The organism is Cytobacillus kochii (assembly GCF_044790165.1).
Lineage (GTDB): Bacteria > Bacillota > Bacilli > Bacillales > Cytobacillaceae > Cytobacillus > Cytobacillus kochii.
In genome coordinates this window covers 748467-806137 of the sequence record NZ_CP085254.1, presented here as the reverse complement: position 1 = coordinate 806137, position 57671 = coordinate 748467, and the positions used below count along the sequence as shown (strand labels likewise).

The 57671-nt window shown below is 36.2% G+C and carries 62 protein-coding genes and 1 pseudogene (2 of these 63 cut by a window edge); 12 read left to right on the top strand and 51 right to left on the bottom strand.

Annotated features, from left to right (window positions below; genetic code table 11):
- The 4 genes in view from LG276_RS04365 to LG276_RS04350 are tightly spaced (at most 15 nt apart) and all read right to left on the bottom strand, a layout consistent with a single transcriptional unit that may run on beyond the window.
- Positions 1-216, bottom strand: the start of a protein-coding gene (locus tag LG276_RS04365) for an ABC transporter ATP-binding protein (RefSeq protein ID WP_251162765.1). It extends 579 nt beyond the left edge of the window; only the first 216 of its 795 coding nucleotides appear in the window; the start codon lies at positions 214-216; its stop codon lies beyond the left edge, outside the window.
- Positions 213-1901: a dipeptide/oligopeptide/nickel ABC transporter permease/ATP-binding protein gene (locus LG276_RS04360; RefSeq protein WP_251162766.1), complete on the bottom strand. Its 1689-nt coding sequence runs from the start codon at positions 1899-1901 to the stop codon at positions 213-215. Before LG276_RS04360 ends, LG276_RS04365 begins: the two co-directional genes overlap by 4 nt.
- Complete coding sequence (locus tag LG276_RS04355) at positions 1894-2907, bottom strand: ABC transporter permease (protein ID WP_251162767.1); 1014 nt, start codon at positions 2905-2907, stop codon at positions 1894-1896. Before LG276_RS04355 ends, LG276_RS04360 begins: the two co-directional genes overlap by 8 nt.
- Before the next feature lie 15 nt (positions 2908-2922).
- On the bottom strand, positions 2923-4569 hold the full coding sequence (locus tag LG276_RS04350; protein WP_251162768.1) for an ABC transporter substrate-binding protein: 1647 nt from the start codon (positions 4567-4569) through the stop codon (positions 2923-2925).
- Between the two features lie 564 nt (positions 4570-5133).
- Here LG276_RS04350 and LG276_RS04345 point away from each other — a divergent pair.
- On the top strand, positions 5134-5439 hold the full coding sequence (locus LG276_RS04345) for a putative quinol monooxygenase (protein ID WP_251162769.1): 306 nt from the start codon (positions 5134-5136) through the stop codon (positions 5437-5439).
- Positions 5440-5526: 87 nt separating this feature from the next.
- Here the strand turns inward: LG276_RS04345 and LG276_RS04340 are convergent, their stop codons facing one another.
- Positions 5527-7020 (bottom strand): FAD-dependent monooxygenase, encoded by a 1494-nt coding sequence (locus LG276_RS04340; RefSeq protein ID WP_251162770.1) that lies wholly within the window; start codon positions 7018-7020, stop codon positions 5527-5529.
- Between the two features lie 182 nt (positions 7021-7202).
- Here LG276_RS04340 and LG276_RS04335 point away from each other — a divergent pair, with 182 nt between their 5' ends.
- Positions 7203-7334: a hypothetical protein gene (locus LG276_RS04335; RefSeq protein WP_281202863.1), complete on the top strand. Its 132-nt coding sequence runs from the start codon at positions 7203-7205 to the stop codon at positions 7332-7334.
- A gap of 10 nt (positions 7335-7344) precedes the next feature.
- On the opposite strand, the gene LG276_RS04330 is transcribed toward LG276_RS04335, so the two are convergent.
- Positions 7345-8190 (bottom strand): GNAT family N-acetyltransferase, encoded by an 846-nt coding sequence (locus LG276_RS04330; RefSeq protein ID WP_251162771.1) that lies wholly within the window; start codon positions 8188-8190, stop codon positions 7345-7347.
- 1 nt (position 8191) lies between these two features.
- The gene (locus LG276_RS04325) at positions 8192-8740 is read right to left on the bottom strand and encodes a GNAT family N-acetyltransferase (protein WP_251162772.1); all 549 of its coding nucleotides are present in this window, start codon (positions 8738-8740) and stop codon (positions 8192-8194) included.
- An 863-nt stretch (positions 8741-9603) separates the two neighbouring features.
- Between LG276_RS04325 and LG276_RS04320 the strand changes: the two genes are divergently transcribed.
- The gene (locus LG276_RS04320) at positions 9604-9894 is read left to right on the top strand and encodes a hypothetical protein (protein WP_251162773.1); all 291 of its coding nucleotides are present in this window, start codon (positions 9604-9606) and stop codon (positions 9892-9894) included.
- On the opposite strand, the gene LG276_RS04315 is transcribed toward LG276_RS04320, so the two are convergent.
- The 5 genes from LG276_RS04315 to LG276_RS04295 form a co-directional block, all read right to left on the bottom strand.
- On the bottom strand, positions 9872-10246 hold the full coding sequence (locus LG276_RS04315) for a permease (RefSeq protein ID WP_251162774.1): 375 nt from the start codon (positions 10244-10246) through the stop codon (positions 9872-9874). The genes LG276_RS04320 and LG276_RS04315 overlap by 23 nt on opposite strands.
- 1 nt (position 10247) lies before the next feature.
- Positions 10248-10460 carry a helix-turn-helix transcriptional regulator gene (locus LG276_RS04310; protein ID WP_095370514.1) on the bottom strand — a complete coding sequence of 71 codons (213 nt, stop codon included), beginning with the start codon at positions 10458-10460 and terminating at the stop codon, positions 10248-10250.
- A gap of 121 nt (positions 10461-10581) precedes the next feature.
- Positions 10582-10809: a helix-turn-helix transcriptional regulator gene (locus tag LG276_RS04305; RefSeq protein WP_095370515.1), complete on the bottom strand. Its 228-nt coding sequence runs from the start codon at positions 10807-10809 to the stop codon at positions 10582-10584.
- 9 nt (positions 10810-10818) lie between these two features.
- Entirely contained in the window at positions 10819-11292 is a 474-nt protein-coding gene (locus LG276_RS04300) for a DUF2975 domain-containing protein (protein ID WP_224934506.1), read from the bottom strand.
- A gap of 703 nt (positions 11293-11995) precedes the next feature.
- Complete coding sequence (locus tag LG276_RS04295) at positions 11996-13288, bottom strand: acyl-CoA thioester hydrolase/BAAT C-terminal domain-containing protein (RefSeq protein WP_251162775.1); 1293 nt, start codon at positions 13286-13288, stop codon at positions 11996-11998.
- 468 nt (positions 13289-13756) lie between these two features.
- Between LG276_RS04295 and LG276_RS04290 the strand changes: the two genes are divergently transcribed.
- Both LG276_RS04290 and LG276_RS04285 read left to right on the top strand, forming a co-directional pair.
- Positions 13757-16843 carry an ATP-binding protein gene (locus LG276_RS04290; protein WP_251162776.1) on the top strand — a complete coding sequence of 1029 codons (3087 nt, stop codon included), beginning with the start codon at positions 13757-13759 and terminating at the stop codon, positions 16841-16843.
- 212 nt (positions 16844-17055) lie between these two features.
- Positions 17056-18171: a response regulator gene (locus tag LG276_RS04285; RefSeq protein WP_224934499.1), complete on the top strand. Its 1116-nt coding sequence runs from the start codon at positions 17056-17058 to the stop codon at positions 18169-18171.
- 15 nt (positions 18172-18186) lie between these two features.
- Here LG276_RS04285 and LG276_RS04280 read toward each other — a convergent pair whose 3' ends face one another.
- The 11 genes from LG276_RS04280 to LG276_RS04230 all read right to left on the bottom strand — a co-directional run bounded on the left by LG276_RS04280 (position 18187) and on the right by LG276_RS04230 (position 28305).
- Entirely contained in the window at positions 18187-18318 is a 132-nt protein-coding gene (locus LG276_RS04280; protein ID WP_224934497.1) for an anti-repressor SinI family protein, read from the bottom strand.
- Positions 18319-18632: 314 nt separating this feature from the next.
- Complete coding sequence (locus LG276_RS04275; protein ID WP_224934495.1) at positions 18633-19436, bottom strand: nucleotidyltransferase; 804 nt, start codon at positions 19434-19436, stop codon at positions 18633-18635.
- Between the two features lie 305 nt (positions 19437-19741).
- Positions 19742-19891, bottom strand: coding sequence for a hypothetical protein (locus tag LG276_RS04270; protein ID WP_224934493.1), 150 nt, complete (start codon positions 19889-19891; stop codon positions 19742-19744).
- Between the two features lie 26 nt (positions 19892-19917).
- A complete protein-coding gene (locus tag LG276_RS04265) occupies positions 19918-20070 on the bottom strand; it encodes a hypothetical protein (protein ID WP_224934491.1) in 153 nt (50 codons plus the stop codon).
- Between the two features lie 694 nt (positions 20071-20764).
- Positions 20765-21415, bottom strand: a complete 651-nt coding sequence (locus LG276_RS04260) for a protein kinase family protein (RefSeq protein WP_224934489.1) — start codon at positions 21413-21415, stop codon at positions 20765-20767.
- Between the two features lie 252 nt (positions 21416-21667).
- Complete coding sequence (locus LG276_RS04255; RefSeq protein WP_224934487.1) at positions 21668-22801, bottom strand: M20 family metallopeptidase; 1134 nt, start codon at positions 22799-22801, stop codon at positions 21668-21670.
- 20 nt (positions 22802-22821) lie between these two features.
- Entirely contained in the window at positions 22822-23820 is a 999-nt protein-coding gene (locus LG276_RS04250; RefSeq protein WP_224934484.1) for an ABC transporter ATP-binding protein, read from the bottom strand.
- A 7-nt stretch (positions 23821-23827) separates the two neighbouring features.
- Positions 23828-24805 (bottom strand): ABC transporter ATP-binding protein, encoded by a 978-nt coding sequence (locus tag LG276_RS04245; RefSeq protein ID WP_224934482.1) that lies wholly within the window; start codon positions 24803-24805, stop codon positions 23828-23830.
- Between the two features lie 15 nt (positions 24806-24820).
- A complete protein-coding gene (locus LG276_RS04240) occupies positions 24821-25729 on the bottom strand; it encodes an ABC transporter permease (RefSeq protein ID WP_263624067.1) in 909 nt (302 codons plus the stop codon).
- 15 nt (positions 25730-25744) lie between these two features.
- Entirely contained in the window at positions 25745-26662 is a 918-nt protein-coding gene (locus LG276_RS04235; protein WP_095370522.1) for an ABC transporter permease, read from the bottom strand.
- 80 nt (positions 26663-26742) lie between these two features.
- Positions 26743-28305 (bottom strand): ABC transporter substrate-binding protein, encoded by a 1563-nt coding sequence (locus tag LG276_RS04230; protein WP_251162777.1) that lies wholly within the window; start codon positions 28303-28305, stop codon positions 26743-26745.
- 438 nt (positions 28306-28743) lie between these two features.
- On the opposite strand from LG276_RS04230, the gene LG276_RS04225 reads away from it, so the two are divergent.
- Positions 28744-29319: a hypothetical protein gene (locus tag LG276_RS04225; protein ID WP_251162778.1), complete on the top strand. Its 576-nt coding sequence runs from the start codon at positions 28744-28746 to the stop codon at positions 29317-29319.
- A gap of 83 nt (positions 29320-29402) precedes the next feature.
- Here the strand turns inward: LG276_RS04225 and LG276_RS04220 are convergent, their stop codons facing one another.
- The 4 genes from LG276_RS04220 to LG276_RS04205 are packed head-to-tail and all read right to left on the bottom strand — an operon-like array spanning position 29403 to position 33099.
- Positions 29403-30110 carry a DNA alkylation repair protein gene (locus LG276_RS04220; RefSeq protein ID WP_251162841.1) on the bottom strand — a complete coding sequence of 236 codons (708 nt, stop codon included), beginning with the start codon at positions 30108-30110 and terminating at the stop codon, positions 29403-29405.
- Between the two features lie 19 nt (positions 30111-30129).
- Positions 30130-31101 carry a zinc-binding dehydrogenase gene (locus tag LG276_RS04215; protein WP_251162779.1) on the bottom strand — a complete coding sequence of 324 codons (972 nt, stop codon included), beginning with the start codon at positions 31099-31101 and terminating at the stop codon, positions 30130-30132.
- A gap of 16 nt (positions 31102-31117) precedes the next feature.
- Complete coding sequence (locus LG276_RS04210) at positions 31118-32602, bottom strand: PH domain-containing protein (RefSeq protein ID WP_251162780.1); 1485 nt, start codon at positions 32600-32602, stop codon at positions 31118-31120.
- Positions 32602-33099, bottom strand: coding sequence for a PH domain-containing protein (locus tag LG276_RS04205; RefSeq protein WP_224934472.1), 498 nt, complete (start codon positions 33097-33099; stop codon positions 32602-32604). The genes LG276_RS04210 and LG276_RS04205 overlap by 1 nt, the downstream gene beginning before the upstream one ends.
- Before the next feature lie 472 nt (positions 33100-33571).
- Here LG276_RS04205 and LG276_RS04200 point away from each other — a divergent pair, with 472 nt between their 5' ends.
- On the top strand, positions 33572-34597 hold the full coding sequence (locus LG276_RS04200) for a serine hydrolase (protein ID WP_251162781.1): 1026 nt from the start codon (positions 33572-33574) through the stop codon (positions 34595-34597).
- A 240-nt stretch (positions 34598-34837) separates the two neighbouring features.
- Here LG276_RS04200 and LG276_RS04195 read toward each other — a convergent pair whose 3' ends face one another.
- Positions 34838-35302 carry an SRPBCC family protein gene (locus LG276_RS04195; protein ID WP_251162782.1) on the bottom strand — a complete coding sequence of 155 codons (465 nt, stop codon included), beginning with the start codon at positions 35300-35302 and terminating at the stop codon, positions 34838-34840.
- Positions 35303-35975: 673 nt separating this feature from the next.
- Between LG276_RS04195 and LG276_RS04190 the strand changes: the two genes are divergently transcribed.
- Together LG276_RS04190 and LG276_RS04185 are read left to right on the top strand one after the other, a co-directional pair.
- Positions 35976-36452, top strand: coding sequence for a DUF2243 domain-containing protein (locus tag LG276_RS04190; protein ID WP_373370942.1), 477 nt, complete (start codon positions 35976-35978; stop codon positions 36450-36452).
- An 18-nt stretch (positions 36453-36470) separates the two neighbouring features.
- Complete coding sequence (locus LG276_RS04185) at positions 36471-37253, top strand: cytochrome c oxidase assembly protein (protein WP_251162783.1); 783 nt, start codon at positions 36471-36473, stop codon at positions 37251-37253.
- A 62-nt stretch (positions 37254-37315) separates the two neighbouring features.
- Here LG276_RS04185 and LG276_RS04180 read toward each other — a convergent pair whose 3' ends face one another.
- Both LG276_RS04180 and LG276_RS04175 read right to left on the bottom strand, forming a co-directional pair.
- On the bottom strand, positions 37316-37675 hold the full coding sequence (locus LG276_RS04180) for a n-acetylglutamate synthase (protein WP_224934464.1): 360 nt from the start codon (positions 37673-37675) through the stop codon (positions 37316-37318).
- Positions 37672-38043, bottom strand: coding sequence for a DUF3221 domain-containing protein (locus tag LG276_RS04175; RefSeq protein ID WP_224934462.1), 372 nt, complete (start codon positions 38041-38043; stop codon positions 37672-37674). Before LG276_RS04175 ends, LG276_RS04180 begins: the two co-directional genes overlap by 4 nt.
- A gap of 188 nt (positions 38044-38231) precedes the next feature.
- Here LG276_RS04175 and LG276_RS04170 point away from each other — a divergent pair, with 188 nt between their 5' ends.
- A complete protein-coding gene (locus LG276_RS04170) occupies positions 38232-39371 on the top strand; it encodes an endonuclease (RefSeq protein WP_251162784.1) in 1140 nt (379 codons plus the stop codon).
- A 69-nt stretch (positions 39372-39440) separates the two neighbouring features.
- Here the strand turns inward: LG276_RS04170 and LG276_RS04165 are convergent, their stop codons facing one another.
- The 6 genes from LG276_RS04165 to LG276_RS04140 all read right to left on the bottom strand — a co-directional run bounded on the left by LG276_RS04165 (position 39441) and on the right by LG276_RS04140 (position 47345).
- On the bottom strand, positions 39441-40583 hold the full coding sequence (locus tag LG276_RS04165; RefSeq protein WP_224934458.1) for an MFS transporter: 1143 nt from the start codon (positions 40581-40583) through the stop codon (positions 39441-39443).
- A 166-nt stretch (positions 40584-40749) separates the two neighbouring features.
- Positions 40750-42141, bottom strand: a complete 1392-nt coding sequence (locus tag LG276_RS04160) for a sodium/glutamate symporter (protein WP_224934456.1) — start codon at positions 42139-42141, stop codon at positions 40750-40752.
- 585 nt (positions 42142-42726) lie between these two features.
- Entirely contained in the window at positions 42727-42861 is a 135-nt protein-coding gene (locus LG276_RS04155) for a GntR family transcriptional regulator (RefSeq protein ID WP_404294386.1), read from the bottom strand.
- 216 nt (positions 42862-43077) lie between these two features.
- Positions 43078-43656 (bottom strand): hypothetical protein, encoded by a 579-nt coding sequence (locus LG276_RS04150; RefSeq protein ID WP_251162785.1) that lies wholly within the window; start codon positions 43654-43656, stop codon positions 43078-43080.
- Between the two features lie 427 nt (positions 43657-44083).
- Positions 44084-45979: an endonuclease MutS2 gene (locus tag LG276_RS04145; RefSeq protein ID WP_251162786.1), complete on the bottom strand. Its 1896-nt coding sequence runs from the start codon at positions 45977-45979 to the stop codon at positions 44084-44086.
- Between the two features lie 397 nt (positions 45980-46376).
- Positions 46377-47345 carry a tRNA-dihydrouridine synthase gene (locus LG276_RS04140; protein WP_251162843.1) on the bottom strand — a complete coding sequence of 323 codons (969 nt, stop codon included), beginning with the start codon at positions 47343-47345 and terminating at the stop codon, positions 46377-46379.
- A gap of 210 nt (positions 47346-47555) precedes the next feature.
- Here LG276_RS04140 and LG276_RS04135 point away from each other — a divergent pair.
- Positions 47556-47757 (top strand): annotated as a pseudogene (locus tag LG276_RS04135) (cyclase).
- Positions 47758-47910: 153 nt separating this feature from the next.
- Here LG276_RS04135 and LG276_RS04130 read toward each other — a convergent pair.
- Entirely contained in the window at positions 47911-48318 is a 408-nt protein-coding gene (locus tag LG276_RS04130) for a hypothetical protein (protein WP_251162788.1), read from the bottom strand.
- Positions 48319-48571: 253 nt separating this feature from the next.
- Here LG276_RS04130 and LG276_RS04125 point away from each other — a divergent pair, with 253 nt between their 5' ends.
- The gene (locus LG276_RS04125) at positions 48572-49207 is read left to right on the top strand and encodes a DUF998 domain-containing protein (protein WP_251162789.1); all 636 of its coding nucleotides are present in this window, start codon (positions 48572-48574) and stop codon (positions 49205-49207) included.
- A gap of 15 nt (positions 49208-49222) precedes the next feature.
- On the opposite strand, the gene LG276_RS04120 is transcribed toward LG276_RS04125, so the two are convergent.
- From LG276_RS04120 to LG276_RS04055, 14 genes are all read right to left on the bottom strand, one after another.
- On the bottom strand, positions 49223-49372 hold the full coding sequence (locus LG276_RS04120) for a hypothetical protein (RefSeq protein WP_251162790.1): 150 nt from the start codon (positions 49370-49372) through the stop codon (positions 49223-49225).
- Between the two features lie 254 nt (positions 49373-49626).
- Entirely contained in the window at positions 49627-49908 is a 282-nt protein-coding gene (locus LG276_RS04115; protein WP_251162791.1) for a hypothetical protein, read from the bottom strand.
- A 10-nt stretch (positions 49909-49918) separates the two neighbouring features.
- On the bottom strand, positions 49919-50308 hold the full coding sequence (locus LG276_RS04110; protein WP_251162792.1) for an SHOCT-like domain-containing protein: 390 nt from the start codon (positions 50306-50308) through the stop codon (positions 49919-49921).
- A gap of 14 nt (positions 50309-50322) precedes the next feature.
- Positions 50323-50688 carry a DUF2089 domain-containing protein gene (locus LG276_RS04105; RefSeq protein WP_251162793.1) on the bottom strand — a complete coding sequence of 122 codons (366 nt, stop codon included), beginning with the start codon at positions 50686-50688 and terminating at the stop codon, positions 50323-50325.
- A gap of 151 nt (positions 50689-50839) precedes the next feature.
- Complete coding sequence (locus tag LG276_RS04100; protein ID WP_251162794.1) at positions 50840-51337, bottom strand: DUF1456 family protein; 498 nt, start codon at positions 51335-51337, stop codon at positions 50840-50842.
- A gap of 154 nt (positions 51338-51491) precedes the next feature.
- Complete coding sequence (locus LG276_RS04095) at positions 51492-51680, bottom strand: hypothetical protein (protein WP_224934438.1); 189 nt, start codon at positions 51678-51680, stop codon at positions 51492-51494.
- A gap of 190 nt (positions 51681-51870) precedes the next feature.
- Positions 51871-52671, bottom strand: coding sequence for an SMI1/KNR4 family protein (locus LG276_RS04090; RefSeq protein WP_251162795.1), 801 nt, complete (start codon positions 52669-52671; stop codon positions 51871-51873).
- 301 nt (positions 52672-52972) lie between these two features.
- Entirely contained in the window at positions 52973-54502 is a 1530-nt protein-coding gene (gene ahpF, locus LG276_RS04085; RefSeq protein WP_251162796.1) for an alkyl hydroperoxide reductase subunit F, read from the bottom strand.
- Positions 54503-54515: 13 nt separating this feature from the next.
- Positions 54516-55079, bottom strand: coding sequence for an alkyl hydroperoxide reductase subunit C (ahpC, locus tag LG276_RS04080; protein ID WP_095370569.1), 564 nt, complete (start codon positions 55077-55079; stop codon positions 54516-54518).
- A 425-nt stretch (positions 55080-55504) separates the two neighbouring features.
- Positions 55505-55696, bottom strand: a complete 192-nt coding sequence (locus tag LG276_RS04075; RefSeq protein WP_285840923.1) for a zinc-binding dehydrogenase — start codon at positions 55694-55696, stop codon at positions 55505-55507.
- A gap of 91 nt (positions 55697-55787) precedes the next feature.
- The gene (locus LG276_RS04070) at positions 55788-56273 is read right to left on the bottom strand and encodes a GNAT family N-acetyltransferase (RefSeq protein ID WP_224934424.1); all 486 of its coding nucleotides are present in this window, start codon (positions 56271-56273) and stop codon (positions 55788-55790) included.
- A 27-nt stretch (positions 56274-56300) separates the two neighbouring features.
- A complete protein-coding gene (locus LG276_RS04065) occupies positions 56301-56720 on the bottom strand; it encodes a hypothetical protein (protein ID WP_263624076.1) in 420 nt (139 codons plus the stop codon).
- A gap of 140 nt (positions 56721-56860) precedes the next feature.
- Positions 56861-57325, bottom strand: coding sequence for an NUDIX domain-containing protein (locus LG276_RS04060; protein ID WP_224934420.1), 465 nt, complete (start codon positions 57323-57325; stop codon positions 56861-56863).
- Between the two features lie 165 nt (positions 57326-57490).
- Positions 57491-57671, bottom strand: the final stretch of a protein-coding gene (locus tag LG276_RS04055; protein ID WP_224934418.1) for a GNAT family N-acetyltransferase. Its footprint extends 374 nt past the window's final position; only the last 181 of its 555 coding nucleotides appear in the window; the start codon falls outside the window, past its right edge; the stop codon is at positions 57491-57493.

Sequence of the window (57671 nt, the reverse complement as noted above, 5' to 3'; positions counted from 1 at the left end):
ATCACCAGAAAAAAGAATTTCTCCACTATCTGCTGTTTCTAAGCCACTTATTATACGACCAATCGTGCTCTTGCCTGCCCCACTTGCACCAATCAAACCGACAATTTCCCCTTCCTTCATGGAAAAAGAGACATCGGATAATACTTTCGTTTGCAAGGAAGATGAGAGATAGAATGATTTCTTTAAAGAATTAATGCGTAATAAATCCGCACTCATCGGCTCACCTCCACTGTTTCTTTCTTCGGATATAGCGTTGGTATACTATCGATTAATACTCTTGTATAAGGGTTTGTGGATAACTTAGATAACTCAACAGACGGTCCTTCTTCTACCTTTTGCCCTTCCTTCATAATCATAAGTCGATCCGTCACACTCAAAACGGAAGGAAGGTCATGGGAGATATAAATCATTGAAATACCTAACTCTTTTTGTAGTTTGCGTAATAATTGCACAATCTCTACCTGGACAATGACATCAAGTCCTGTTGTTGGTTCATCTGCAATAACGAGTTTGGGCTTATTAATTAAAGCCATCGCGATGATTACTCTCTGCTTCATTCCACCTGATAATTCATGCGGATAGGCGAAGCGCCATTTCTCATCCAAACCAACCTGTTGTAACACTTCAATAACACGCACATCCATTTCTTTGTTACTTAATTGATAATGCGCTCTGACGGCTTCATGCAACTGCTTATCAATACGAATAACCGGATTTAGTGCATTCATGGCCGCTTGTGCAATATAGCCAATCTCCTTCCCGCGCATTTGTCTAAGCCCTTCATCATCAAAATGCTGTACGAGGTTACCTTCAAAGTAAATCTCACCTGACTCTTTCGCCGGTCTCTTTAATTGTTGAATAATCGCTGTAGCAATGGTTGACTTGCCACTTCCTGACTCACCAACAATACCTAGCACTTCACCATTTTTAACTACGAAACTAACATCATCAACAACAGAGCGATAATCACCTGATTTTGGATATGCAACTGTAAGACTCTCAACAGACAGCAGAATACCTTTTGAAGATTGATGTTCTTTTGTTTTGACAGGTTGTTTCTTCCTTTTTTCTCTTACAGAATAATCGCCTAAACGTGGATTGAATCTTTCTTCTAAGTAGTAGCCCATCAATGAAAAGGCTAAAACAACAATCACGATACATACGCCTGGAGGAATAATCCACCACACCCAAGCTTCTGTTAAAAAAGCACTTCGGCTATTCGCATAAAATAAAATACTTCCCCAACTCTTTGTTAACGGATCACCCATTCCTAAAAAGCTTAAAGACGATTCCATTAAAATAGCAGCATTCACTCCTGTTACGAACTGAGGAATAAAAATTGGTACCACGCCAGGTAAAATATGTTTATAAAATATATAAAAGTGGCTTGCGCCCATTGTTTTTGCTGCTAAAACAGGGCCAGTATGTTTGATAGAAAGGGTTTGTGCGCGAATTTGTCTCGCTTTACCTGCCCACATAACTAATGTAATAACAAACACTAAAGTAAAAATCCCAGCTCCCATATAAACTGCTACAACAATCATTAACGGCAGGAAAGGTAAGGTAAGAACGATATCTATTATTCGTAATACTACTGTTTCAAATCTACCGCCTATATATCCAGCTAACACACCTATTAAACCACCGATAAAAACTGCTAGAATAGCAGAGGCAATACCAATAAAGAGCGAAGTCCTAGCGCCAACAGCCAACTCCGCCAATATATCTTGCCCCATATCATTTGTACCTAATAGATGTTCAAGATTAGGAGATTGAAAGGGAGGTCCAGATGCTTTATAGGCATCGTAAGGAATAAGCATGGGTCCAAAAAGGGCAAATACCAACATGGCTGAGAATAAAACTAAACCCGTTAAGCCAATCCACTTTGTTGTTTTACGCATGAGTGATCTCCTCTCCCTTCTCTTCTTTCCTATTCCGCACACGCGGATCAAATAATGGATACGTTATATCGGCAATTAAATTGGCCAATATGACACCCATTGTTACAAGTAAAAAGACACCTTGTAGCATAGGGAAGTCTCTAGCCGTTACGCTTTCATACAACAAGCGGCCAATCCCAGGGTATGAATAGACCGTTTCAATGACAACCGCTCCACCAAGTAATGTTCCCACACTTAATGTGAACTGGGTGTAAATTGGTAACAAAGCATTTCTTAATGCATGCTTAAATACAAGTGCTCGTTTCTTAATTCCCTTCGCTTCAGCCACTGTCATATAATCTTGTCCTAATGATTCCAACATACTGGAGCGAGTGAGTAAATAATTAGAGCCGACTGTTGCTAACGTAATCGTAATCACGGGTAATATGGCATGGCTAACGACATCCTGGATGTAACCCCAAGTGGTACCATCCTGTACCATTGAAACCGCTCCGAAAGTAGGAAACCAACCAAGCTGGACAGCGAATATCGATAGAAACATCATCCCAATCCAAAAGCCAGGAATAGATTCCAATGTCAGCATGCCTGTTAATATGGTTAAATCACGTTTCTTCCCTCGGTTCCATGCCGAATATGCACCTGCACTTACACCAATTACAAGACTAAGAATTAAAGCCGTCCCTACTAACAATAATGTCCATGGAATTCGTTCTGCTAACACTTCGGTTACTGCCACACCATATTTTATTGAAGTGCCAAAATCTAAAGTGAAAACGCCTTTTAAGTACGTCCAATATTGCTCCCATAAAGACCCACCAAGGCCCAATGAATGTAGGGCCTCTTGTTTTTGTTCTGCTGTTAATTCATTGATTGTTGTTTCACCAAAGAAATATAATAACGGGTCACCCGGAGCGAGACGTGGCAAGGCAAAATTTATCGTTAAAGTAACAAATATCACTAATATATATTGGCCTATTTTGTTTTTCACCTTCGCCAAATGCTTCATTTTTATCTAACTTCCTTACTCTACTAATTGCACTGGTGTAGTGGAGGAAACTTCACGTGCTTCTTCAGGTAAAAAGCTGAATTTATTTATAATACCAAAGCCTAAAGACTCAACATATTGATCATATACATCGGCGTTATATGCATAGATTTCTTCTGGATAATAAAGGGCAATCGCAGTTGGTTGCTCATTATATAGTGTTTGCATATCAAAAGAGATTGCTTTACGATCTTCGATTGTAGTCGCGTTCATCCAGTTCGATACTAACTCATCCATTTCTGGATAAGGTAGATCTTTTGTCCAAAGATAAGAAGATCGATGAGACATAATGAACTGATCCGGGTCAGCTACACCATGAGGACCAATTAAACTTACATAAGAATCAAAGTCATCTTCAGATACAGCTGCTGTATAAGTTGTTGGATCCATTGTTTTCACTTCGAACTGAATGCCGATTTCTTTCATTTGAGTTTGTAACATTTCTGCTGTACGGATATATAATGGCTCTGCAGAAGAAACACTAATATCAAGTTTTAAGTTTTCTCCTTCTGGTGTTTCACGATAGCCATCATTATTGCTATCTTCATATCCAAGTTCATCTAGCATGTTGTTAGCTTCTTCTACATTGAATGGTGTTGATAATTCGGGATTTGTCCATGGTGAATCTGGATGCGGATACCCTTTTTCACCCGCTCTTCCTTGTCCTAAAAGAACTGTACTGACAATACTCTCACGATCAATGCCAAGAGAGATTGCTTGACGGAACTCCTCTGAGTTAAATGGTTCCATCTCATAATTCAATCCAAATTGTACGATTGATAGCGGCGATGTGCTTGCCAACTTCATAGAGTCTGTTTTTTGTAAAGTTTCTTGTAATTCAGCTGGTACAGTTCTTGTCGTTGTATCAATCTCACCAGATGTCAAAGCATTGAACATCGCTGTTGAATCTTTGATGATTGGCATACTCAACTTGTTCACAGTCGGTGCACCCATAAAATAATCAGTATTTGCCTCAAATTGATAGTATTGATCTGGTTCATATGCTGTTAATTTGAAAGGGCCTGTTCCAATAGCTAAATCCGTATGTTTCCGTGGATTCTCAACATTTTCCCAAATATGTTTTGGTAAGATTGGTAAATCGGCAAATGTGATGGTTGCCATTGAAGGACAAGCATAAGCGCATTTGAATTCTAATGTTTCCCCATCTTCTAAAATCTCAATAGTATCAACCTTTGGCACTTCACTTACATGGTGCGTATGACGGTTTGGTGGTCCATCACGGTAGTACTCATATGTAAACTTCACATCTTCAGCCGTAAAGTCTTCTCCATCATGCCACTTAATACCAGAACGAATTTTGACACGCCAAGTTGTATCATCTAACTGCTCTGCTGATTCTGCTAACCATGGTTGTGGCTCATCTACATAAGGGGATGGCGAAAATAATTTATCGTACACAAGATCTGTTAACCAATCCATGTTTCCTGTATAAATATTCAACGGACCTACATCACTTGGGACCCCGATTTTCAATTCCTCTACTTCTACATTATTTTTATCCTCGCTACTAGCCTTTCCTTCAGATGATGACTCACTAGAGCTGCATCCAGCGATAATCATTAGTACAGCAAGACTAATAAGACCTAATACTTTCTTAAACATCCTCCCTGTTTCCCCTCTCTTTTATATAAAATATATTAATATCATTTTTCAATAAGTAGATTATCATAGTTGAGAAAGATTATCAATATCATTTAAACGGAATAATATTCAATAAACCTTTTAAATATAGAGTTTTGTTGACTTTGTTTAAGAAAAACATTCTCAGTCGATTCTCAATTGGGAATTTTATCATTATAATTTTTTGGTTAATATTCAAAATATTGTTAAAATTAATTAGAGAAGGGATTCTTATTGAAGTAATCTAGGCGGAATTTGCTTAAAGTAGCGGTGCATTTCAATAGTAGATTGTACTATAAAGTTTTTTGATTAGTGGATAAACCTGATACTGAAACTCTTTATCATAATCAAGGATTCAAGTTCCTCTTTTTACACTTGATCTGTTTCATTTTCTGAAAGAATTCCCCATTTGCTCCTATTCTTTTTTACCTACATAAACCTCAGGAATTGCCAAAGATCAACACAAATATATTTCCAATCTTTTCAAGGGTTTTGTTTTATGAAGGCAGAACTATATGAAGTATGAGACGATTAGGAGGGATATACATGAACCAGTATAGTCAATTTACGAAATTTATGACGAAAGATAACCAAGGTGATGTATTAGTTGATCTTCTATTACAAGCATCTGAAGAAATGGAACGCCATCAGCCTTGTCAAATTTATCTTATCAATACGGCAAAAAAAGAGGAAAATATCGTTTATGTATATGAAGTGTGGTCGAGTAAAGAGGCCCATGAAGAGTCACTGACACTAGAATTTTTTCAAAACCTAATTAAGCGAGCGAAGCCAATTATTGTAAATATCGAAGTGGTCAGCACTTTTGAATTTGTTGCTGGAAAAGGGGTCTAACAATGATTTAATAAAATCACTATAGCCCCTCACCTTCTAGAAGCGTTAGGGGCTATACTATTTTCAATAAAACCTTTACCACGAGGATCAGATTCTCACATGCCATTTTTTAACGTATGCGTTGATTGCATCCACTCCCTCTTCACAAGCTACTGCCACATGACCATCAGGTCGAATCAGAAGGACTGTCCCCTCTTTTATACCGGCTTTTTCCACAATCTTTGAATATGGAAAAGAAGTAATAGGTATATCAACAGACTTTGTGTTAAATATTACATCTCCATATACATGAATTTGCCAGTTAAAAGACTGTAACAGATCATAGTTAGTACCAGTAGCAAATGCCACCCATGGTAGGCGATCCCCAGCAGCTACTTTTCCAACTTTACCAGTTGAGAGCATAGAATCACGATAATGAATCCGTATTTGTGAAACCACTTTGAATAACATCTTTCTAACAGCAGCAAACCTCGTCAATTTAGGAATGAGCGTAGGTAGCACAATACTTCGAATCATCTGATTCCCCCTGCCTTTACCGACCATGATGGAGAATAAGCGGTCAGTGGTTGAGACTAATGTTTTTGCAAAAGCCATTCTCTCCTCTTCATACGAGTCAAGAACACGCGAATCCATTCTTCCATCGATGACAGCACCCAATTTCCAGGAAAGATTGATTGCATCACCAATACCTGTGTTCATCCCCTGTCCACCTGCGGGGCTATGAACATGACCGGCATCACCAGCAATAAATATCCGCCCTTTACGAAAATGCTCACTCATACGATGATGGACTTTGTAAGTGGAAAACCAGTTTACTTTTGTTATCACAAGAGATAACTTTTCTTGTAAATACGGAGCTATATCGGAAAATTTTAATCCGTCCTTCTCTTTCAATAGTTCTGGGACAATACCAATCAAACGAAATGAACCGGTTGTACGAATAGGAAAAATAATACAAAATCCTCCGTCAAATAATCGCATCTGAAAACCATTTGTTTCATTTGATTCACAATAGACATCTGCTACATAAAAGAGTTGATCATAGGAACCTCCAATAAAATCAAAACCCAAAGCCTTTCGCACTGTGCTATGCGCACCATCACAACCGCAAACATATTGAAACACTTCATTTGACTTCTGCCCTTCCTTATTTAGAAGAGTACTTACCTCATTTTTACCTTCCGTGAAAGATTCTAGTTTTGTTTGCCATCCTACTTCCACACCATTTTCAGCAAGTAACTCAATGAGTATCTTTTCATGTTCATCTTGCGGCAAGCTTAAAATATATGGAAAGGGACTTTGCCCTTCCCCCATATTTTCCACATTCAATTTTGCTTTCCGTTTAACATTTTTGAAGAATTGTAAATGTTTCATTTTCATTCCTTTATCAATAACATTCTCAGCAATACCTAATTGTTCGTAAAATTCAAGAATCCTTGCCTGAACGACCATTGCTCTCGATTCCTCACCAGGTCCCTTATTCTTATCAATAATTTTACATGGAATGTTTTGTTTAGTCAGGCCTAATGCTAAAGCTAACCCCGTCGGACCTGCGCCTACAATTAACACTTGATTAATCACAAGTACTCCCTCACCTCACAATTTTTTTCTGAGATTGCTCAGAAAAACATCCCTAAAGTATATGTTAATGGGCCATTCTATGCTGCTGGGAGTAAAAGAAATAACTCCTTACACCCCCTACCTTTTTCACTATATATCTAAATTTATCCCATTATAAAATAGGTTAAAAAGGAGCAATCCATTTGTTCATTGCCGTAATAGGATTTATCATTATCATGGCTACGTTATTTTCTATGGAACGTAAATTAGCTAAATCTAATGAATTGCATGAAGAAATGATTGCGTTATTGAAGGAAAAGGAAAAGAAAGAATAACCTAAATTATTTATCCAAAAGCCTGCGAGGCAATGGCAAATAGTTGACCTGTTCTTGTTGGTATCTTATCTGAATGTAACATCATCATTGGTGGCTCATTGATCAACTCAAAACCGCCTGCTACTAGCAGGTCCTGCAACTCGTTTTGTTGTGATAAAATATCTATCCTAACGCCCGTTCCTTCTCTTTTCTTAAGCTGACTGATGATTTGAAATGCTGACTGGGTATCTGGTGCAATGATGGGACCAAGAATCGTATAAACTGGACCAAAAATTGAAAGACCATACCCGGTTATCTTCCCTTCCTTACTTTTAAGGACTAGGCAATCTTTACTTTGCCTGATTCGCTCCGAGAGAAAATTTGTTCGATTAGCACCAAAGGCTTTCTCATCTAGGGCAACCACTTCTTGAAAATCCTTTTGCTGAAATGGCACCACTTGTGGCGAGGATATAAGCGTATGATTGTTTAAAAAATGAGTTGGCGCAATCAATTTCTTTACTGCCCCTGCTATTTGGAAACCGATTTTTTCATACACTGGCCTCCCATTGGCAGTTGCGATTAATTGAATGATTGTTTGCTCATCTACTTGGCCAATACATTCCTTCATTAAGGCCATTGCTAACCCCTTTCCTCGGTACTCCTCCTGAACAATCACCATACCAATCGAAGCAGTCTTCTCCCCGTATGGAATAATTGCTGCAGACGACACTACCTCACTAGCCTCATTTTTATGTCCAAAAACCTTACTTGAATTTAAAATAGTCGTTACTTCAGCTTGATCATAATCCCAGCCAACAGATTGTGATAGTCGGATGATGCCATCAATGTCTTGGTGGGTCAACATGTGTAGTTTCATATTATCTTGTCATCCATTCATTTTTTAATAAGGAAAAAATAATAGCATCATGTGACTCTCCATTCTGATAGAGATATTGTCTCAGTATGCCTTCTTGCTGAAATCTGAAACGATTAAGCAATTCAATCGAAGCTTTATTTTGAGGAAAAGTAATTGCACCAATACGATTTAATTGTAATGTTTCAAATGTGTATTGTAATACCTTTTCTACAGTCTCACTTGCTATCCCTTTTCTCCAAAAATCTGGATGGAGCTCATAACCGATTTCTGCTCTAGACTGGCCTCTATTTAATAAGTTAAGGCCAACTGTACCAATTAGTTTGTCAGAATCTTTCAGTACGATCGCCCATCTGATTCCCCGCTGCTTCTGAAAAGTCTCCTGCATGAGTTTAATCATATTTACTGCTTGGTTATAATCCGTTAAAGTATCCATACCATAAAATCTCGTCACTTTTTCATTCGATAAAACCGCATAATATTCCCAAGCATATACTTCTTTTACTTCTAATAATTTTAAACGACTTGTTTCTAACTCAGGAAATCCTTCCATTACCATACCACCTTTCATTAAAGGTCAGACCTAACATAGAACCGAAATGTAAACCGCATGCAATGAAGCTTGAGCCTTTGGCAGTTAATAACGCCCCATCCTGTACTAACCCGTTTGCGATAAGTTTCGTTTCATTAAATACATCAGAATTTTCTGTATATTAAAGCAGTAAACCGACTATAAAATTTTCCCCCTTCAGCCCACCTGCCGATGCCAATAAATGAGGAGAACTTGAAATGCTCCCAATTTTATAGTCACGTAAAAAAGCTTGTTTTAATCATTTGTAGTAACCGCTCTTCCTCTAAAACAATAGATATATCCAGAACACAGACTAATCCAGCTTCATCTCGAACCGGTTCCTCGCTCACTCCCACAGTGATAATCTGTTTATTTCCTTGCATTAACACAGATTGCACCACACTTAATTCGTATTCACTGAACTGCGGATACCATACAATCGCTGTTTTTTCATTCTTACCTCCAGTTGATATCGAATAATAATATAATAGTACACTATGAAAATGATTGTGGCTCCGATTTCTAAAAATCTTTTATCGCTGCTAATTATCTAATTGATCTATTTCATCCATTTAGGGTTTTCATTGAGCATTTAGAAGACAGTCACACTTCTTTAGCTCGAAACAAGTTGAGAAAAGGAACTGACCGCTTCGCAAATGAAGTTTGCGAGTCTCTCAGTAAGAGAAAAGAAACTGAGCGCTTCACAAATGAGGTTTGCGAGTCTCTCAAGATGAGAAAAGAGAATGAGCGCTTCGCAAATGAGGTTTGCGAGTCTCTCAAAAAGAGAAAAGGAACTGACCGCTTCACAATTGAGGTTTGCGAGTCTCTCAAGATGAGAAAAGAGAATGAGTGCTTCGCAAATGAAGTTTGTGAGGCGCTCAGTAGGAGAAAAGAAACTGAGCGCTCCGCAAATGAGGTTTGCGAGTCACTTAAGAACAAAGAAAGCAACAAGAACAAAAATAACAGCTAATAATAAACTGAATTTCACCCGCCCCTCTTCGTTAATCTTTTGCTCGTTTTTATCTTTTCTAATTAAAAATGCGATAGAGAGAAAAGCAATCATAAAGACGAGAAACGGGAATAAGACATTTATTGTTTCACCACTTTCATTGATTAATAGATTTTTGCAAAAATAACAAAGCTTAGAAAAACGGTAATAATCATGAGGGCACCTAGCAAGTTTAGCAATTGTATGGCTGTTATACTGATAACACTGAATTGCAATAATCCGCTAAAAACAAAATAGTATAGCAAAAGAGCGAAAAAAGAAGCTGATAATCCCTTCGTCCGGATTAAACGCATTCGTTCATCCTTTTGCTTCCATTCAGGATATAAATACCCTAAACAATAGCACATAATAGCCATTGCAAGGGGCATCAAAAAAGTCATGGTCAGTTCCTTTGCTAAAATCGAAACAGTTAGTAAAAATAACGAGATGATAAGATAAAAAGATCCAATAACAATAAATATTTTTCTTGATCCTTCCACTTTACTCCTCTCCTTTCAATGGCTTTTCATATATAAAAATATCTTCAATCTTTGCTTGAAATAAATGAGCAATTTCAAAGGCGAGTGGTAAGGAGGGGTTATATTTTCCTTTTTCAATTGAAATAATTGTTTGCCTTGAAACGCCTAAAGTGGAAGCTAAACGATCTTGGGAATAACCAAACTCTTTTCTATAGTGCATTAAACGATTCTCCATATGTACCACTCCTAATTATATCCATTTTATAGTAAAGTTACCTTAACGTCAAGTTAACTTTACATTTTCTTCTTCGAAAAAAAACGACTTTCCTTATGAAAAGTCGCTTGTGGTAGTTGCGTTATGTAGCAGAATCGGTCTGTTTATCTTCTTGATATTCAAGTATGTCACCAGGCTGGCAATCTAATGCTTTGCAGATTGCTTCTAACGTGGAGAACCTTACTGCTTTTGCTTTACTATTTTTTAGAATGGACAAATTCGCCATCGTGATGCCTACTCGTTCTGATAATTCTGTTACACTCATTTTTCTTTTTGCTAACATTACATCGATATTGACGATAATGGCCACATTCTCACCTCAGATGGTCAAATCATTTTCTGACTTTATTTTTAATACATTATATAAAAGTTCTTGAAGGACTGCGGAAAAAATCGAGAGAATCGTTGTTACAAATATAATAGCAAATCCCATCAAAGCCACTCCTGGATGTAGGGCATCTTGCGTAAATAAAAAGATCATACCAATTAGATAGATTACACTAATACTAGCACAGGAATATTTAATAGCTCTTAGTGCAGCTACGGAATGCTCAGAAAAACTTTCATTTACACTAATATATCTTAACAGCTTAAATCCTTGATACAAAGTAAAATAGAACGGGATTGCAGTTAGGTACATCCCAAATAATACGGGATATTTTAAATAAGCATGTGCTGGATTCAGCTCTGCTGTTTCTTTTGCTAAAAAAGGCAAGCCGATGCAGATCCCTAACACAATCAAGCCAAGAATCACAATCACCACTTTTAAAAAAAGAACTTTCCCTTGTCTCATAAACACACCTCACAAATTCTAATTATGCCTATCTTACCTCATTATTTATTGAAAAACAATAAATATTTATTTCTTACCGTCCTATGTTTTTGGAATATGAAATAGCTAAACATGAATATCCACTCATGCCAGCAAAAGTATTCAATGTATAGATATAATAAAGTTGTTTAAATTCAAGTTACAAGATAAGGGGTTTGGGACATAGGTATTCTAGCTAAGGATTTTATCCGAATAATTAGTAGTCCAACATCTAATCACTCATATTTTTGTAATTTATCTCTTGATGTGAAGTAATAGTGGAATGAAACAGAAGGCACTCGACTACTGCGAGTAATAGAGGGAAAGCTGAGGCACCGTAGGCAATGCCGAGGAGGCTCAGCCCCTCCCCGCGGAAAGCGAGTGTACGCGAGCGCAATGGAACGTTTTTTTTGCAATGATGTCTTATAGACCATAATTTGTTATTGTTCGTTTTTGAGGTTAGCTCATTTAGTTATGTCCCAGCCCCTTGTTAATGTTTTTTTAAATACTATTTATCTGTTTATATAATCCTTAAAAAATGAGTAAATAAATCTTTTTTGCTTTTTATACTCATTCACCCTATCATTTTATAACGCAACCAATCATGATGGATTGACTTTCATTTAAGTCTGGATTATTAGCATCAAGGTTTTTCCAAACTTCTGTTTCACTAAAGTATATCGCATTAAACGTCTTTAGACTCATTGAGAAAATCTAATATTTTTCTCCAAGAATCTTTTGCAGCTGCTGCATTGGTTGATTTAGTACCACCAAAAGTCATTGTCATGCCTCCCCCAACGTTCATTAATACATTAGCAGGAAGGTTGACGAAGCTGTACGGAAAAGATAAAAAGTGGCCTGCACCCTTATAATACAAATAACGATTCTGACTAGAATTATTTTTAGCGTGTTTTAACTTCTCTTCCATCATTTTTACATACCTTGCTGATGGCCATAGTTGATCATCTTCCCCTGAAATGAACATTACAGGGGCTTTTATATTCTCAACGGGAATTCTTGATTCCCTAATCCCATCCTCGTCATTCAACGTATTATCCCAAATCGAAAGATAGGAAATGGGTTGTTTTAATATCCAGTTTTTAAGTAAAGTGAACATGGTGGAAAAGCGATATTTAAACCTTATATATGGTAATGGCCGTTTTTCCATTGTCCATGAGGGTATCGGTGCAAAAATCCCATTTTTCATACCCGCAGTTACATAAGCACTAGGTGCACATGCAATGACTGATTTGTAGTAATCAAATGTAGCTCCCAAGAGTAAGGCAAGTTCACCACCTCTCGAATAACCAATTAAGCTTACCTTTCCCTTCACAAAAGGGTGTTCTTGCAGCCAAATAGTTGCTTTTTGAAAGTACTCTAATGGGATATGTTCTAGGTCCTTCGGTACACCTACTTCCCCAAAATAAGACAAGGCTAATGTTATATAACCTTTTGAAGCTAATAAAGCAGCTGCATGTTCCTTCGATCCACCATCGGAACCACTTAATATAATAATAGCAGGATATTTTCCTTGTGATTCAGGACGAAATAACGTTCCTTTAACTTCTTCAAACTGGATATCTTCTTTTTTTATGCCAGATTTATAAAAATATCGGAAAATAGTCAATGAATCTACCTCTTCCCCATTTACTATTAAAAACAAATTGATCGTAACTTTATCCATGTTGCTTTTCTCATAATAATCATCCAATTTTGAATCAGCGTGTTTCATAGACCAAAACAAACCAGAACCATCCACTTCATTATATGTCCCTTCCATTGGCTTCTGAGAAGTTACGTCGATATCACCTTCATTATTAGCTAAAAATCTAGCATACGAGTAAAACATTTTTCCTTTTTCATCATATGTTATTGCTTTTATAAGGACTTCTGCATCGGCCGAACACCCAGTTACTTTAATCATTACATCTTCATCAATATACGAATCAATTGGGCTAATTTGCAAAGCTGGTCCCATGTAATCCCCTCACTTCACTTTATTAAACTAAGATTTCCAAAGAACACTTCAAAACCATTTACACCCTCATATGTTCGAGAGCGTTCATTTTAAATAGATGAACAATAAACCAAATCTTCTTCTAATCTGACACCTATCAAAACACTCATTGACTTCCCCTATAGCAGTAGTATTTCATAGTTGATTTATTACACCTTATAAGTCTTTATTCCTCAATTGTGGTTTAAATGACAGTAATAAATAACAACCTTCGAAATTTTTACTAAATATTATCTGTGTTTTCAAAATTATAAAACAACTAAATGACTACAATTAAATCAAAATAATGATTTACTTCATTAAAGAATTGTATGATAATAATTGGAAAAAAACTCTATAAATGGATAGAGAATATTTTGTTTTCAAATCTCATTTTCTATAGATTGATAGATTCATTTTAATAAATTTTCTGTGTGAAGGATGAAATAAATGAAGATACTAACAAAGAGAAAATGGATTTTTATTATTTTTTTTCTCATAGTTATTACAATTATCCGCGTGTCTTGGATGAACTTCATAGAGAAATTAGATTATCCATCGGCTCCTACCGCAAACCAAGGGGAATTAGATTTACGGAGTTGGGATTTCTCTAGTAAACAAACATTTATGTTAAATGGAGAGTGGGAATTCTATCCAAATTCTTTCACAACATCAAACTCACTTCCCGAACATAATAAAAAATATCTGCGCATTCCTTCCATTAATTCCTGGGATGAATCATTTGAAGGGCAGGATGACTTCCGGTATGGCACATATAGGTTAAAAATTTTGATTAATGATACGGATATTCCTACTCTTGGATTACGGCTAAATTCTGTCAAAGATGCAACTTCAATCTATGTGAATGGACAACTTATAGGGGGCTCAGGGACCCTAGCTATAAAAGAAAATCAGCATGAAGCAGATACAATACCTTATTCCGTTAGTTTTGACACAGATCAGAGTGAAATTGAATTGCTGATTCATGTATCGAGTAATCTAAAAGAAGCAGGAATTTTAAAACCCATTCGTTTGGGAACGATTGATGCCATTAACCACCGCGTTTACATTTCAAACAATTTACAATTGTTGCTTTGTGTTGTTTTAACTTTACATCTAATATATGGAATCATTTTATTCTTTATTGGATCAACTCAAAGAAAAGGTATGGTTTATTTTTCACTATTATTATTTTCTGCAGTTATTAGTGTATTAGTATCCGATGATAGATTGTTATTTACATGGTTGAGTATCGATTATGAACTTCAGGTAAAAATCACCTTTTTATCATATATTGGTGTTGCGGCTTTTATCCCGCCCTTTATTCACAATCTATTTCCTAACCCGAGAAATAAACGAATGATAAGATACTTTTCTTTATATTGTATGTTGGATATAGGTTTTGTCTTAATTTCATCATCCAAGGACATTATTAATCTAATCCAGATTGTACTTGGTAGTGTGCTAATACTATCTGTAATGATATCCATCAATATCCTTCGAAAGTTTATAAATGAAATAGAAGGAATCATCTTCCTTATCATAGGCTGTTTAAGTATAGCTGTTAATTTAATATGGACAAGTAATTTGAGCGATGCTTCCATTGATATGATGCATTATCCTTTTGATCTTATTTTTGCCATATTATCTTTTACGGCATTTTGGTTTAAACGTTTTTTTATCGCTACATCAGATGCAAAAAAACTGGCTGTGCAATTACAGCTCGAAGATCAACGGAAAGATGATTTCTTAATAAAAACTTCTCATGAATTAAGGAACCCATTACATGGAATTATGAATATGGTTCAAACAATACTAGATGATAAAGAAAAACCACCTAGTAACGAGCACAAAAAACATTTAAGTATAGCCATTGACATAAGTAAGAGGCTCTCCTTACTTTTGAATGATCTACTTGATGTCACTCGTTTAAAACAAAAAACTATTCAACTGAATATGAACAGAGTTCATTTGCAAGTCGTAACAGCAGGGGTCATTGATATGTTGAAATTCCTTGGAGATAAAAAACCGGTTAAATTTAAAATCGAAATATCAAACACATTCCCTCCAGTCCTAGCAGATGAGAATAGACTCATTCAAATCTTGTTTAATTTATTACATAATGCTTTGAAATTCACCGATGAAGGTACCATTATAATTCGTGCTTCAAGAATAAATGGAATGGCTCATATTGAAATTGAAGATACGGGAGTAGGAATGAATCCTGAAGAAATAGAAAGAATTTTTAAGCCTTTTGAACAAGCTAGTGAGAATAATAGAACGGATAGTAGTGGCATAGGTATTGGTCTTAGTATTTGTAAGGAATTAGTTGAACTGCACAATGGAGATTTATCCTTAAAATCAACTTCAGAAAAAGGCTCTATTTTTACATTTACTCTTCCCATACTAAATGAGAGTGTAGAAGCAGAAGGCACTTCTCCGTCAAAGATAGAGAATCAAATGATAGGTAAAGTTGCTGCAACTATCGAACATGTTCATCCAGATCAATTTTGTGCTTTAAAAGATATTCATCTGAATAAAAGAATGAAGATACTAGCAGTCGATGATGACCCCATTAATTTATATGTTTTACAAAATGTCTTAAAAAATGATGGTTATGAAATAACGACAGTATCAAACGGTTTTCAAGCAGTAGCTAAACTTGAAATTGAATCCTATGACCTGGTCATTTCCGATGTAATGATGCCTCAAATGTCTGGTTATGAACTTACCAAAATTATTAGAAACCGTTTTAGCTTAATTGAACTTCCTGTACTTTTATTAACTGCTAGAACACGATCTGAAGATATCTTGACAGGGTTACAATCAGGAGCAAATGACTATATAACAAAACCAGTTGATAGTTGGGAGTTAAAAGCAAGAGTGAGGGTTTTATCCGAATTAAAATTGACTTTTGAAGAAAGGCTACGTATGGAGGGAGCTTGGTTACAATCCCAAATCCAACCTCATTTTATATTTAACACTTTAAACTCAATTGCAGCCCTTAGTATGATGGATACACCAAGAATGCAACTACTACTTGAAGAGTTTAGCAATTATTTACGCCTAAGTTTTGACTTTAAAAATACCGAACCTACTGTTCCACTTGATTATGAGCTTTCCCTTGTTCGTTCTTATATTTATATCGAAAATGAAAGATTTAGCAACCGTCTAACGGTTGTTTGGGAAATAGATGACCCTATTGATATACATGTACCGCCACTTTCTATCCAAACACTTGTGGAGAACGCTGTGAAACATGGCATCCTTAAAAAAACAAGTGGAGGTACGATTCGTATACAAATAAGAAAACAGAATACTTTTACTACTATCTCTATAATTGATAATGGCCAAGGGATACCTGAAGATAAACTTCAAGATATTTTTAATCAAAATGATGATTACTCAAAAGAACAGGGCATCGGCTTACTTAATACAGACCGTAGATTAAGACAACTATATGGAAAAGGGCTAGTGTTGAAAAGTAAAACTGGTCAAGGAACCGTTGTTAGTTTTTCTATTCCTAATAATGAGTAGTTTGATTTTAACAACTTTATAAAAATCAATGATTCTACTGAAGCAAAGTAACCTAGATTACAATTACTAAGTTAAGTATCTTAATCCTATAAGACAAATACTCTAGGTCCACTCGGGAGAATGAAAGTTTCAATTAGTTGAAAACGCTATAGTTATCCCTATTTTTTGTTCATTGTATAATATCACCAATAATTTCTCAAAGGAGTCGTTAGATGATTAAAGCCATTTTAGTAGATGATGAGAAGCTTTCTCTTGATTTATTAACTAAACAATTGCATGCATTTCCGGAAATTGAAATTGTTAAGGCTTATTCGCAACAGACAAATATTCTAGAAGATATAAAACAAGAAATGATAGATGTTGCTTTTTTAGATATCGAGTTAACTGAAGGCAACGGCTTAGATTTAGCTGAATCTATTTTATCGATTGATGAATCCATATTTATTGTTTTTGTTACAGCCCATGCCCAGCATGCTGTCAAAGCATTTGAAATTAATTCTATTGATTATTTATTGAAACCTGTTATGCCCAAAAGATTAAAAACGACGGTTAACAGATTAATAGAAAAAATTAAGAAAAATAGAAAGGATGAAGCTCCAAAAGAAAAAATACCACTTTTTATTCAATGCTTCGGCGAGTTTAACGTTTTTCTAAATAAGGAGCCACTTCAATTTAAAACAGCTAAAGTAAAGGAATTATTTGCATTCCTCTTTACTTATATGGATACATACGTCCACCGAGATTATCTAATTGAAAACATATGGCCAAATCAAGATAGTAAAAAAGCCAAGATAAACCTTCATACATGTCTAACATACTTAAGAAAAATGTTAAACACTCTTGGTTATTCAAATTGTATTAAGTTTGCCAATCAGAGCTATATCTTATCCATTCCGGATATCCATTCAGATTTAAAAATATTTAATGAGGCTATACATAGTTTCAAAAAGAATGATATTAAATCCATTAGTAGTGCAGAAGAAGCAATAAGTCAATATACCGGTTCATACATGCAATGGAATTATTACGATTGGGCAAATGATATCGCACAGGAAAAACTTACTATTACTATGTACTTGTTAGACAGTATTATTGAGTATTATTACATTAACCATACAGATAAAGCCCTGTTTTACCTTAGCTTGCAACGCAAATTGAATCCTTATATGGATAAAAATATTCAGCAAACCATGAACCTTTTAATAAAAAAAGGAAATCGGAATGAAGCGATCCTATTATATAAAAATTATAAAGCCTTACTCTCTACCGATCTAAATATAGACCCGGACCCAATTTTAATTAATTTATACCAAGAAATTAATAAATAAAGAAAAGTCGATTATTTACTTGGCTTCAGTCTTGACCGTTTTTAAAAATGTCTTTACTTCATCTATCGTTAAACCAATCTCTTTCGCTTTTAATATTAGATGAACCCATTCAGCGTCTAATTGTTTATCATCCTTGCACATACTCATTATACCGTTCACCCACTTCATAATTTTTTGTTTATATCCTTTATATAATCATTCTCTTAAAACTCTCTTAAATTTTTAAAAACTTGGAGTGAAAATAAGCATTTCATGAAGTGAATAGTATAGGTAAAATAAAAGAAGTGAACAGAGCCTGCAAATAAGGCTTTCTTCACTTCTTCTTTTATTTCACCCTTAAATCATATTTAATCAGAAACCAAATTGATTCAATAGTAAGGATAAATAGGGCATAAGTAAGAGTTTGAGTTAGTTGAATCATTTAAAAAAAGAGCTCCCTAATGTTTAGGAAGCTCACTGAATTAATCTATTAAAAGTGTATGAAGCTGGGATAGTAGTCGTTGTTCAATTCCTACTGTATACTCTTTTGATAAATCTACGTGTAAACTCTCGGCTAATATAATTGAATTAGTATATGCTTGTTTTATACTTTTCTCATTAAGATTAGCAGTAATCGCCCTAAATTTTTCATATGAACGTTTACTCAAGTCTTTTTCAAGATTTTTAGTGGCATTTAACCAACGTTCTACAGTATCTTCTTGTATTCTCATGAGTTGCAAAATTTGTTTTTGAACACCATTGAGAATTTCTAGTGATCGAGCATATTCCCCTCTTTTTAGCACGTTCATACCAAATATCCAATTATTAACAAAACTATTAAAAGCAAAATTTATATTTTCATCTGTTTTTCTTATTGGATCGTCTCCATTAAGGTATTCTAAAAGAGGAAACAGTTTATTGGTGCTATCATAAATAAACATTTTCTCTGGATTTGGAAATACCCCTGTAGGTTTAAAGTCTTTAATGACACCCATCTTTTGTTCAGGTAGAAAGTGAAATTCTCCACGCACAAGGTTACTAAATATAGCTACTTGTGTACCATATTCATTGAAGAATATTAATTCGACTGGAAATAATTCTTTAATCCAATTATTTGAATCAAAATTAGCGTTCATGTGATTTTTAATGAAGATATAAAACTCAACATCAGAATATTGATCACCTTCACCTTTGGTAAAAGAGCCGTACATCAGTGCAGAAGCTATATGATTGTCTAACTCACATTTATTTTTAACACGCTCAATTAATTTTTTTTGAAATAACATATAAACCCCTCTATCTATTGTTTATTTTTCAATTTAAGATAGAGTGTTCTTTCACAACTGGAAAACATGCACAACACATAAGTAATGCTCCTTCCATCCTTTAAATCAATTTAATAATAGCATTTATACATTAAAACATCACTACCAGCTTCGTAAGTTCTCTCATTGAACATATAAAAGTAAATCATCTACAGCAAAATTCCTCATACTGAAAAAAGAATTGGTCTAATTCAAGAAAATGTAAATACTCCTCATTTTCATGGTATAAATGCGTTTTGACATCGAAACCCTAAATAGCCATTACGTTATTCATCATTTTTTTTAAAGCGTGGCTTAATGAAAAATAAACCGATAAAAAAGAATGCAAGCCCAAGCATCAAGCCCCAAAAATGCTTATCTAAGAATGCAAATAGGCCTACACTGAATGCTGCAAGCAAAAACATGATTTTCATCATTCTTATCACCCTAACTGTTTAGTGAATCAACTACAATCTTGGAAACAGTTAAGAACTGTTGTAGCTCCGAGAATACCAGCAGTGTTTATACATGCATAGCAAGCTGTTCCTGCTGCAGCTGAAACAGCAGCGATACAAGCCACTCCACAAACACCCACAATTGCTGCAAATACAAACACCTTAGACGCTACACAAGACTGAGTACAATCCCATCTTTCGCCTAAACTTGCTTTAGCTACTATTTGATTGTCAGATTTATCTTTTCCAACTGTACTTAAACCCTGGCTTTCACGTTGTTCGTGAACTGAGCTTCATACTTCTTCTGTAGAAGCATGTTCATTAACATGGACTTCTTCACTAATGTCTTTTTTATACTATTGAACAATAGTCCGTCAAGCCAAACCTTGGATGCAACAAAATGGTTTTCGTCCATATTTCCGCTTCATTCAAAAACACTTTTATATTCCCTGTCTACTGCAAAACTATATACAATGAGTCAACATCTTCTACGACATCTTCATTGTTCATCTTAACAGATTTGCAGGAAACTGAATATTCAACTTCATCCTTGAACAGTTCCTTTGTATGATATCGCATCTTAAAAAGATTCCGTCTTCAATTCACCTGATTTCAATAAAGCTTTTCTCTTCTGTTTTGCTCATCTTAACTTTATTTTCATCAACATACATAGTCTTAGACATTACACTGTTTACAGATCTAACAATTTCTTTTCATGGCTTTCAATTTCACTTGGTTTCGCTTGGGCTTCAGGTGTCCCCTATGACTCCAGAACCAATCCCACTTTCTATAAAAACAAAAAAACATGAACACTCCTTTTTGCAGGAGTTGTTCATGTTTGATTTTATCATTCTATTATACATGTATCCCATTTTTATCCTGAAAAATCACTTTTCTTACAGACATTGGAAGAAATCTCTTTTTATATATGTCGGCTATGAAATTCAAGATGACTGTAGGGATTTTTTTCGGGAACCATTTGTTGGCGTAATATCGGTAGTACGCATTCTGTAAGTCTGTCCATTGTTTATCGATGTTTTTCGAATTAAAACGAGCAATATCAATTAGTTTTATATTACCGTTTCGATCAATCATAATGTTGCGCAAATGTATATCTGACGGCTTCAGGCCTGCTTCTGTAGCTGAACGTAAGGCTAATTGGACAGACTCTATATGTTCTGATGTTATATGAATACCTTTCTCTAAGCATTGGAAGAGCGTAAAGCCTTCTATATAGTCGATGACAATATAAGCATCCCCATAATCATAAAGATGTGGATAATAGGGATTACCTTGAATTCGTTGATAATTTGCCGCTTCCACCTTAGCGATATCTTCCATTTGCGGGAAGTATACTTTTATAGCAATCGCTTGCTTCGTAATTTTGAAAACAAAAGCGCTTCTTCCAACACCAATCAGTTCTAGCTGGTCACTATATGATTTTAAAGAGGGGCGTCCCTCTACCATTTCAATTACTACGCTGCTCGCTAGCTGATTAAATTCCATTCTAATCACCTCATTTGAAGGAACAACATAACTTTATGATGTTCGCTTTAGAGTAGTTTAGTATAGATTGGGCATCACCTACAAATTTTAAGGTCCCTTCGAGTAAAAATGTATACATATAGAGAAGAAAATTACTTTACTGTAATAATTGATACAAAAAATTTACAACTTATACTTCTGAATGACCTTTAGGATATGACCTCACAACTCCATAATGAAAGCTACCAAACGAGTGGTAGCTTCCAAAAAAAATCATCGGGACAAACGCTCAATTGTCTTTGCAAGAAGAATGGTTCTTTCTGTTAATGTGTCAATTTCAATATACTCCTCTTTACTATGAGCATTCCCACCAACTGGACCTAGACCATCAACCGTAGGCACACCCGTTGCTGAAGTGAAAGAGGCATCACCACCCCCACCCGTTGCAGTATTATGGACATGAAGACCAATTTCTTCGCCTACTTCTTGAATAATGTGTAATAGCTTTTCTGTTTGCTCGTTGTATTCCATTGGTGGTCTGCTAATTGCCCCTTCTAATTGAATTTCCGTTCCTCTCACTTCTGTATTGGCACATATTCTTTTAATCTTCTTTTCTAATTCTTGTGCTTGTTCTTTCTCAGTGATGCGAATATCAATATGAGCGACGGCATTATCAGAAATGGTATTAACAGAAGAACCACCAGAAATGATGCCTACGTTAACGCTAATGCCTTGTTCATGATTTGTTAAATTATGCAGCTGGATGATTTTATAAGCTAGTTCTTCAATCGCACTCCTTCCCTTTTCTGGTTCAATACCTGAATGGGCGGCTTTGCCTTTAATCATTAGCTTATATCTTCCCCCGCCTCTTCTTGCTGTCACAAGTGAACCATCTTTTCTGGCCGGCTCCATAATCAGTGCATATTCTTTTCCCATAGATTGTTCCTCTATTAATTCACGCGATGACGGTGAACCAATTTCCTCATCACCATTTAAGATAATTTGCACGTTCTCACAGGCATTTGACCCACAGTGAACTAATGCTTTCATTGCATATAAAAGCTCAACTAAACTCGACTTCATATCAACGACACCAGGTCCATAAGCTCTGCTTCCTTTCATTTGAAACGGACGCTTCTTCACCGTACCTTCAGGAAAAACCGTATCCATATGGGCCACCAGTATAATTTTGGGGTGCAGACTATGCTCATGTCGAATAACAAGGTGATTGCCGTATTTTGCTTCTGTTTTCACCTCTACAACAAATCCAATTTCTTCGTATTTTTTCTGTAAAATTCTCCCGATTTCATCTATCCCTTTCTTTACATATGAACCACTATCAATATTGACCAGTTTTTCAATTAATTGCAGCATTTCTATTTTTCGCTGTTGTATATATCCCTCCACCTTTTATACATCTCCTTTATCTATTTTTCCAACACACCAACACCCTCTTTTAATGGAAAATGGCAGGCAACATAGTGTTCTTCCTCATGGGCAATAAATGTTGGTTCCTCGTTCTTACATTTTTCTTGTGCATGTGGACACCGTGGATGAAAACGACAGCCGGAAGGAATATTTGTTGGGCTTGGAATATCACCCTCCAAAATAACTCCGTCTTTTTTATTCCTTAACATCGGGTCAGGAAGGGGAACTGCTGATAAAAGTCCCTCTGTATACGGATGCAGGGGTTTTGAAAAGAGTTTTTCTTTTGTGGTTAGTTCAACAATTTTCCCCAGATACATGACCGCAATTTTATCACTAATATATTTAACCGCTGGTAGGCCGTGTGCAATAAATATAAAGGTTAATCGTAACTCTTTCTGTAGTTTAGACATTAAATTAAGGATTTGTGATTGAATGGAAACGTCTAAAGCAGATACAGGCTCATCACAAATAATGAGCTTAGGTTGTAATGCAATGGCCCGAGCAATGCCGATTCTTTGTCTCTGACCACCACTAAACTCATGGGGGTAGCGGTGAATATATGAACGATCAAGACCTACCTGATCCATTAACGACAAAACTTCTTCCTTCAATTTTTCACTACTTAAGTTCAGATGGGTCAATAACGGTTCTGCAATAATATCAAATACTTTCATCCGAGGATTTAACGAGGAAAAGGGGTCCTGGAAAATCATCTGCATTTCCGCCCGTTTCTTTCTTAGCTGTTGTTTGGATAGAGTGGAAAGGTCTACTCCTTGGAATATGATTTCTCCTTCTGTTTTTTCTAACAGCTGCATAATCAAATTACCTGTTGTTGATTTCCCACACCCAGACTCCCCAACAATCCCTAATGTTTCTCCATGGTTCACATCGAAGGATATGTGGTCAACTGCCTTTAAGTATTGTTTTTCCTTCTTCCACCACCCTTCAGTCACATCAAAATATTTCTTTAAACCCCTTACACTTAAAATAACTGTCATGTCTTTGTCACCCCTCCTCTTCATATAACCAGCACTTCACTTGATGACGGGTATGGATATTTGTAAGTACGGGCTCATTGTTCATACATTTTTCCATTACATATGGACAACGTGTATGAAAGCGACATCCACTTGGCATAGCATTCGGATTGGGTACAGTTCCTTCGATGACTTGCAGTTTTTCTGTTTGTTCGTGGATTTTAGGCGTACTAGCTAATAAACTCTTCGTATAAGGATGAGCCGCTTCCTTAAAAAGTGTAAACACATCCGTATATTCAACAACTTGACCGGCATACATAACAATCACTTGATCAGCCATCTCAGCTACCACGCCTAAATCATGTGTAATAAATAGAATAGAAGTTTGCTTGTCTTTTATCAGCTCTTTCATTAATTGGAGTATTTGCGCTTGGATAGTTACATCGAGTGCGGTTGTCGGCTCATCTGCAATTAATAGTTTCGGGTTACATGATAAGGCAATTGCAATCATTACACGTTGACGCATGCCCCCACTTAATAGATGAGGATAAGAGTGATATACCTTCTCCGCACGAGCTATGCCTACTTTTTTTAAAATCTCGATACTTCTCTTTTTCGCCTCTTTTTTATCTACTTTTTGATGGATTTTAATTGCTTCAGAAATTTGATTACCAACTGTAAATAAAGGATTAAGAGAGGTGAGTGGTTCTTGAAATATCATCGCCATCTCATTTCCGCGTAATTTCCTTCGATCTTTTTTTGATAGTTTTGTTATATCATTACCTTCAAATATGATGGTGCCACTTTCAATTTTTCCAGCAGCATCTAGCAACCCCATAATAGATAAAGATGTTACACTTTTACCACTGCCTGACTCACCTACAACAGCAACAGTCTCGCCTTTCTTTATCGTAAATGACACACCGTCAACTGAAGGAATCACACCATCTTCCGTATAAAAATAAGTCTTCAAATTACGCACTTCTAACAAGCTCTCTCGGCCCAACGCATTTCCCTCCTCCTACACTTTCTTTTCTCTCGGGTCTAACACATCTCTTAGCCAATCACCTAAGAAAATCATGCCTAGGACGGTGATCGTTATCGCTAAACCAGGAAATGCCGCCAACCACCAACTGGTTGCTACATAATCTCTACCATCACTTAAAATGCCACCCCAAGAAATGGTCGGTGGTTGAATTCCTAAACCTAGAAAACTTAAAGAAGCTTCTAATATAATCGTGGTTGCTACGCTTAATGTAGAAATGACAATGAACGGGGATATCACATTTGGCAATAAATGTTTTAGGATAATCTTATGATCCCTCACTCCCATAGACCTTGCAGCCCTGACGAACTCTCTTTCTTTTAAAGACAGCACTTCTCCTCGTATTAAACGAGCGTACTGCACCCAATTGGTCACACCTAATACAACAATCAACGTAAGCGCACTTGGACCAAAAACAGTCAAAATGACAAGCGCAAAGAGGATGGTTGGTATCGCTAGAAAGGAATCAACTATTCTCATTAAAATATTATCTAGGAAACCACCATAAAAACCTGAAACGAGACCGATAAAAATACCAATAATGCCTGCCAAAATGACAGAGGCAACCCCAACAACTAAAGAAATTTGTGAGCCATATATTATTCTGCTTAAAATATCTCTACCAAGATTGTCTGTTCCTAAAATATAGTCAGTATCCCCACCTTCTACCCAAGCCGGGGGTTTCAACATCATTGCCGCATTAATCTGGTTCGGATCATGGGGTGCTAATAACTTTGCAAATATCGCTATAAAAATAATGAGTAATACGATTAGTAAGCCAATAGTACCGGTCTTACTTTTTAATAATAATCTGAGCCACCGCTTGAGGTGACCCTGCTTACTTTTCACTAAGACATCTGACCATTGGTTTTCCTTTGATTCCAAAACAACCACTCCTCCTTAGCGAAATGTAATGCGGGGATCCAATAATTTATAAAGAATATCTGCTAGTAGATTCATAGCAATAACAATAAATGCAATAATAAACACACTAGCCTGTACGATTGCCATATCCCTTGTATTCACTGCTTGAATGAGTAGTTGTCCTAATCCTGGCCATGAAAATACGCTCTCGGTTATTAATGTGCCGCCAACAACAGTTGAGGTTTGTAGCGCGGTAATCGTAACAACTGGAATAAGGGCATTACGAAAAGCATGCTTATGGATAACAAAAAACTCTTTTAACCCTTTACTTCTTGCCGTACGAACATAGTCTTGGTTCATAATTTCTAACATACTTGAGCGAATAAACCGTGTCATCTCAGCAGCAATCCCTGTGCCAAGCGTAATTGCCGGTAAGATCAGATGACTCCATGTACCCCGCCCTGAAACCGGGAACCATCCTAACATGACTGAGAAAATTAAAATGAGCATAATCCCTAACCAAAAATTCGGCATCGCCTTCCAAATGACCGCTCCCCCTGTCGCTACGACGTCGATAGCAGAATTCTTCTTCGTCGCCGACCAAATACCAAGAGGGATAGCTATCATTATGGCCACAATCATAGCTGCTACAGCTAATTCAATTGTCGCCGGTAAGCGCTCCAGCACAATAGGTAAGGCACTCGTGTTATAACGAAATGATTCACCAAAATCAAGTTGAGCAAGTCCGACCATATAGTTGAAATATTGAATATAAAAAGGCTCATTTAACCCGAGTGATTCACGAAGTTGTAATATATCCTCTTGACTCGCATCTTCAGGTAACATTAATGCAACAGGATCGCCTGCCACATAAACAAGGCAAAACACGATAAAAGAAATGATAAACAACACCGGTATAATTTGAAGTAATCGTCTCATAATATATTTGCCCACTATTGTCCCCCTATAGCGAAAAGTAATAGAGATGGGTAAATGGATGGAACCACCCATTCACCCACAAATATCAGCTTTTTTTATTCACTTGCTTTCCTTTTAATAGTTGGTGCATAAATCATTTCATCTGGGGTAGGAACAAAATCAATCGCATCATTTACACCGATATTGATTTTTTCCTCATGAAGCATAATATGTGGCACCTCTTCAGCCGCAATCGCTTCAATTTCTTGTATTTGCTTGGCTCGTTCTTCCTCATTCATATTGACGGCAGAGGTAGCGAGTAATTCTTCGATTCGATCATTCTTATAATCTGTATGGCCTTCAAAACGTTCAGCACGATACCAATCGACCGAGTAAGCACCGTCAAACATGGAATTACCTAGACCAATTAAATAAGCATCCTTATTCTCGTTAGCCGTACGCATTTCAACAAAATTACTCCATTCCATGAACTCGATATTTACTTTCACATTAATTTCCGCAAGCATACCCGCTATCATTTCTGCCACTTCTGCATCTTGTAAATAGCGCCCTTTCGGTGAATGCAAAGTCATTTCAAAGCCATCTGGATAACCTGCCTCAGCTAGTAATGCTTTTGCTTTTTCAATATCATAATTGTAAGTATCATAAAGGTCAGGATGATGCCCGAAATTACCTGGACCTACTCTTGTTCTTGTTGGAATACCTCCACCTTGCAAGACATTATCGGTAATCGCCTTGTTATTAATAGCAAAGTCTAGTGCCTGACGTACACGGACATCAGCAGTCGGAAGCCCTTCTGTCGCCCGCAATATTAGCATTACGACTCGGTTTGACCTTTCTTGTACAATAGATGTCCCCTCATTACTATTCACTCGTTCCCAATCAGACGGAGGAATATTAACAGCCATATCAACCCCACCTGTTAAAAGCTCTGACACTCTTGTCGAGTTTTCTGGAATAACTCGGAAAACAAGCTCATCCCATTCTTCTACTTTTCCTGCGAAATAATTCTCATAGGGTGTGAAAACGATGCGATTATCACGTTTCCATTCTTTGAATTGAAATGGACCTGTACCAACGGGATTAGATAGAAAATGCTCCCAACCATTCTCTTCAATATAGTTCTTAGGCAAGATACCTGAACCAAGTCTGGATAAACGGTGGAATAAGGAAGGCTCTGGTGATTGTGTCACAATATTGAAAGTGAGCTCATCAATCACTTGAATTTCTTTTATCTGCTTATAATTGGGGTACTCCTGCAAAGTGTCATCTTTCGCTACTCTTTCTAACGTAAATTTCACATCCTCCGCTGTGAGAGGATCACCGTTATGAAAAGTGACACCTTCCTTTAGTTTTACCTGATAGGTCAAGTCATCGATTTTCTCATAGCCGGTGGCAAGTTCTGGATGAATATTGCCATCCTTATCTTTTTTAAATAAATAATTAAACATATTCACATGAATCGCTTCCGTCGACGTATTATTATGGTCATGAATATCAAATGTCACCATATCCGTTCCAACTGCCACTGTTAATACACGATCATTTCCCTTCTCTGTGACAGCGCCACCTACCTCTGAGCCACCTCCAGAACAACCAGCTAGAGCGATGGCAACAACGACTAACAGGACAATCTTCCTCCAAACACTTCGCTTCAAATTGTTTCCCCCTATACGCTTATTTTTTTATAGGCAAGCCCTTTTCATCAGTTTATAAACGTATAAGCAAAACTATGATAAAAATTGTTAAGGATATGGTGTCAAACAGATTTTAATACGAACAAAAGAAAATCTGCAGAAGGGGAATATTATGAAATGTAAGGGAAAGTAAGATTGAAAAAAAGTTTGGTTATTGCGATGTTATGGGAAGAACTTAAAGAGGGGATAATTATCTTTTCTTAGTCATACGGGATGTCCATTCATTGTAGACAATACGGGGATTGCATATATTTTAATTAATCTTAATTAGAAATTTTTGTTAAATGATAAAAATGCATGGAGTGTGCGTAAATCCTAAATTTGAACACTTCTCTTCTGATTTATGGCTTGATAGGTTCGTAAATCTCAGATACCAACACTTCTCTTCTGATTTATGGCTTGATAGGTTCGCAAATCTCAGATACCAACACTTCTCTTCTGATTTATGGCTTGATAGGTGCGCAAATCTCAGATACCAACACTTCTCTTCTGATTTATGGCTTAATGGGTTCGCAAATCTCAGATACAAACACTTCTCTTCTAATTTATGGCTTGGTGGGTTCGCAAATCTCAGATACCAACACTTCTCTTCAGATTTATGGCTTGGTGGGTTCGCAAATCTCAGATACCAACACTTCTCTTCTGATTTATGGCTTAATGGGTTCGCAAATCTCAGATACCAACACTTCTCTTCTGATTTATGGCTTGATGTATTCGCAAATCTCAGATACCAACACTTCTCTTCTGATTTATGGCTTAATGGGTTCGCAAATCTCAGATACCAACACTTCTCTTCTAATTTATGGCTTGATAGGTGCGCAAATCTCAAATACCAACACTTCTCTTCTGATTTATGGCTTGATAGGTGCGCAAATCTCAAATACCAACACTTCTCTTCTGATTTATGGCTTGATAGGTGCGCAAATCTCAAATACCAACACTTCTCTTCTGATTTATGGCTTGATGTATTCGTAGAGATATATGTAAACCTGTTAATGCATTAGAAAACCAACAAAAAAGCCGGAATCAATAGAATTGATCCCGACATCATTTGACTTTTAACATCTTACATATTTCCGCTTAAACCCTAGACGACCTTTATCTAAGTCTTTTTGAATATTTTCATAAGCATGAAGGACGCTATTTTTCTTTTTCTCTCTTTTGATTTCGATAGCTCCGATATCCTCTGCCACTTCAGCTGCTTTTTCACTTAGAGGAATATAGGAGATCGCAACGGTATATAAGAAGTTATTCATTGATACCTTTGTTCTTATAGGTGCGTCATAAATGTCCGCCTGCACCTGATCTAGCATATCCGATAATTTGCTCGTGACAAATTCGTCGTCTTTCCGATTACCTAATAACCAACAATAACAACTCCAACCAGCTGACATTCTCAGCTCATCCCCACTGGCAATCCATTCATCGGCAACTTCCTCGGCAATCGGTGATTCGGATAAAGTAACCGCTACGACATAGTCTGAAAGCATATAAAAATACGCATCGTCTACCCAACGATTAAAATCTTCCTTTGTCAATGCTTTTGGGTCGGCAATAATGCCCGCAAAGTACATCGCATCATAATTTCCTGTTGCATATAACTCCTCAGCTAATGATTGATCAATTTTTATTTTCTTCGCAAACGGTTTCATCGCTCCAGTTGCGACACCAAAAAGGGGCTCATGTGCACCGTTTGAGAGATAAATTTTTTTCGTTCGCTCTTTTCCTAATGCTTCTAATTCATTCATTACCTCATTGAAATCCATCAACTAAAACACTCCTCTTCTAGGATACTGTTAAGACGATTTTCCCAGTATTCTCTCTATTCTCTATCATATCATGTGCTTTTTTCACTTCATACAAGGAGTATTCTGCCCCTACTTTCACTTGTACATCCCCGTTTACCAATAACTTAAATACTTCATCAGCAACGGGCTTGATCGTTTCCGGCCTTTTCTTTCTTGTCGTACCAAAACTAAAACCAAGGACTGAACGACAACTGCTATGGAGAGCAGTTGTTGGGATCCTACCCGTTTGATTACTCGTATTGCCAAAGTGCACAATCCTCCCATATGGAGTTAAACAAGCAAAGCTTTCCTCAAATACAGAGCCAGAAACAGAATCTAAGATAAGATTAACCCCATCTCCATCGATGTATTCATTAACTTTTGAAGAAAAATCCTCATAAGTGATGGCCAAATCAGCCCCTGCTGCCAACACAGTGGAAAACTTCTCTTCCCTGCTAACCGTACCAATTACTGTTTTCGCACCAAATAACTTTGCCATTTGGATGGCTGTAGAACCTACACCACCAGCTGCTGCATGAATGAGTACAGTCTCTCCTAATTGCATTCGTGCGATGTCCTTCAATAATTGGTAAGATAAAAAAGAAACAATAGGGCTTGCTGCTGCAGTAGTAAAATCAATTTCGTTTGGGAGGACAAATGTAAGTGCTTCGTTTGCCACAGTATATTGCGCATAGGACCCTTTTTCAGGAAAAGCTACTACTCTTTGCCCCACTTTAAGTATCTTGACTTCAGAACCTACCTCGGCAATCGTTCCTGCTGCTTCAAGACCAAGAATCTTGGGGCCTTCCATTTTCTTCTTCAACCCTTGACGATTTTTAATATCAGCGTAGTTCACACTTGTTTTATCCACTTTTATGAGCACTTCATGAGCAGAAGGCCGTGGTATGTCTATATCCATTACTTGCAATACGTCTGAGGAACCATACGATTCTATCACTACGGCTTTCATTTTACATTCACCCTATCTATTGTTTTAATTCAATTTCTGATCCTCTCTTCTTATACCATTGATAAAACGCTAAACGGAAGGATTCGGGCACACCATACATGTGAGTGTGTCGCACAGGTTGCGCTCGATTGATAGTCGTAATCTTAGCAATGCCTAGTAATTTCTCGAGGGGGCCCCTATTCATCTCAATTTCAATCACTTTATCACGTCTAGTTAGAAATAATGTCGTTGCTAAGCTCCCAGTCTTTAATTGAATAAAACGCTCATTCAACACATAGCGGCTATTATAGTAATCTAGGACCCTTAGTAAAACAACTAAAATAAGTAAAAGCAATGAAAACAACCACCATGGCATATTCATATTTAACACATTGGGTTGGAAATAATATAATAATGCCGTTGCAATCATCCAGAGCCAACTAGGTTTCAACAACCTGGCAAAAAGAGCATTTTTCGGAAGCTTGTGCATCTCTTCTTCTACTTCATAGTCTGGTAAGATTTCAGATATTAGACGAAAGGCATCCTTCTGCGGTAAAAAGGGGAACAAAGAGCTTGTCTCCATTGAGGAATCCCCGCCTCCTCCTCCTGTCTGACCAGCACTCGTTAGTTTCACTTCTGCAATACGTAAAATTCTTTTCATTAACGTTTGCGTTATTTCGACAGCTTGGACCTTTTCCTTTGAAATAGAAAAGCTTACTTCATCTAGTACGCCTCTAGAGATATAAATCCTATCATCATCTGAATAAATTCGATAATTACCATATTTTATATATGTTTTTATCATGCCAAATATCGTTGAAGCCACAATAAGAAAAATAACAACAAGTGCCGTTAACCACCAGGCACTTAATATAAAGTGAATGGCACCTTCGGCTTCTTTCTCGACATTAATAAAATCATTGATCATAAAAAACAGTGAGCCTAAAGCTGGAATTAAAAGCAAAAAGCTTAATGACGTCATTGAAGCTTTCATAATATCCTTCTTGCTGGCAGCAAAATGCAGTTTTCTATCTTCTATATATTCTTCTACCTTTTCCTCTTCACTTTCGGACACATTGATATTGCGTGTACTTTTTTCTATCCAGTCTTCTAAATGGTCCGCTTCTTCTTTAGAAAGCACCTCGAATTTTATTGTCCCGCCATCACCAGACATACCTGTCTCAAACTTCAAGGAGGTCTTTCCTATTAATTTATGTAGAAAAGTCGTATGTCTATTTACATTTTGAACCTTACTAAAAGGAATGGTTCGTTTATGTTTTGTGAAAAAGCCTTCACGCAAGTAAAAAGCGACCTCATCGATCTTATAAGTTGTAGTCAGCCATTTAAAGATAACAAAAATAATAGAAAGAATAAGAAGTATGGCGGCAATAATTCTACCGTAACCAATCCAATCGGCCTCTCGATTAAATATAAATAAGTAAAGAAAAGCAAAAAAGAAAAACTTCAAAACACCCCATATATGAAAAGCAATGGTTAAGCGAGAATATCGTCTATAATCCATTATTCATCTACTTCCTTTATTTTTGCATAATAAGCAATCGTATTTCTCAGTTGCATCGCTATTTCCTTTGATAGCATAGGGATTGTATGGGTTGAGCTCATCGTTTCGACAGAAAGACCATATAATTGATACCTTCTCTGTACCGGTCCTTGATTCGTTGCCACAGATTGGATCTTTGTCATTGGTACTAATTCATATTTTTCTATAAACACTCCTTGCTTAATCTGCAAGAATTCCTCATCTACTTCATAACGGAAGTTTTTATATAATAGGTATGGTTGAATGGTTAATGAATAAATCATAGATAAAATAGTAAGACCAAGGACAACCCATAGAACCCATCCTACCCAATCCCACCAATCAAATCGAGCGTCAACGTAAAAAAGTATAGCAAGAATTGGCAACCATATCGCATTCCCAATTAGTTCACTAATTAGCATCGCTTTTATACTATTCTTAGATAATCTCTGCTTTGGTATTGGTAAATCTATATCCATCTTTATTCTCCTTCTGTATGATTTTACTAATATACGGTTAGAAGCGGGGGTTAGTTTCATTTGTTATCATTTTGCAAGATATAATCAGAGTAACAAGAGTTAAAACGAAAAGAAATATAAAGTTTTTCACTAGTACAAAACTCTAAAAACCTTGCTACATTTTTGTAAACATGATATAGCTATTATCTTCTGTTCCACAACTTGCCTCTTTGGTCCTGAGTTTCATTTCTAAAATATATAAAGTGAGTAGCGTTTGAATCAGCTTATCTGCTCTATAAACTCCTACTCTTTTTGTCTATTTTTGTATAAAATTAATATATATCATCGTAATAACAAATTGAAAAATGCTATGCTCAAAAGAGAAGGAGGAGAGCAAAATGATTCTTTATCAAATTTGAAGAAGTTAATTGAATGTGCCTCATTATATGAATTCGATTTTTTAGATGGAATACACATTCAGGAGGAATTAAAATTGGATAAACAAACGAAGTGGAATAGTCTAACAAAAATGCAACAGGAAGTGCAATTTTCCGGGAGTATTTGTGTACGGAAGCATGATCGTACAATATTTACAGAGAACTTTGGTTACGCAATCCATTCTGAAAAAATCAAAAATCATTCACATACTCGCTTTTCAATTGCATCTGGTAGTAAGATTTTTACATCTGTTGCAATTTGTAAGTTGGTAGAAGAAGGTAAAATCGCATTTGACACGAAAATCATCGATTGTTTAGATATTAAATTTCCATATTTTGATAAAGAAATTACCATTCATCATTTACTAACTCATACATCTGGCATTCCGGATTATTTTGACGAAGATGAAATGGATGATTATGAAGACCTTTGGAAAGATAGGCCAATGTATCAGATTCGTTCTGTAAAAGACTTTTTGCCAATGTTTCAATATAAAAAAATGAAAACCAAAGTGAATAGCCCTTTTAAATACAATAATACTGGCTATATTATTTTAGGCCTTATTATTGAACATATCAGTGGCATGAATTTTGTTGACTATATCAATAAAAATATTTTTGAAATAGCTGGCATGACTGACTCAGGATATTTTTCAATGGATGAACTACCCGAAAGCGTTTCATTGGGATATTTGGAAAAACCAGATGGAACGTTGAGATCGAACATTTACTCACTACCTGTAAAAGGTGGACCTGATGGCGGTGCCTATGTTACTGCAATTGATATGGGGATATTCTGGGAATCGTTAATGAATGGCAAACTCTTAACAAAAGATATGACTCGTAACTTATTGATTCCTCAAGTAAATGTGGAAGAAGATATCTTTTACGGTTATGGTGGTTATATGGAATCAAACGAACTGGGTATCGTGAAATATATTCAGATGGGATATGATCCAGGAGTTAATTATCGATCAGTACATTATCCAAATCAAGCTCTTACCATCGTTGTTTGCTCAAATAAATCAGAAGGGGCTTTTGAAATTCTTAAAGAAATGGAAAATATAATATTTAATCAGTAAAAGGTGAATAGGAGCTAATTTTTCACTATTAGCTCTTATCTTTCTTTTTAAATTTTTCAAAATCTAAGAGAAATACACTTTTCCTCTCATATTCTCACTCCTTTTCATAATTCTTCTCCTTATAGACCTATACGAAGTAACATGTAAAAGGATCATCCTCTGAATGAACTGATTCTAGCGTAAAACCTTTTTTTATCATAAAAAAAGTAGCCAGAAAAAGGGCTACTCTCAGCTTATACTTCATCTTCTCTCATATTCAACTTGATAAATATATTCTATATACTGATTAAACTGGTCATCATAAACATATTTAAATGACCATTTCATCATATTAGTAACTAATTTATAGATCCAGTTTGATGGAATCAATGTAACATTCGCTATAAACTTTGTTCCTTCTGGGAGGATTTCGAGAATGTATTCTGTCCTACTTATTCCTTCTTTCGTCTTCGTCTCTACTACAGCATAAAAAGGTGGATCATACTTAGAATAAACAGCTTGTAACTCATACACCTTTTTTCCAATTTTTTGCCTTGTAGTGAACATCGAGCCTTCTTTTAAATCACTTTCATCTCCATCATAATGATTTTCAATGATTTGTGTATTCCATTTTAATACATGTTGATCTTTATTAAGACATTCAAAAACTAAATCTATATCTGCCTCAATCTCTGCTTCAAATCTATAACATTGTATTTCTTTCATTTGTCTTTCTCCTAAATAATTTAATAAACACCCAAATATAATTATAACCTATTTAGGGAAAATTTGTTAAACTAACCATTCATTTTTACTATGCAATCGATTCATATTCATAAACTCTTTGCAAGAAGAAAGACTATTTATCTATGACATTCCTCGGAAGCTCGTTACGAAGTATACTTCTCCACATATCAACCAATCAGAAGAACCTTCCGTTCCCTTCTTGCACGCAAAGTTATTTTAGCGACAGGTATTCAAGGTGGAAGAGAATGCTCGTTCGAACGGCCGCTTAGATGCTCCACTACTTACTAGACGTGAAAAAGAAATCCCCCTCCCCGACCTACCATTCTTAGAGGCAGTCCCTGTTCGTTCGGAGTGTCAAATGTAGATATGGATAATCACGTCTCCCTTCTCATTTCACCTTGGGGATACCAAGTATATCGTGGAAGCTAGTAATGAAAATTTCATAGCTACTCCAAAATGCCTAACTACCTTAGCGAAGTTAGGTTCCTTTTAATTCACAATAACAACCAATTGCTATAAATACTTCCTATGAATATCGAATCAATTTCAAATTCATTATAAACTTACACTTCTATATATGTTTAGAGTTTAAACACTCGGGAAAAATAGAGGAAATACCTTACAGAAATGAGCTGATACTATCGATAATTCAATTAAAGGCGAACATAAGGAATTCCAACAGAACATAACTAAGCACTCAACATACAATCTCATCTCTGGTATTCTCTTCGGACTTGGTTTGGTTGCATTTATTGATGAGATGGTATTTCACCAACTATTAAGTTGGCATCATTTTTATGATCAATCCACAACAAAGATCGGATTACTTTCTGATGGGTTATTCCATGCGTTTAGTTGGTTCGCTACAGTAGCAAGTCTGTTTATGGTGGCTGACTTACGCAGAAGAGAATCTTGGTGGAAAAAAAGATGGATTGGCGGGGCTATATTAGGTATTGGTTTATTTAATTTATACGATGGTTTAATTCAACATAAAGTGTTCAAATTACATCAAATTCGCTACGGAGTTGATGTGCTACCTTATGATTTGGTATGGAATATCACTGCTGCAGTGATTACGATTATCGGAATCATTATCATCCGAAAAACTAGTCAGTCACAAAGTAAGTAAAGCTAAAAGGGGGACACTATGCCTGCTCAACAACACTTTGACATAACCATTCTTTCATTTATTTTAGCGACTCCTTTTTTTCTTTTAATCATTCTCTATGGAATCGCTGTCATCAAATCTAATCAATCTTACCGTCAGTGGCCATGGTATCACACAGCATGTTGGATTTGTGGAAATGTACTTTGTATATTAGCAGTTGTTGGTCCTTTAGCAGAGGCATCACACCAATTTTTCAGTGTCCATATGGTTGCCCATTTACTTTTAGGCATGATTGGCCCACTATTTATGGTACTAGCAAAACCAGTAACGCTCCTACTACGTTCATTACCTGTAAAAACGGCTAGAAAAGTGACTACTACCTTAAAAATGAGACCATTTCACCTTTTATTAAATCCCCTATTTACTACGGTGTTAAATATTGGTGGACTTTGGTTATTATATCGAACGGAATTATTCACAATGATGCATCATTCAATGGTGTTGTACACCGTCATTCATGCACATATCTTCCTAGCTGGTTATTTTTTCACAGCATCAATCATCTATATTGATAAGCTTCACCAAGGTTATAGTTTTCAATTTCGAGCCATTATACTTATTTTAGCTCTCGCTGGACATCAGATTCTAGCCAAATCTTTTTATGGTTACCCTCCTTCAAGTGTAGAAAGAATGGAAGCTGAAAAAGGAAGCATGATTATGTATTATGGAGGCGATATTGTTGACCTAGTGATTATTATTATTTTCTGTTATCAATGGTTTAAAGTGACAAAGCCTAAAAGGTATCAACCTCATTCTGTGTAATCAGAATTTGAATAGCTAGTGGACTCTTTTTGCAGTAATAGTGCAATCCACTAGCCTTCCTATCAATATACTTTCGATTCTTTTTTCATTTCCTCAATAACCGATTGCCCTTCGGTTTGATCTGCATCGTTCCATTGCCATTGTTCATGTAATCTCATTCGCCCATCTGGAAGGTATTCAGGCGTTGAAGAACAAGTACCACCTCTTACTTCATCTTTACTATTTACATGATTATAGTTAAACAATAAAGAACCATCCTCATTTACAATACCGATTAACGTTCCTTTTCTAATCTGTCCGCCATAGTAGCTAGCAGATAGGATATTCCCCTCTTGACTATAATCAAAATAAGTTTGATCAGAGACTTCACCATTATTTGTATTCTCTATTGATACAAATTTCTTTCCGTTATAATTAATCAATTTGATTCCTCGCTCTCACTTTTTATTAAAGAGACCCAATAAGCATCTCCGCCTCCAGGTGCAGAAGCTCTTATCTCCCCACTAAAGTAGATGATTACTTCATCACCGACTGACAATTGACCTACCTTTTTTTCTGACATATAAGTTGGTAATGTGAATTCAACTCCTTGATACATGTATGTTTCTCTTAACTCTTGTTTTGATTTGTATTTAATATTTTCAGCATTCGGCACAACCCAAATAGATTGCCCACTTTCTATAATGACACCCTTGTAGGTCGGCGTATATGTAAAGAAAAGAAACCCTCCAATACTAATAATGAGGAAAAGAGCTAAAGTACAGATGAGATACTTTCGTAAGATTTTCATCCTCTACCTCCTTACCACCTACTTTCACCATACATTCCCTCTAAACAAGTTCTATTCTCCTGCAAACAAGCCGAGTAGATTTTCTTATTTTTATCAACGCCCCCTAAATTTACTTATTATTAAAAATATTTTAACAGAAAAATGGTAAGATGAAGCAGAATACAATAAAAAAATTAAAGGAGGATAATATGCGTAGATTCTTAAAGTTATCTATTGTCGCTTTTCTCGTTTTCTTTTCTACTCTATCATTCGATTCTTCGCAAATATCTGCTGCTACCTTACCAGTATCACAAGCCATCGACGTGCAAAATAACTCTGTACAATCGGTGGAAGGCTATATAGTAGGTAAGCCTACCTCAGCCAATACGGTAATTACGGGCAACTATCCAGATGATTACTCCTTAGCTATTGCTGATTCTCGCACAGAAACAAATACTGCTAATATGCTTTATATTCAGATTCCCTCACAATTCCGCACACAGTTCGGTCTTAAGAGCAACCCCGAATTACTTGGTGAAAAAATAACTGTAACCGGCAATCTCACAGCGTACTATTCACATCCTGGATTGAAAAACACAGCTGAAATGATCAAACAATCCGAAGAAGAGGAACCTGAAGGACCTGATGAGGAAAATAATGCCCCTGGTTCTTATTATGATTCTGCAACTGGAAAAACAGGCGAAGCATTAAAAACCGCGTTACACAATATCATTGATGACCATACCGAAATTTCCTATAGTGCCGTTTGGGAAGCATTAAAGGCAACGGATGAAGATCCAAATAATACGAATAACGTCATCCTTCTATACACAGGCAGATCACAAAGTAAATCAACGAACGGTGGAAATTCAGATGAATGGAACAGAGAACATGTGTGGGCTAAATCGCATGGCGATTTCGGAACATCTATGGGTCCTGGAACAGACCTACATCATCTACGCCCCACAGATGTATCAGTGAATGGCTCTCGTGGTAACAAAGATTTTGATAATGGCGGATCTCCACAAGGTGAAGCACCTGATACCTTTACGGATAATGATTCTTGGGAACCACGTGATGAAGTAAAAGGGGATGTCGCGAGAATGATTTTCTATATGGATGTCCGTTATGAAGGCGACAGTGGCGAACTGGATTTAGAGGTGAACGACCGCGTAAGCAACGGTTCAGCTCCCTATCACGGCAAACTCTCAACGTTAATTGAGTGGCATAACTTAGACCCTGTAGATGACTTAGAACGACAAAGAAATGATATTATCTATAATGACTATCAACATAATCGTAATCCATTTATCGATCACCCTGAATGGGTTGAAGAAATTTGGAATTAATTAAGGAAAAGAAAAGCAGTCTTCAATTCTGACTCTAAGAGTCTCAATTTGAAGGCTGCTTTTTTATTTTCATTTACGCTTTTGCTTAAATGCGGCCAAGATAATGAGCAAGGCGATACATGTAAAACCCCCTGCAATAAGAGGATTGATCTCCACATGATATTGATCGATGATGATTCCACCAACAGTTGAACCAATAGCCATACCAACATGAACCCCTGAATTATTTAAACTTTGTTGAATATCAGACGTTTCTGGCGCAGCAGATACAAGATAGCTCTGGATAGCGGGCTGCAAAGACCAACTTAATAAATTCCATAACAATAGTGCACAAATAAACAAAGCAAGAGAAAACTGCAAATACGGGATAAGGATAATCGTAACAATAAAAGCAGAAAGTACGATGATAATAGATCGTTTCGCACCTAAGCGATCCGTAATCTGCCCACCTAAAAAACTACCACATACAGCAACGATACCAATAATAAGGTAAATCAAACTAAGCGAATTACCAGTAATACTCATCGTCTCACTAAGAAAGGGTGTTAAATACGCATATAGACTCATATGACCGGCAAAAAAGAGAATCGATGTCAGTTGAACGAGTACAATCTTTCTATTTTTTAATGCTTTTAACTGTTCCTTTAAAGGTAAACCTCTTTTCGCCTCTATTGGACCTAATGCAAAATAAACAACAATCATGATGATTAATGTCAGAATCGAAATAAACAAGAACGGCGCTCTCCAGCTATATTCATTACCTAACCACAAGCCGAATGGAATTCCAAAAACAAGGGACGCACTGACCCCCATCAGTACAATACCAATCGCTCTCGCTCGATATTTTTCACCACTAATTTGTGAAGCAATCGTGAGACATAATGAAATAAGAAGAGCCGCACACATAGCCGATATTACTCTTCCAACCAACAAAGATACATAACCGTCCATAACAACAATCATTAAATTAGATAAGAAGAAAACAAAGAGAACGAATAGAAATAACCGCTTTCTCTCTATCTTCGCTGTTAAAGATAATAGTACAGGACCAGATATGGCAAAGCTTAATGAAAACAAAGAGATCAACATCCCCACTTCACCAAGCGACACACCTAAATCCGTTGCAATAAGTGGCAAGATGCCCGCAATAATTAACTCAACCAAACCGACAATAAAAGTAATTATGGTTAGTAAATACACTCTTTTATCCATCTGACCTTCCCTCCACGCAAAAAGGCAGCGCTCCCTATAAAAGCGGGAGGCGCTGCATTCAAACATATTCTATGCGAATTCGCTAACATGACGCCCATAGCCATGTCGCCATTATTCATTTATAAACAAAAATAATTTATCATTTTGAACATGGATTGTCAATCACTCACTTTTTCTTCTTACCAAACACTTTTACGCCTATTATCCAAAAGATAATCATTAAAATTGTACTGACAATTAATACAGGAATTGCTCCAAACTGAATAATAAATGGAACGGCTGCAGCTGTAATAAGCCCGCCACCTACCATCGGTTCAAATACAATTTGTTTATAGCCAAAGGCATTGAGTGCTGGCGATTTGTTCTCTGGATCGACTGTTTTCATTAGCATAATTCCTGTTGCAGCCACACCTGTAGACTGTCCGAAATCTCCTAATCCTCTTTCAAACCAATACTCAGGTATCATACGAGGACCCAGATATAAGAATAACCCTACATTCAAGACAATTCCAGCAATCGCTAAAATAATGAACGGAATGAAATTCTCACCAATGACCTGTAGACTAAGTGAAGCCATCGCACTAATGATTAGGAAATCAAGAGCTACACCTTGAATACGATTAATTAATTCGCGATCAACTAATTGATAACGGTCAAATTTGGATAAGAATAATTGTAACAATATTCCCCCTATCATTGCGAATGGAAATAAAGGAACATATTCAAATAAATAAACACCTATAGCTGGCCCATAAGTAACAGCCTCAAGCCATTGAAACGCTTCCAATAATAAGAACCCAATAAAAATAGATAGCCCAACAAATCCAATATGAAGCGTTAACGGCTCAATAGACATCGGCGAAGTAGTTTGCAGACCCGCTGATGAACGATTATCGACCTTAATAATACCTGACTGCTCCTCTACAGAAATCTCATCAGGGTGACTCAATGTTTTAGATTTGCCATTACGTGCTCCCCAATTGATTAAAATCATCCCTACGATGATACCTGCAAGAATACCGACTGTCGACAAACCAATTGCCAAATCATAACCTTCTTCAAAACCTAAAGAAGTAAATGTCCCTTGTAAACCCGCCGCTGTTCCATGACCACCAACAAAGGCAATCTCAATTAAGGCGCCTGCAGCAGGACTAAGTCCAAAAAGAGGTGTAATGATGGTGATAGCAAGTAAAATACCCACTACATATTGAGCAAAAGAGAGTGTATAACCTAAAGCAATATGCGGCCCACCAATCCGCCACATTTTTTTGGGATTAGGTAATTTAAACCCTATAAAAAGACATGCAAAAACAATATTAATTAAAAGGCCTGGCAGACTAGCCCAAACTTCGACCATCTCAGATGTAAAAATTCCACCTTCGCGTCCAAGTAGCCTTCCTAGTATTTCTGGTCCTAATATAAGTGCAATAAAACCCGCAATTAATGATGTTGGTAAAAACAATCTTTGAAGTAATTTCACTTTAATTCTTACCCATTTACCAAGCACTAAAATAATCGCCAGGATAAGAACTGAAAAAGCAGCAATCGTTAAGTCCATTTATTCATCCCCTTTGTATTTCATTTAATTTCCCCATTTTTCTTCTAGGGAAACCTATAGAGAGTGACCCGTGAATTATACTACATGCCGAATAAACTTGTCACATGAGAGAATAAATAAAATAATTCCATCTATTCCGAGACCACCGAAGAACTACCTGCCCCAAAGAGAGCTAAATAAAAAAACGGCTATTGTGAGTTTTTCCCATACAAACCGTTTCATTCAACAATTCCTGAGAAGAAACAACAAAGAAGAGTAAGTGTATCGAATCACTTACTCTTCTTTCGGACACCATTTAGTAGTAAAGACTTCTTCTGCAGCCGAACTTCTCATCCATCAATCCTTCATCATAGCGGGTCAATCAGCGTCTCCCAACGCTCTTCTGACATCGTGCCGATTCCATTTTCAGCTGCATCCATTCCATAAACAAACTCAATTTGTAATTCTGCTTAAATTTTTTAAGAGGCAAGTTCTATGTCTGGATTATCTTTTTGAATCAACTCATTGATTTCTTCAAAGGAACCTTCATAATGTCTATACGACCATTCCAAGGCCATTTTCTCTAAAGTAATCCATATAATTCAATTAATTATTGCGATGAAAGCTGGCTAACAAAAATACTCCTCCGTTCAAAATGAAAAAAGCCTTCTGATGTAATTTATTTAATGCTTCTTTAACCGGCATTGTACTGACATTCAATTGGTCAGCTAATTTTCTAATAGAAACTCTTCTACCTGGTGGGAATATACCGGAGACATTTATACACTTCTTGAGAAAATGTGGGGACGGTAATTTCTTCGCTTATATGCATTTATGGGATCGTCACCTCCATTATGTGATATGTGATCACAGTTATAGCTTCTATGATACCTATCACATAGAGAGACGCAATGAATCTGTTAAAAATATGACAAGGAAAATTTTAGCACCCATTTACTATATTGAGACAAAAAAAGAATCTTTTCCCTCAGGTTGTTCTATTTCCTTATACAAATAATCTTTCAGCTTCCCTTCATATTCAACCTGTATAAAGGGGATATTGCGGAGATCATACGGAGTGATTAATGATAGCGGTTTTTCAAATTTGATGCTGTCAGTTGCGTGGATGACGGAAGCTACAAACTGAGAACAGAAGAAAGCTTTTCTTCTTTTCAAAGGTTTATTAAACAGCACACCAAATAGACCAAAGAGATTATAACGATAATCCTCCTTTTCAGATTCGATTGTAGCGATATATTGTTCCATTTTCCTCAGTTCTTCATTATTAACTGCGAAAGAATAAATGATGCAATCCGCATGCTTCAACAATCCTTTGTTTATATTCTCTACTACAAACCCACCGATAAAGGGATTCCGTGGCTTTTTCCTGCCAAAACTATATACTTTTGCTAATTCATGATCAAAGGCGATAGATGCATGATTATAACTTCTCTTCGTATAGAATTTTATCAATTTCGTAAAGTACGTACCTGTATCTGTAAGCAAAATATAAACCTTCTTGTCACCTAAACCCATTACCGTCTCTCCTCTAGCCAACGAATGAAATATAAACAAATCCCGATAGCCACCATTTTTTCCGATTGCTTAAGATAAGCATACAAAAGGAATCATGACTGATTAACTAGCTAGAGACTAAAGTTTCGCTAGGTCTTTGGTCGTAATTCATCACACGCTTGATTCCTTTTCAGTTATCAGGTGCTTCTTACGGATGAATGGAGTGGTGGATTTATGAAAGTTAATATAATCAGCTTCGTCTATGTACCGTTTTTTTTGAACACTTGCAAAGCTCTTTCGTTATGCCATCTTCCTTGGTTTCTCTCTGGATGAACGCGCTAATTCCTTTGGCTCCGCTCACTTTCTTAAACTCTTCATCAGTTTGAGTTGTTACTAAATATGAAAAACCCGAATCCTTATACATGGACTCGGGTACATCAATATTGTTTTATTTTTTCCTCATTTCCTTCTGAATTTTCCGTAGGGCTTTCTTCGATCCTCGATTAATATCGTGTTCCATTTTCCTTGTAGCGAAATCAGTGAATAAGGTTTCTAAATCGTAACCTTCTGGATATAGTTCCTGTGCTGGGAGATTTAAAGTAATTCGTTTGACATTTACTTCAATCATTTCTCCTTTATAGTAGACCACAACATTATAAAATTGATCCATTTCTTTGTAGATAATCGCAAAGTCATTATGATCCAATAGTTTTACTCTGTCCCCTTTTTTATAATCATATTTTGCTGCAACTGCTTCGCTCTTGTGTTTAGGCTGACGTATTTTATCTGGATTCACTTGCTTTAGTTGATAATCTTTATTCTCCATATAAGCTTCTGCTCGCTTTAATACGGATTCTTTCATATTCATTTTGCGAGAAATCCATAATGCGTTACTATCTCCTGATTTCCCGATAACTAACTGATACAACGGTGATAAAGTTTCCTGATCGAATTGCATCGCTGCGTTCATAAAATCACTATGCAATTCTGAATAACGTTTGATTTCCCCATAATGAGTGGTTGCAATGGTTAGACAGCCCATATGATAGAATTCCTCTAATATCGCAATTGCAAGTGCTGCCCCTTCATTCGGTTCAGTACCACTGCCAATTTCGTCAAATAATAAAAGAGTACGATGATTGGAGGCGTTCATGATTTCCGACAAGTTTTTCATATGAGATGAAAACGTACTTAATGCATTTTCTATACTTTGATTGTCGCCAATATCAACGAAAATATGTTCAAAAATGGCGATCTCCGTTCCCTGTTCTGCCGCAATATGAACCCCTAACATCGTCGCTAAAGTTAAGAGCCCAATTGTTTTTAATACAATTGTTTTTCCACCGGCATTAGGGCCAGTAATGATTAAGCTTCTATAATCTTTACCAATCTCAAACTGGAGGGGTACAGCATCTTTCGGCAACAAGGGATGCTTACCATTCACTATTTTAATATAGCCATAATCATTGACCTTCGGCTGTATACCAGCAATATGCTTACTATATTTCGCCTTCGCAAATACCATGTCATACTGGCTAATTAACTCCATATTTACTTTTATCTTTTGTAACTCTTCTACTATCATCCCAGAGAGTGTCGCTAATATTTGGTATTCTTCCATCTCTTCTTCTACTTTAAGGCTTGCTAATTCTGCACTCAGCTTCGAAACGGTCTGTGGTTCGATAAATACAGTAGAACCTTTAGAAGATACTTCAATAATGGCACCTGGCACTTGACCTTTATAAGAGGCTTTAATTGGAATTGTATATCTGTCATCTTTTTTACTAATAAAGAACTCTTGGATATACTTCTTATTCGTGCCATTGTTTAAAAATTTATTTAAACGCTCGTTAATTTTTTCTTCTGTCGCTTCTTTTTTAAAACGGATTTTTTTTAACTCTCTACTTGCCGACGAATCAATACGACTGCCTTTAATCGTAAAATTGATCTCTTCCTCTATTGTCTTCATTTCAGACATCGACTGAGCATAAGAAGCAAGCGTTGGTGCGAAAAACTCTTTGCTTTGCATGAATTGTTTGATTTTGCGACAGCCTCGTAAAAAGTCAGATAAACTAACTAAATCACTCGGTTGCAAAATAATGTCCTTATCAAGTGAATCAATAATGCTTTCAATGTTTGTAATACCTACAAAAGGAATATGGCCCTCGGCATCTATGATTGCTCGAGCCTCAGTAGTTTCCTGTAAGCGGTTGTTCACCACTTTTATATTTGTACTCGGTGCTTGTTTATCGATTAACCTTTTACCTAAACCGCTCACACAATAAGATTGCACAATTTGTTTTAATTCGTTATATTGTAGTTTTTCAAATGTCATATTATTCAATTTCGATGCTCCTCACTCATTTTTTCATTGTGAAGACACCTACTTATTAGATTCCGATAGATTTTTAGACAGAAAAAGCTGCAGGGATACCCCGCAGCTTTTACATTTATAAGGCTAGAAGACGTCATGAACCATAAGAAAAGCTAGATATAGCTTCCCTGTTCATCACATGCTTTATAAAGTATAGTAGGTATCTTCATAGGTTGAAATCAATCCATAACAAATAGCAGGGGATCACTAATAAAATTTTCCCCTTTTGTTATTGCATTCATTTCAAATTTAATTGCCTATTTAGAACCTACTGCACTCATAAAGGCACCTCTCGATTTTTATTATGGAATCTAATTACCAGTATCATATCATATCGATAAAAAGAAGTAAATATTCATCTTTTCTCTTATGAATGATTTATTCTGTCAAAATCATCAAGTAACGCACGTGCTTCATCAGTTGACTTTGTATTCATTAACTGATTTCTTAATTCTCCCGCTCCTTTAAAGCTTCGAACATAAATTTTGAAAAAACGATGAAGGCCGGTATACGGGCGCAGCTCCAACCCTGCATATTGATCATGAAGATCGAGATGCAATCTTAATAGGTCCAATAATTCTTTACTACTATGCTCTTTGGCTTCCTTTTCAAAAGCAAATGGGTTTTTAAAAATACCTCGGCCAATCATTACACCGTCAATTCCGTATTTTTCTGCCAGCTCTAGTCCCACTTGGCGGTCAGAAATATCACCATTAATTGTTAACAGCGTATCAGGAGCTACCTCATCACGGAGCTTTTTAATTTCTGGAATCAATTCCCAGTGTGCGTCTACCTTACTCATTTCTTCTCTCGTCCGAAGATGAATCGAGAGGTTGGCAATATCTTGTTTTAAAATATGCGTGAGCCAATCACGCCATTCGTCGATTTCACTATAACCGAGCCTTGTTTTTACACTAACAGGCAGTCCCCCTGCTTTTGCCGCAGCAATCAGCTCAGCAGCAACATCCGGACGACAAATCAATCCGCTACCTTTACCGTTTCCAGCAACATTCGGCACAGGACAGCCCATATTAAGGTCAATGCCTTTAAATCCTAGTTCCGCCATACCAATACTCATTTCACGAAAATTCTCAGGTCTATCTCCCCATATATGCGCCACCATCGGCTGCTCATCCTCTGTAAAAGTCAAGCGACCACGAACACTTTTTTGTCCATCAGGATGACAATAACTTTCCGAATTTGTGAATTCAGTAAAAAACACATCTGGCCGTGCTGCCTCACTAACGACATGACGAAAAACAACATCCGTCACATCCTCCATCGGTGCAAGCACAAAGAATGGGCGTGGCAACTCACGCCAAAAATTTTCTTTCATCATGTATTCAATCCTCTCACGGTGAGATATCTATTTATCAAATATACCTTCTTCACTTATAGCATGTTTACACACTGCTTTTCAAACAACAGTTAATTTTGACATTTATAGTTTATCATATCGGGGAATAAGATGGTTTGTATGAGAAGGTCACTTTATGCCCCCTAAACGAATAGGAATAAAACAATAACAAGAGTGGGGGGCAATATAATGGATAAACGCGTACAATTCGACTTCGAAATAGAATTTACCAATGTTACAAGGACAAGATTTTCGCTTGGATATTGACGAAGATACGATCTCAGATGAAGATCTAGCGAACTACATTGTAGAAGATATGAGATTGTTAATGGTGGGGAAAGTAAACATACTTAATAAGAGAATTATTCATGAGGAACATAAACGTGTTTAGGAACATTGAAAGAAGAAAACTTTATGAACCTGAGCTTATGTTGATTTTTCCTTCCTTTTAATTCACCTCATTTTATTTAATGTGTTTTTACTTTATATAATGTTTACTAAAAATAATACAAATACTCTTGGAAAATCACACTGAACTACTAGGTTAATTTCCTTTTTGATATTCCTTTACCTCTAACATTAATCGTTTAAAATACACCGCAGCTTGGTATACCTTTCGCTCTCTTCTCCAATTTAATATAACAAAAAACAATAATGGTAGTAATAGTAATATGACGAAATTTTCCGGAATTAAAACTTTATAAATTGAATAAAGGAATACAATTACCGAAACTAATATACCTATATGTTTTGAAGAATCATAAGATGCTTCAATTTGCTCCATTCTAGCTATTGCAAATATAACTGTGTCCCTTTCTAGCCTCTTTAGACTATTCAATTTGTGTATTGACTCTCCTATAGAATTTTGAAGACTAAAATTTACATATATCCAACTGATTAATTTCTTATTATTACTTATTAATATATTTTCCTTTATTTCTCTAACTCTCATTTTACCACCTCAATCAATATATCGGTGAGAAATCACTTCATTTAAATGTATAATGTGTGAAGTTTCTTACTTAATTTCGTACTTTGTTAGTATAAGAATACACTACTTCTTCCCAATTTGATTTAACACGCTTTTCTTTAGATAGTGTTCTCTTATCAGCCTCAAGCCTTAAACCAATATACACAAATAGCCCATACTCTTTAGTAAATAATGGATATAAAATATACATAAACTTTCTCTCAGGAGGAATCTCATGTATATATCAAATAGAATAGGCTTCTTAAGTTGGGGGATGACTTGCCTATACTTTCTTATTGAACCTTTCTTCATTTTCACCACAACAGCGTCTTATAGCTATTTACATCATGCTATGAGTGACCTTGGTGTAACTACCTGCGGTGAATTCACTTATGCATTCGCACCTTATGAAATATGCTCCCCTCATCATGTGGGGATGAATGGACTCTTTGTGTTTAATGGATTAACCTTTTGTATCGGAGTACTATATCTCTCCCAATATTTGTGCAAATCATTGATTAATCGAATGGCAACATCGTTTATCCTTTTAATAGGCATTTCTACCTTTATCTCAGGCATAATCCCTGCTGATGTCAATTTATTAGGGCACTCTATTCTCGTATGGATCGCTATGATAACCGTATTTCCAGGCCTACTCATTTTCGCTAAGAAACTGCCAGCCATTAGAAAATGGACATATTTTTGCACAGCAAGCTTAATATCTACTACTATTCTGATTTCACTTGTTCCACTCTTTCCTCTCCCTTCAGGATTACTTCAAAGACTTTTTTATTTCATATTGTTTATTTGGGGAACAGTATCCACTTATCTTTTAATAAAGCGTTCTAAATCTTTGCCTGCGTCAAATTAAGATGCAGGTTTCTCTTCAGACATCTTCTTTATTTTTGTTCCTTTTATCCTTTATTAAATTACGGAATAGTATCACAAACCCACTAATAATCAAGCCCATCACTACTACGGGTATGACGTAATAAATAAAGATAATAAACATTTCCGTCTCTTTACTCCATTCCACACCAATACACCGTCCTCTGTTTTTACTTCTTCTCATCTGTTAGATTAAGAGTCGTTTTACATATCATCTATATAATTAGGTTGGCGATTTGATTTATTTAGGAGGAAGTTATGCGAATAACCTTTTAAGTATTCTTTTTACTGTTGCCTTTTTATTAATTACTTCTTTTTTTAGTTACCAATTTTCTTACATCCTTGTTTGCCCTGCTAACAAATAAAAAAAGGAACTGGAATTAATATAACCACTCCTTAAAGTTACAATCTGACCTTCACTTCAGTTCCATCATTCGCTACGACATCTACTAGTACCAAGCCTTTATGACTCTTTATTTCTTTCAGAATAGGTTTCAACCATTTTTTATCCATTTGTGGGATGACAAAATCAACTTCTTTCTTTTGCAGTTGTTGATTGATTCCCGCATATACATACCGCTGAAACACTTTGGATAAAAGAATAGAGCAACCAATATGTAATGCAGCATGAGGAACTGGAATCGTTAATCGCATACCTTCTGTTCTCACCGTAATTTTCAGCATGGGATCGTCACTACTCAATAAAGACCGAAACGGTATCTCCGTCTGCTGACTTCACATCAACAATTTGGCCGTCCAATTCATTTTCAATCGCTTCGATAATTAAGTTAATATCAATATCTTTCACGTATTTCGCAGACTCAGGTATACTCGCTGCAATATTATGTCCTGCTAACAACACCACTTTGACAAGTTTGATTGGTAGATTAACTGTGACATTATCATTTTCAGATGATTTTACACGGATTTTGAGTACTTTTTCCATATACTTACTTGATGATTCGGGCTGCTTACTTTCTTTCTCTTCCTTCTCTTTTAACACCTGGATCAGCTCTGCCCCTTTATCGGCATCTATTTTTCCTTCTCTCACCATCGTTAACACTTTTGTGATTTCCTCTTTCATACCAATACGCCTCCTTATTCTCTTTTTAAGAGCTTAATTGCTTCGTCTGAATTTATTTCACCGTTTTCCAACATGGAGATGACCTTCTTCTCATCCACTTCATTCTTCTTAGCCTGTTTATAACCAAGTGATGAAATGATATCTGAAAGCTTGCTGCGAACGGTCGGATAAGAAACCCCCAATTCCTTTTCAACCTCTTTTATATTACCTCGACAAGTTAAGAACACTTCCACAAAATGCAACTGATCGTTAGACAAAGACGCTAACTTAGATAATTCGAACTCATTTTCAATCGTCGTTTGGCAATGTGCACACTGCAATTTAGTAATTTTCAATGTTTCACTACAAACGGGGCAACTCGTAATCACTTTATAAGCCATAACGCACTCCCTTCATTTAATTTTATTTGATTATATATTAATTATATTAATTTGTAAATTAATATAATTAATTTTTTATCTATATTTATTTAATTTATTTATTTTCAACAAAATAAAAACAGCAGGATTACTCCCACTGCTTTTATTTAAATCATGCTTCCCTATATTTAACAGTCAAGCCTTTCAAAAAGTTCCTAGCAAAGTGATCTAAGCACACTTTATAATTTTTATGTCCTTCTTTTCTAAGAAACGCGCCTATTTCTCCTTTTGAAACGTTGAGCCCCGCTTTTCTAAAGATATCAATCATATCCTCTGTTGTTAATGCCAAAGCAATTTTGACTTTCTTTAAGAGAATATTATTGATATGACGATGGCTCGTGATCGACGGGTCCGGTGTATTCGCTTGCCCGGGTTTCGGTTCTTGTTTTCCTCTTTTATAAATAATGAGGCCATTTAAGAACGAATTCAACATCGCATCAGTTAATTCAATTCGGTTTTCCGCCTCATCTTCATCAAACTTTTTAAGAATCTTCACCACCTCTGGCACTGTAACCTCTTCCTCACCTAGCTTAAAAATCTCTGCCATTTCACTATTTTTAATATCCAACGCATATCGCAACCGGATTAAAAGATCATTATTATCAACCATGTTATTCACTCCTATCTTTAACGGACTTTGCAATGTTGTCCAATAGCCATTGTCTATTTTAACATTGTCATTGCTATGCAATCCACTTATGTTGAAATCAACTTATATCAAAGAAAAGGACAGTCTACCTAAGACCATCCCTCCATACTTAGCACTAATCAATCACACGAGCAACTTCACTGCCACAAGTTTTACATTTTCCTTTTAATATAGGTCCATAATCACCCGATTCAATCGTGTATTTCACAATCTCCGTTTCCCCACAATTGCTACAAAATACATTTCTTACGAGCATTTCTCTAGTATCCTTGGGGATAGCAAGCCATTGTTTTGCTGCTTCCATTTTAATTGCTCCTTTTATATTGATAGTAACGATTTTTTACTTGTATGTACAATTAAGCATAACATACAATTTCAAACGGCTAAACAACGTCACACATTCCATTTCCCTCCAGAAAATTGGTGACATTTGTGGAGTGGGAACCTCCTATATACATCAACTAATCACTTATACAACAAAAACGAGGAAATAATTATCCATTCAATTCTTCAACTATTTTTTGTTTATATTCTTTCACTAAATCTAACGGTGAATCTGGAATACTATCAAAAACTGCCTGAATGGCAGACTTTTCTTTTATCTCTTCCGATGCTACTTTTCTCCATAATATCCCCGCTACTAATGCTTGAACTGACAAAAATTTAGTGTGCTGAACAATGTGAAGCAATAGACGATTGAATTCACTTTTATCTTTGCTTGTTTGACCCCAATATTCTATTCCTTGATAAATTAAATCTTCATTATCCGAGTTTACCAGCTTTTTTGCAGCTACTAAATTAGGATTACGCAGGAATTGATTGATCTCTTCTTCATGGTCATATGAATTTTCATCATCTTCTGGTTTGAGCTCGTTCATAAATTCATAAAATGTTGGGAATAACTCGATTAGCTCACCTGAATCAGAATTTAAATAAGCGACATTCGGGTTATTTTGATCCTTACTATAATCTAACACAATAAAATAATGGCCATCGCCAGAAATAACGATAAGTTGATTATGATCAATTTCCCATTCACTAAATAGATACTTCGTCTCCATGATACCTTTATTTTCTTTAATACCGAGAAGATAATCAATTGGAAGCGTATGCTCATTTTCTATCTCTACGTCTATGTTGATGCTATCTTTCAATAGGTATCCGCCATTTTGTATATGAAGTAAATCCACATATTCCCTTGGCAATTTCACACCAAAATGCTCCTCAGCTTTCAATACATCTTCTTTTGTTAATTTCTCTAACACGATACCACTAGCGTAAAAAGGTCTCCACATATTTATAGTCATCCACCCTCTAGAAATCCTTTGATTGAGTATAATTGTATCAAAATATATGTAAAAATTGTAAAAATAACCCATTTGATAAACGCTTAGTCAACAAATAAGGCCAAAAAAGGAGAGAATGAAAACTTTTTGTTCGTATCTTTGATGATTTTACTCTAGATGTACGAGCAAAACACTTTTTCTTTGATTGCATGATTGAACCAGCCCAAACAATATCAATACATTCACTCCATAAAAAAAGAGAAAGGCAAGATGAGTTTCAACTCACTTGACCTTTCTCCGCAAATATATATTAATTCCTAATCAGGTAATCAAATGCACCTAATGATGCGTTGGCCCCTGATCCCATAGAAATTATAATTTGTTTGTACGGGTTGTTCGTACAGTCACCTGCTGCAAATACGCCTGGGACGTTTGTTGCACCATGGTTATCGACGACGATTTCGCCTGTTCTTGTGCGCTCAATCGTATCGCCTAACCAATCCGTGTTTGGAACAAGACCAATTTGAACAAAGATTCCTTGAAGTTCAATATGGTGTACTTCTTCTGTTTCACGGTCTAGATAAGTGATACCATTCACTTTATCTGTACCCGTGATTTCTGTTGTTTGTGCGTTTTTAATCACTTTTACATTCGGTAAGCTATATAGACGCTCTTGTAGGACTGAATCAGCTCTTAGTTCTGCACCGAACTCAATAACTGTTACATGTTTAACGATACCCGCTAGGTCGATTGCTGCCTCGATACCTGAATTACCGCCACCGATGACCGCAACGTCTTTTCCTTCGAATAATGGGCCGTCACAATGTGGACAGTAAGCGACACCTTTATTTTTGAATTCTGCTTCACCAGGTACGCCAACGTTTCTCCATCTTGCACCTGTGGAAAGAATGACTGACTTACTCTTAAGAACCGCACCGTTTTCTAATTCTACTTCAATGAGTTCTTTTCTTTGTAAGCTTTTCGCGCGTTGTAGATTCATCACGTCGACATCGTATTCTTTCACATGTTCTTCAAGACTAGCTGCAAGCTTAGGACCTTCTGTATACTTCGTACCGATAAAGTTCTCGATACCTAGCGTATCCATGATTTGACCACCGAATCGCTCAGCAACAACTCCAGTACGGATACCTTTACGAGCAGCATAAATCGCTGCACTCGCACCTGCTGGGCCACCACCAACAACTAGTACATCAAATGGATCTTTATTAGAAAATTCAGCTGGATCTTCTGTGCTACCCATCTTCGCTAAAATTTCATCTAAAGTCATACGTCCACTACCAAACACTTCTCCATTAAGGAAAACAGTTGGTACGGCCATGATGTTTTTGCTATCGACTTCTTCTTTAAAAGCCGCGCCATCGATCATTGTGTGTGTAATGCCTGGGTTTAACACACTCATGATATTCAAGGCCTGTACCACATCAGGACAATTATGGCATGTCAGACTAACGTAAGTTTCGAAATGAAACTCCCCTTGAATATTCTTTACTTGTTCCATCACCTTATCATCTACTTTTGGCGCACGGCCACTTGCTTGTAATAAGGCCAATACTAAGGAAGTAAATTCATGACCAAGAGGAATACCAGCAAAAGCTACACCTGTATCTTCACCCATGCGATTCACGCTAAAGCTTGGCGTTCTTTTTAAGGTAGCTGTTTCTACCTTAATTTTAGATGACATTGTTGCAAGTTCATCAACGAGAGCCAGCATATCTTTTGATACGTCATCTTCTCCGGTACTTACTTTCAGTAATACATCGCCCTCCATCAGTTGAAGATACTGATGGAGTTGCTCTTTAATTTCTGCTTCTAATATCATGGGGTTCCACTCCTTAAATTTTGCCGACTAAATCAAGGCTTGGCTTAAGTGTAGAAGATCCTTCTTTCCATTTTGCCGGGCAAACTTCGCCTGGATTAGAACGAACATATTGAGCTGCTTTAATTTTATCGATAAGAATGCTTGCGTCACGACCAATACCATCTGCATTGATTTCAACTGCTTGAATGATACCATCTGGATCGATAATGAATGTACCACGATCTGCTTGACCTAATTCTTCAATAAGAACATCGAAGTTACGAGAAATTGTATGTGATGGATCACCAATCATTGTATATGTGATTTTACCAATTGCTTCTGATGTATCATGCCATGCTTTATGAGTAAAGTGAGAGTCTCTTGAAACAGAGAATACTTCTACACCTAGTTCTTGTAGAGCTGGGTATTGATCTTGAAGATCTTCAAGTTCTGTTGGGCAAACAAATGTAAAGTCAGCTGGGTAGAAACAAACGACACTCCAATGACCTTTAAGATCTGCTTCAGATACTTCAATAAAATCTCCATTTCTATATGCATGTGCGTTAAATGGTAATACTTCTTTTCCTATTAATGACATGTTGTAGTCCTCCTAAAAGTTGTTTAAATTTAATCATAGATTAACAGAATGACCTCATTCATAATCTATAATTATTATTAATTAGCATTGATTATTATTATATTACTAATATTATATTTGTCAATTAAAGCGCATGAATTAATTTATATCAATCATTCCTAATCGGTTAAATATTATGAGGAATCTACGCTAAATTTAGGCCACATAAGAAGTGTATACGTTTTCAACTAAATATTACATTATTGTGAAATAAACTATAAAATAGAAAGAAAGAGTTTTCAATTGAGAATAGATAGCTTCAAATGAAAATTCTTCCCTCTCCATTCTAAGAGAGAACGGACAAATAAATAAGGTTTAAGAAAGGGAAAACTAGTCCATTATGTGAGGGACTAGTTTTTTACAGCCACTGGCAGAATATTTAGCGCCTATTTGATTTTTAATATGATTTTCCCTTTTGCCCTCCCTGATTCTGCATATTCCATCGCTTTTTGTGCATCGTCAAATGAAAATGCTTTATCTATGATCGGCTTTATTTTACCAGCCTCAATCAAGTCTGCGATGGCTTTTAATTGTTTGCCACTCGGTTTCATAAATAACGTTTTAATCTTATAGATCAGGTTTCATTACATAAAGAAAAGCGTTTCTGCATAAACAGAAACGCTAGTATTCCTTCAAAATAAGAAGATGGTTTGAGATAAAAATGGTCTATTACTTTATCTCTAATTTCAATATAAACTGTTCGCCAATTTCTCCTATTTTCCGCTCACCAGTATCAACAAAACCAACTTTTAAGTACAATTGCTGTGCGGGAATGTTTTTATGATTGACCGCCAAAACCACTTCATGGCAATCGGGGAAATGAGTAGTGATAAATGCTTTTAACGCGAGCATCGCTTGCTTAGCATACCCTTTGCCCTGATGTTTGTAATCTATAGAAAGAGCTGTCAATAACATAGCATGAGAATTAGTAGTATATTCACTTACCCTTTTTGTACTGTGTAGCAGAAAAAAGCCTACTGGTACTTCTTTTAAAAGGATGACTACTCGATATTGCCCAACAGAAACAGCTATTTTTTCCTTTGGTAATGCGGTAAACTTCGCTTGATTTTCCGGTAATTCGAATCTATTTAATATTTCTAAGTGCTCCTCACGATATAACCCTAATTGAACTTCTCCAGATGTAATCAATTTCATTCTCTCCTTTTATCTACATTCAATCTGCTAGTTGCTTTTTAAATAGACCACACCACCATCCCTTACCACTTCAAACGGGCGCTGTTCATCCGCTATAAGGAGAGAGCCGGCAGGGACTTGAGTTGTTTTTTCACTCATAGAAATGCCGTATCCGTTATTTTCTGGGTATCCATATACATAACAAACCACTTGATTATTCTTTATAAATACTATTTGGTTCATTCCTTCGTTTACTGTTTCATTAATAGTATCCCATTTATATCCGACCGTTTCATATATCCACTCTTTCTGAGTATAAGGCTCAAAGAAATAAACCTTATCCCACTCAAATGGTGTGATATCCAATAAATTTACTTCTTCTACAGATGACTCAATGGACAATACCTCTTCTTTCAATAACTCAGCATTCACATCCCAGACATCTTTCTTTAGAAAGTTAAATAACATCACACAAACGACACTAACCAAAATGACACTAACTATGACAGTCGTTTTTTTTACTTCATTTAAATATTGAACCTCTTACTTTCATAATGATTCTAGTAACAAATCTTGCGAATATCTTTCTTTTCAAGATTCTTCTCCTATCAACTTAGCGTTTGTTCTTCTATTAATCCGATATTTCTTTTCTGTTGATGATAGGTAAGAATATGTTCTTCTAAATGGGGGAAAAGTAAGATGTTATTTAATTCGGATAATTTAATCCATTTTACATCAGTTTGATTAGGATCAGGATACTTTGGTTGTTTAGGAATAGATTCATCGGTAAGGGTACATTCAAAAATTAACTGCAACGAATGAATATCACCGTATTTATTCGCATTCAAGTGCGGAGCATACTCATATATAAATGCTAAAGGACCTACTTTCACATCAATTGATGCTTCTTCTTTCGCTTCTCGCTTTACAGCTTCAATGACTGATTCATTCGGTTCTACGCCCCCTGCAGGCAAATTATAATGAATGCCTCTCTCATCTTCATATTCAATCAAAAGAATTGAATCATTTTCGATGATCAGCGCACATGCCCTCACTCTCACTGGATAAGTCATCACTATCCCACCTTCTCTTTATATAAACCTATTATACCAGTGAATATGGTAATTTTTTTTAGAAATAATCAAAAAAACATTTGGCTCCTCCTTCGCCAAATGTACTGATAGCCACTGATGCTATCCCCGCTATCAATATGATAACAATTGAGTATGAATCTCACTTTAACGATATGTAAAACGTTTATTGAATTCTAATGTCAAAGAGGTAATATCTCTCCATCCATACACCATCTCCCCATATTTCTCACCAGCCATACTCATTTCAATAGAATCAATCTTTTCACCACCAAGGGCTTCATAAAATCGATAAGAGTGATTATCCTCGACAACTAGGACGAGCATT

Excerpts from the sequence above, each read along its gene's own strand:
- LG276_RS04360 (WP_251162766.1), bottom strand. The coding sequence starts at position 1,901 with ATGCGTAAAACAACAAAGTGGATTGGCTTAACGGGTTTAGTTTTATTC.
- LG276_RS04355 (WP_251162767.1), bottom strand. The coding sequence starts at position 2,907 with ATGAAGCATTTGGCGAAGGTGAAAAACAAAATAGGCCAATATATATTA.
- LG276_RS04350 (WP_251162768.1), bottom strand. The coding sequence starts at position 4,569 with ATGTTTAAGAAAGTATTAGGTCTTATTAGTCTTGCTGTACTAATGATT.
- LG276_RS04345 (WP_251162769.1), top strand. The coding sequence starts at position 5,134 with ATGAACCAGTATAGTCAATTTACGAAATTTATGACGAAAGATAACCAA.
- LG276_RS04330 (WP_251162771.1), bottom strand. The coding sequence starts at position 8,190 with ATGAAACTACACATGTTGACCCACCAAGACATTGATGGCATCATCCGA.
- LG276_RS04325 (WP_251162772.1), bottom strand. The coding sequence starts at position 8,740 with ATGGAAGGATTTCCTGAGTTAGAAACAAGTCGTTTAAAATTATTAGAA.
- LG276_RS04320 (WP_251162773.1), top strand. The coding sequence starts at position 9,604 with ATGAGTGCTTCGCAAATGAAGTTTGTGAGGCGCTCAGTAGGAGAAAAG.
- LG276_RS04310 (WP_095370514.1), bottom strand. The coding sequence starts at position 10,460 with ATGGAGAATCGTTTAATGCACTATAGAAAAGAGTTTGGTTATTCCCAA.
- LG276_RS04300 (WP_224934506.1), bottom strand. The coding sequence starts at position 11,292 with ATGAGACAAGGGAAAGTTCTTTTTTTAAAAGTGGTGATTGTGATTCTT.
- LG276_RS04295 (WP_251162775.1), bottom strand. The coding sequence starts at position 13,288 with ATGGGACCAGCTTTGCAAATTAGCCCAATTGATTCGTATATTGATGAA.
- LG276_RS04290 (WP_251162776.1), top strand. The coding sequence starts at position 13,757 with ATGAAGATACTAACAAAGAGAAAATGGATTTTTATTATTTTTTTTCTC.
- LG276_RS04285 (WP_224934499.1), top strand. The coding sequence starts at position 17,056 with ATGATTAAAGCCATTTTAGTAGATGATGAGAAGCTTTCTCTTGATTTA.
- LG276_RS04280 (WP_224934497.1), bottom strand. The coding sequence starts at position 18,318 with ATGAGTATGTGCAAGGATGATAAACAATTAGACGCTGAATGGGTTCAT.
- LG276_RS04275 (WP_224934495.1), bottom strand. The coding sequence starts at position 19,436 with ATGTTATTTCAAAAAAAATTAATTGAGCGTGTTAAAAATAAATGTGAG.
- LG276_RS04270 (WP_224934493.1), bottom strand. The coding sequence starts at position 19,891 with ATGATGAAAATCATGTTTTTGCTTGCAGCATTCAGTGTAGGCCTATTT.
- LG276_RS04260 (WP_224934489.1), bottom strand. The coding sequence starts at position 21,415 with ATGGAATTTAATCAGCTAGCGAGCAGCGTAGTAATTGAAATGGTAGAG.
- LG276_RS04250 (WP_224934484.1), bottom strand. The coding sequence starts at position 23,820 with ATGACAGTTATTTTAAGTGTAAGGGGTTTAAAGAAATATTTTGATGTG.
- LG276_RS04220 (WP_251162841.1), bottom strand. The coding sequence starts at position 30,110 with ATGGATTTCAATGAGGTAATGAATGAATTAGAAGCATTAGGAAAAGAG.
- LG276_RS04215 (WP_251162779.1), bottom strand. The coding sequence starts at position 31,101 with ATGAAAGCCGTAGTGATAGAATCGTATGGTTCCTCAGACGTATTGCAA.
- LG276_RS04210 (WP_251162780.1), bottom strand. The coding sequence starts at position 32,602 with ATGGATTATAGACGATATTCTCGCTTAACCATTGCTTTTCATATATGG.
- LG276_RS04205 (WP_224934472.1), bottom strand. The coding sequence starts at position 33,099 with ATGGATATAGATTTACCAATACCAAAGCAGAGATTATCTAAGAATAGT.
- LG276_RS04195 (WP_251162782.1), bottom strand. The coding sequence starts at position 35,302 with ATGAAAGAAATACAATGTTATAGATTTGAAGCAGAGATTGAGGCAGAT.
- LG276_RS04185 (WP_251162783.1), top strand. The coding sequence starts at position 36,471 with ATGCCTGCTCAACAACACTTTGACATAACCATTCTTTCATTTATTTTA.
- LG276_RS04175 (WP_224934462.1), bottom strand. The coding sequence starts at position 38,043 with ATGAAAATCTTACGAAAGTATCTCATCTGTACTTTAGCTCTTTTCCTC.
- LG276_RS04170 (WP_251162784.1), top strand. The coding sequence starts at position 38,232 with ATGCGTAGATTCTTAAAGTTATCTATTGTCGCTTTTCTCGTTTTCTTT.
- LG276_RS04165 (WP_224934458.1), bottom strand. The coding sequence starts at position 40,583 with ATGGATAAAAGAGTGTATTTACTAACCATAATTACTTTTATTGTCGGT.
- LG276_RS04160 (WP_224934456.1), bottom strand. The coding sequence starts at position 42,141 with ATGGACTTAACGATTGCTGCTTTTTCAGTTCTTATCCTGGCGATTATT.
- LG276_RS04150 (WP_251162785.1), bottom strand. The coding sequence starts at position 43,656 with ATGGGTTTAGGTGACAAGAAGGTTTATATTTTGCTTACAGATACAGGT.
- LG276_RS04140 (WP_251162843.1), bottom strand. The coding sequence starts at position 47,345 with ATGAAAGAAAATTTTTGGCGTGAGTTGCCACGCCCATTCTTTGTGCTT.
- LG276_RS04130 (WP_251162788.1), bottom strand. The coding sequence starts at position 48,318 with ATGAGAGTTAGAGAAATAAAGGAAAATATATTAATAAGTAATAATAAG.
- LG276_RS04125 (WP_251162789.1), top strand. The coding sequence starts at position 48,572 with ATGTATATATCAAATAGAATAGGCTTCTTAAGTTGGGGGATGACTTGC.
- LG276_RS04115 (WP_251162791.1), bottom strand. The coding sequence starts at position 49,908 with ATGCTGAAAATTACGGTGAGAACAGAAGGTATGCGATTAACGATTCCA.
- LG276_RS04110 (WP_251162792.1), bottom strand. The coding sequence starts at position 50,308 with ATGAAAGAGGAAATCACAAAAGTGTTAACGATGGTGAGAGAAGGAAAA.
- LG276_RS04105 (WP_251162793.1), bottom strand. The coding sequence starts at position 50,688 with ATGGCTTATAAAGTGATTACGAGTTGCCCCGTTTGTAGTGAAACATTG.
- LG276_RS04100 (WP_251162794.1), bottom strand. The coding sequence starts at position 51,337 with ATGGTTGATAATAATGATCTTTTAATCCGGTTGCGATATGCGTTGGAT.
- LG276_RS04095 (WP_224934438.1), bottom strand. The coding sequence starts at position 51,680 with ATGGAAGCAGCAAAACAATGGCTTGCTATCCCCAAGGATACTAGAGAA.
- LG276_RS04090 (WP_251162795.1), bottom strand. The coding sequence starts at position 52,671 with ATGTGGAGACCTTTTTACGCTAGTGGTATCGTGTTAGAGAAATTAACA.
- ahpF (WP_251162796.1), bottom strand. The coding sequence starts at position 54,502 with ATGATATTAGAAGCAGAAATTAAAGAGCAACTCCATCAGTATCTTCAA.
- ahpC (WP_095370569.1), bottom strand. The coding sequence starts at position 55,079 with ATGTCATTAATAGGAAAAGAAGTATTACCATTTAACGCACATGCATAT.
- LG276_RS04070 (WP_224934424.1), bottom strand. The coding sequence starts at position 56,273 with ATGAAATTGATTACATCTGGAGAAGTTCAATTAGGGTTATATCGTGAG.
- LG276_RS04065 (WP_263624076.1), bottom strand. The coding sequence starts at position 56,720 with ATGTTATTTAACTTTCTAAAGAAAGATGTCTGGGATGTGAATGCTGAG.
- LG276_RS04060 (WP_224934420.1), bottom strand. The coding sequence starts at position 57,325 with ATGACTTATCCAGTGAGAGTGAGGGCATGTGCGCTGATCATCGAAAAT.